The sequence below is a fragment of the Priestia sp. YIM B13491 genome (assembly GCF_042787605.1).
In the GTDB taxonomy this organism is placed as follows: domain Bacteria; phylum Bacillota; class Bacilli; order Bacillales; family Bacillaceae_H; genus Priestia; species Priestia megaterium_E.
This window is the reverse complement of sequence record NZ_JBHZOR010000003.1, coordinates 448451-502353: the sequence shown is the minus strand read 5'-3', so window position 1 is coordinate 502353 and position 53903 is coordinate 448451. Positions and strand designations below refer to the sequence as shown.

The 53903-nt window shown below is 39.7% G+C and carries 69 protein-coding genes and 1 pseudogene (2 of these 70 running past the window's edge); 53 read left to right on the top strand and 17 right to left on the bottom strand.

Annotated features, from left to right (window positions below):
* The 3 genes from ACFX4E_RS13680 to ACFX4E_RS13670 form a co-directional block, all read left to right on the top strand.
* Window positions 1-67, top strand: the end of a protein-coding gene (locus ACFX4E_RS13680; RefSeq protein ID WP_028409380.1) for an excalibur calcium-binding domain-containing protein. The gene continues 197 nt to the left of window position 1, outside the view; only the last 67 of its 264 coding nucleotides appear in the window; its start codon lies beyond the left edge, outside the window; the stop codon is at window positions 65-67.
* Between the two features lie 242 nt (window positions 68-309).
* Window positions 310-1707, top strand: a complete 1398-nt coding sequence (locus ACFX4E_RS13675) for an NCS1 family transporter (protein ID WP_028409379.1) — start codon at window positions 310-312, stop codon at window positions 1705-1707.
* A 199-nt stretch (window positions 1708-1906) separates the two neighbouring features.
* Complete coding sequence (locus ACFX4E_RS13670) at window positions 1907-2056, top strand: hypothetical protein (protein WP_013058052.1); 150 nt, start codon at window positions 1907-1909, stop codon at window positions 2054-2056.
* 81 nt (window positions 2057-2137) lie between these two features.
* Here ACFX4E_RS13670 and bglA read toward each other — a convergent pair whose 3' ends face one another.
* The gene (bglA, locus tag ACFX4E_RS13665; protein ID WP_377238416.1) at window positions 2138-3577 is read right to left on the bottom strand and encodes a 6-phospho-beta-glucosidase BglA; all 1440 of its coding nucleotides are present in this window, start codon (window positions 3575-3577) and stop codon (window positions 2138-2140) included.
* Between the two features lie 282 nt (window positions 3578-3859).
* Here bglA and ACFX4E_RS13660 point away from each other — a divergent pair, with 282 nt between their 5' ends.
* The 3 genes from ACFX4E_RS13660 to ACFX4E_RS13650 all read left to right on the top strand — a co-directional run bounded on the left by ACFX4E_RS13660 (window position 3860) and on the right by ACFX4E_RS13650 (window position 5438).
* Complete coding sequence (locus ACFX4E_RS13660; protein ID WP_028409376.1) at window positions 3860-4570, top strand: GntR family transcriptional regulator; 711 nt, start codon at window positions 3860-3862, stop codon at window positions 4568-4570.
* A gap of 170 nt (window positions 4571-4740) precedes the next feature.
* On the top strand, window positions 4741-4923 hold the full coding sequence (locus ACFX4E_RS13655; RefSeq protein ID WP_153255133.1) for a hypothetical protein: 183 nt from the start codon (window positions 4741-4743) through the stop codon (window positions 4921-4923).
* A gap of 23 nt (window positions 4924-4946) precedes the next feature.
* Complete coding sequence (locus ACFX4E_RS13650; protein WP_060745262.1) at window positions 4947-5438, top strand: GNAT family N-acetyltransferase; 492 nt, start codon at window positions 4947-4949, stop codon at window positions 5436-5438.
* A 31-nt stretch (window positions 5439-5469) separates the two neighbouring features.
* Here the strand turns inward: ACFX4E_RS13650 and ACFX4E_RS13645 are convergent, their stop codons facing one another.
* Window positions 5470-6363, bottom strand: coding sequence for a DMT family transporter (locus ACFX4E_RS13645; RefSeq protein WP_377238415.1), 894 nt, complete (start codon window positions 6361-6363; stop codon window positions 5470-5472).
* A gap of 114 nt (window positions 6364-6477) precedes the next feature.
* On the opposite strand from ACFX4E_RS13645, the gene ACFX4E_RS13640 reads away from it, so the two are divergent.
* From ACFX4E_RS13640 to ACFX4E_RS13630, 3 genes are all read left to right on the top strand, one after another.
* Entirely contained in the window at window positions 6478-7353 is an 876-nt protein-coding gene (locus ACFX4E_RS13640; protein WP_028409372.1) for a LysR family transcriptional regulator, read from the top strand.
* Between the two features lie 116 nt (window positions 7354-7469).
* Window positions 7470-8249, top strand: a complete 780-nt coding sequence (gene fabI / locus ACFX4E_RS13635) for an enoyl-ACP reductase FabI (protein ID WP_014459159.1) — start codon at window positions 7470-7472, stop codon at window positions 8247-8249.
* Between the two features lie 149 nt (window positions 8250-8398).
* On the top strand, window positions 8399-8926 hold the full coding sequence (locus ACFX4E_RS13630) for a complement C1q domain-containing protein (RefSeq protein WP_028409371.1): 528 nt from the start codon (window positions 8399-8401) through the stop codon (window positions 8924-8926).
* 107 nt (window positions 8927-9033) lie between these two features.
* On the opposite strand, the gene ACFX4E_RS13625 is transcribed toward ACFX4E_RS13630, so the two are convergent.
* A complete protein-coding gene (locus ACFX4E_RS13625) occupies window positions 9034-9252 on the bottom strand; it encodes a hypothetical protein (protein ID WP_098332121.1) in 219 nt (72 codons plus the stop codon).
* Window positions 9253-9408: 156 nt separating this feature from the next.
* Here ACFX4E_RS13625 and ACFX4E_RS13620 point away from each other — a divergent pair, with 156 nt between their 5' ends.
* The 11 genes from ACFX4E_RS13620 to ACFX4E_RS13570 all read left to right on the top strand — a co-directional run bounded on the left by ACFX4E_RS13620 (window position 9409) and on the right by ACFX4E_RS13570 (window position 15121).
* On the top strand, window positions 9409-9726 hold the full coding sequence (locus tag ACFX4E_RS13620) for a hypothetical protein (RefSeq protein ID WP_028409369.1): 318 nt from the start codon (window positions 9409-9411) through the stop codon (window positions 9724-9726).
* Window positions 9727-10058: 332 nt separating this feature from the next.
* Window positions 10059-10424 (top strand): sulfurtransferase, encoded by a 366-nt coding sequence (locus ACFX4E_RS13615; RefSeq protein WP_098332120.1) that lies wholly within the window; start codon window positions 10059-10061, stop codon window positions 10422-10424.
* Window positions 10414-10674 (top strand): metal-sensitive transcriptional regulator, encoded by a 261-nt coding sequence (locus tag ACFX4E_RS13610; RefSeq protein ID WP_028409367.1) that lies wholly within the window; start codon window positions 10414-10416, stop codon window positions 10672-10674. Before ACFX4E_RS13615 ends, ACFX4E_RS13610 begins: the two co-directional genes overlap by 11 nt.
* Before the next feature lie 92 nt (window positions 10675-10766).
* Complete coding sequence (locus tag ACFX4E_RS13605; RefSeq protein WP_028409366.1) at window positions 10767-10994, top strand: sulfurtransferase TusA family protein; 228 nt, start codon at window positions 10767-10769, stop codon at window positions 10992-10994.
* A 47-nt stretch (window positions 10995-11041) separates the two neighbouring features.
* Window positions 11042-11524 (top strand): DsrE/DsrF/DrsH-like family protein, encoded by a 483-nt coding sequence (locus ACFX4E_RS13600; protein WP_013058040.1) that lies wholly within the window; start codon window positions 11042-11044, stop codon window positions 11522-11524.
* 27 nt (window positions 11525-11551) lie between these two features.
* Window positions 11552-11908, top strand: a complete 357-nt coding sequence (locus ACFX4E_RS13595) for a rhodanese-like domain-containing protein (protein WP_028409365.1) — start codon at window positions 11552-11554, stop codon at window positions 11906-11908.
* 22 nt (window positions 11909-11930) lie between these two features.
* Window positions 11931-12227, top strand: coding sequence for a rhodanese-like domain-containing protein (locus ACFX4E_RS13590; protein WP_028409364.1), 297 nt, complete (start codon window positions 11931-11933; stop codon window positions 12225-12227).
* A 56-nt stretch (window positions 12228-12283) separates the two neighbouring features.
* Window positions 12284-12835: a sulfurtransferase TusA family protein gene (locus ACFX4E_RS13585; RefSeq protein ID WP_028409363.1), complete on the top strand. Its 552-nt coding sequence runs from the start codon at window positions 12284-12286 to the stop codon at window positions 12833-12835.
* A gap of 62 nt (window positions 12836-12897) precedes the next feature.
* Window positions 12898-14025: an MBL fold metallo-hydrolase gene (locus tag ACFX4E_RS13580; protein ID WP_098332118.1), complete on the top strand. Its 1128-nt coding sequence runs from the start codon at window positions 12898-12900 to the stop codon at window positions 14023-14025.
* Between the two features lie 24 nt (window positions 14026-14049).
* Window positions 14050-14274, top strand: a complete 225-nt coding sequence (locus ACFX4E_RS13575) for a sulfurtransferase TusA family protein (RefSeq protein ID WP_025750977.1) — start codon at window positions 14050-14052, stop codon at window positions 14272-14274.
* A gap of 70 nt (window positions 14275-14344) precedes the next feature.
* On the top strand, window positions 14345-15121 hold the full coding sequence (locus tag ACFX4E_RS13570) for a sulfite exporter TauE/SafE family protein (protein ID WP_098332116.1): 777 nt from the start codon (window positions 14345-14347) through the stop codon (window positions 15119-15121).
* A gap of 39 nt (window positions 15122-15160) precedes the next feature.
* Here ACFX4E_RS13570 and ACFX4E_RS13565 read toward each other — a convergent pair whose 3' ends face one another.
* From ACFX4E_RS13565 to ACFX4E_RS13555, 3 genes are all read right to left on the bottom strand, one after another.
* Window positions 15161-15337 carry a hypothetical protein gene (locus tag ACFX4E_RS13565; RefSeq protein ID WP_165574902.1) on the bottom strand — a complete coding sequence of 59 codons (177 nt, stop codon included), beginning with the start codon at window positions 15335-15337 and terminating at the stop codon, window positions 15161-15163.
* Window positions 15338-15432: 95 nt separating this feature from the next.
* Window positions 15433-15972, bottom strand: a complete 540-nt coding sequence (locus ACFX4E_RS13560; protein WP_028409359.1) for a DUF2812 domain-containing protein — start codon at window positions 15970-15972, stop codon at window positions 15433-15435.
* Window positions 15973-16299, bottom strand: coding sequence for a PadR family transcriptional regulator (locus ACFX4E_RS13555; protein ID WP_028409358.1), 327 nt, complete (start codon window positions 16297-16299; stop codon window positions 15973-15975).
* A gap of 480 nt (window positions 16300-16779) precedes the next feature.
* Here ACFX4E_RS13555 and ACFX4E_RS13550 point away from each other — a divergent pair, with 480 nt between their 5' ends.
* The 3 genes from ACFX4E_RS13550 to ACFX4E_RS13540 all read left to right on the top strand — a co-directional run bounded on the left by ACFX4E_RS13550 (window position 16780) and on the right by ACFX4E_RS13540 (window position 19312).
* Window positions 16780-17982 (top strand): aminotransferase-like domain-containing protein, encoded by a 1203-nt coding sequence (locus ACFX4E_RS13550; RefSeq protein ID WP_377259043.1) that lies wholly within the window; start codon window positions 16780-16782, stop codon window positions 17980-17982.
* A gap of 5 nt (window positions 17983-17987) precedes the next feature.
* Window positions 17988-18590 (top strand): dienelactone hydrolase family protein, encoded by a 603-nt coding sequence (locus ACFX4E_RS13545; RefSeq protein ID WP_098580079.1) that lies wholly within the window; start codon window positions 17988-17990, stop codon window positions 18588-18590.
* A 107-nt stretch (window positions 18591-18697) separates the two neighbouring features.
* Complete coding sequence (locus ACFX4E_RS13540; RefSeq protein ID WP_377238412.1) at window positions 18698-19312, top strand: GNAT family N-acetyltransferase; 615 nt, start codon at window positions 18698-18700, stop codon at window positions 19310-19312.
* Window positions 19313-19360: 48 nt separating this feature from the next.
* Here the strand turns inward: ACFX4E_RS13540 and ACFX4E_RS13535 are convergent, their stop codons facing one another.
* The 4 genes from ACFX4E_RS13535 to ACFX4E_RS13520 all read right to left on the bottom strand — a co-directional run bounded on the left by ACFX4E_RS13535 (window position 19361) and on the right by ACFX4E_RS13520 (window position 23845).
* A complete protein-coding gene (locus ACFX4E_RS13535) occupies window positions 19361-21304 on the bottom strand; it encodes an FtsX-like permease family protein (RefSeq protein WP_377238410.1) in 1944 nt (647 codons plus the stop codon).
* Window positions 21294-22055, bottom strand: a complete 762-nt coding sequence (locus ACFX4E_RS13530; protein ID WP_028409353.1) for an ABC transporter ATP-binding protein — start codon at window positions 22053-22055, stop codon at window positions 21294-21296. The genes ACFX4E_RS13535 and ACFX4E_RS13530 overlap by 11 nt, the downstream gene beginning before the upstream one ends.
* Before the next feature lie 100 nt (window positions 22056-22155).
* Window positions 22156-23160 carry a sensor histidine kinase gene (locus ACFX4E_RS13525; RefSeq protein WP_377259040.1) on the bottom strand — a complete coding sequence of 335 codons (1005 nt, stop codon included), beginning with the start codon at window positions 23158-23160 and terminating at the stop codon, window positions 22156-22158.
* Entirely contained in the window at window positions 23153-23845 is a 693-nt protein-coding gene (locus tag ACFX4E_RS13520; RefSeq protein ID WP_028409351.1) for a response regulator transcription factor, read from the bottom strand. The genes ACFX4E_RS13525 and ACFX4E_RS13520 overlap by 8 nt, the downstream gene beginning before the upstream one ends.
* A gap of 170 nt (window positions 23846-24015) precedes the next feature.
* Between ACFX4E_RS13520 and ACFX4E_RS13515 the strand changes: the two genes are divergently transcribed.
* A complete protein-coding gene (locus ACFX4E_RS13515; protein WP_028409350.1) occupies window positions 24016-24930 on the top strand; it encodes an NAD(P)-dependent alcohol dehydrogenase in 915 nt (304 codons plus the stop codon).
* A gap of 46 nt (window positions 24931-24976) precedes the next feature.
* Here the strand turns inward: ACFX4E_RS13515 and ACFX4E_RS13510 are convergent, their stop codons facing one another.
* Complete coding sequence (locus ACFX4E_RS13510) at window positions 24977-26197, bottom strand: acyl-CoA dehydrogenase family protein (RefSeq protein ID WP_098334335.1); 1221 nt, start codon at window positions 26195-26197, stop codon at window positions 24977-24979.
* A gap of 42 nt (window positions 26198-26239) precedes the next feature.
* A complete protein-coding gene (gene sfnG / locus ACFX4E_RS13505) occupies window positions 26240-27313 on the bottom strand; it encodes a dimethylsulfone monooxygenase SfnG (protein WP_377238409.1) in 1074 nt (357 codons plus the stop codon).
* 445 nt (window positions 27314-27758) lie between these two features.
* Here sfnG and ACFX4E_RS13500 point away from each other — a divergent pair, with 445 nt between their 5' ends.
* Window positions 27759-29099: an LLM class flavin-dependent oxidoreductase gene (locus tag ACFX4E_RS13500; RefSeq protein WP_377238407.1), complete on the top strand. Its 1341-nt coding sequence runs from the start codon at window positions 27759-27761 to the stop codon at window positions 29097-29099.
* Window positions 29077-30261, top strand: a complete 1185-nt coding sequence (locus tag ACFX4E_RS13495; RefSeq protein WP_057244308.1) for a M20 family metallopeptidase — start codon at window positions 29077-29079, stop codon at window positions 30259-30261. The genes ACFX4E_RS13500 and ACFX4E_RS13495 overlap by 23 nt, the downstream gene beginning before the upstream one ends.
* A 181-nt stretch (window positions 30262-30442) precedes the next feature.
* On the opposite strand, the gene ACFX4E_RS13490 is transcribed toward ACFX4E_RS13495, so the two are convergent.
* Window positions 30443-30907: a hypothetical protein gene (locus ACFX4E_RS13490; RefSeq protein ID WP_057244309.1), complete on the bottom strand. Its 465-nt coding sequence runs from the start codon at window positions 30905-30907 to the stop codon at window positions 30443-30445.
* A gap of 92 nt (window positions 30908-30999) precedes the next feature.
* Between ACFX4E_RS13490 and ACFX4E_RS13485 the strand changes: the two genes are divergently transcribed.
* On the top strand, window positions 31000-31542 hold the full coding sequence (locus tag ACFX4E_RS13485) for a GNAT family N-acetyltransferase (RefSeq protein WP_377259037.1): 543 nt from the start codon (window positions 31000-31002) through the stop codon (window positions 31540-31542).
* 95 nt (window positions 31543-31637) lie between these two features.
* Here the strand turns inward: ACFX4E_RS13485 and ACFX4E_RS13480 are convergent, their stop codons facing one another.
* Window positions 31638-33068: an MFS transporter gene (locus ACFX4E_RS13480; protein ID WP_272767138.1), complete on the bottom strand. Its 1431-nt coding sequence runs from the start codon at window positions 33066-33068 to the stop codon at window positions 31638-31640.
* Window positions 33069-33560: 492 nt separating this feature from the next.
* Between ACFX4E_RS13480 and ACFX4E_RS13475 the strand changes: the two genes are divergently transcribed.
* Both ACFX4E_RS13475 and ACFX4E_RS13470 read left to right on the top strand, forming a co-directional pair.
* Window positions 33561-35159 (top strand): FAD-dependent oxidoreductase, encoded by a 1599-nt coding sequence (locus tag ACFX4E_RS13475; protein ID WP_377238404.1) that lies wholly within the window; start codon window positions 33561-33563, stop codon window positions 35157-35159.
* Window positions 35159-35488, top strand: a complete 330-nt coding sequence (locus ACFX4E_RS13470) for a 4Fe-4S dicluster domain-containing protein (protein WP_013084034.1) — start codon at window positions 35159-35161, stop codon at window positions 35486-35488. The genes ACFX4E_RS13475 and ACFX4E_RS13470 overlap by 1 nt, the downstream gene beginning before the upstream one ends.
* A 34-nt stretch (window positions 35489-35522) precedes the next feature.
* Here the strand turns inward: ACFX4E_RS13470 and ACFX4E_RS13465 are convergent, their stop codons facing one another.
* Entirely contained in the window at window positions 35523-36911 is a 1389-nt protein-coding gene (locus ACFX4E_RS13465) for an alpha/beta fold hydrolase (protein ID WP_221841043.1), read from the bottom strand.
* A gap of 162 nt (window positions 36912-37073) precedes the next feature.
* Here ACFX4E_RS13465 and ACFX4E_RS13460 point away from each other — a divergent pair, with 162 nt between their 5' ends.
* The 3 genes from ACFX4E_RS13460 (at window position 37074) to ACFX4E_RS13450 (ending at window position 40132) form a co-directional block, all read left to right on the top strand.
* Complete coding sequence (locus ACFX4E_RS13460) at window positions 37074-38684, top strand: gamma-glutamyltransferase family protein (protein ID WP_377238403.1); 1611 nt, start codon at window positions 37074-37076, stop codon at window positions 38682-38684.
* 297 nt (window positions 38685-38981) lie between these two features.
* A complete protein-coding gene (locus tag ACFX4E_RS13455; RefSeq protein WP_028409340.1) occupies window positions 38982-39482 on the top strand; it encodes a CBO0543 family protein in 501 nt (166 codons plus the stop codon).
* 38 nt (window positions 39483-39520) lie between these two features.
* A complete protein-coding gene (locus ACFX4E_RS13450) occupies window positions 39521-40132 on the top strand; it encodes a CBO0543 family protein (RefSeq protein WP_028409339.1) in 612 nt (203 codons plus the stop codon).
* Between the two features lie 29 nt (window positions 40133-40161).
* Here the strand turns inward: ACFX4E_RS13450 and ACFX4E_RS13445 are convergent, their stop codons facing one another.
* Window positions 40162-40500 carry a hypothetical protein gene (locus ACFX4E_RS13445; protein WP_263033993.1) on the bottom strand — a complete coding sequence of 113 codons (339 nt, stop codon included), beginning with the start codon at window positions 40498-40500 and terminating at the stop codon, window positions 40162-40164.
* A gap of 225 nt (window positions 40501-40725) precedes the next feature.
* On the opposite strand from ACFX4E_RS13445, the gene ACFX4E_RS13440 reads away from it, so the two are divergent.
* The 5 genes from ACFX4E_RS13440 to ACFX4E_RS13420 all read left to right on the top strand — a co-directional run bounded on the left by ACFX4E_RS13440 (window position 40726) and on the right by ACFX4E_RS13420 (window position 43693).
* The gene (locus ACFX4E_RS13440; RefSeq protein WP_057244319.1) at window positions 40726-40908 is read left to right on the top strand and encodes a hypothetical protein; all 183 of its coding nucleotides are present in this window, start codon (window positions 40726-40728) and stop codon (window positions 40906-40908) included.
* Between the two features lie 31 nt (window positions 40909-40939).
* Entirely contained in the window at window positions 40940-41140 is a 201-nt protein-coding gene (locus ACFX4E_RS13435; RefSeq protein WP_098248022.1) for a hypothetical protein, read from the top strand.
* A 90-nt stretch (window positions 41141-41230) separates the two neighbouring features.
* Window positions 41231-41569, top strand: a complete 339-nt coding sequence (locus tag ACFX4E_RS13430; RefSeq protein ID WP_028409337.1) for a zinc ribbon domain-containing protein YjdM — start codon at window positions 41231-41233, stop codon at window positions 41567-41569.
* A 201-nt stretch (window positions 41570-41770) separates the two neighbouring features.
* A complete protein-coding gene (gene gltP / locus ACFX4E_RS13425) occupies window positions 41771-43015 on the top strand; it encodes a glutamate-aspartate/proton symporter GltP (protein WP_377238402.1) in 1245 nt (414 codons plus the stop codon).
* A 198-nt stretch (window positions 43016-43213) separates the two neighbouring features.
* Window positions 43214-43693, top strand: coding sequence for a DUF2798 domain-containing protein (locus ACFX4E_RS13420; RefSeq protein ID WP_377238401.1), 480 nt, complete (start codon window positions 43214-43216; stop codon window positions 43691-43693).
* Window positions 43694-43720: 27 nt separating this feature from the next.
* Here ACFX4E_RS13420 and ACFX4E_RS13415 read toward each other — a convergent pair.
* Window positions 43721-44592 (bottom strand): annotated as a pseudogene (locus ACFX4E_RS13415) (LysR family transcriptional regulator).
* 109 nt (window positions 44593-44701) lie between these two features.
* Between ACFX4E_RS13415 and ACFX4E_RS13410 the strand changes: the two are divergent.
* The 16 genes from ACFX4E_RS13410 to gvpU form a co-directional block, all read left to right on the top strand.
* Complete coding sequence (locus ACFX4E_RS13410; protein ID WP_377238400.1) at window positions 44702-45922, top strand: MFS transporter; 1221 nt, start codon at window positions 44702-44704, stop codon at window positions 45920-45922.
* A 108-nt stretch (window positions 45923-46030) separates the two neighbouring features.
* Window positions 46031-46516 (top strand): general stress protein, encoded by a 486-nt coding sequence (locus tag ACFX4E_RS13405; RefSeq protein ID WP_074679873.1) that lies wholly within the window; start codon window positions 46031-46033, stop codon window positions 46514-46516.
* A 446-nt stretch (window positions 46517-46962) separates the two neighbouring features.
* Complete coding sequence (gvpA, locus tag ACFX4E_RS13400; protein WP_013058000.1) at window positions 46963-47223, top strand: gas vesicle structural protein GvpA; 261 nt, start codon at window positions 46963-46965, stop codon at window positions 47221-47223.
* Between the two features lie 60 nt (window positions 47224-47283).
* A complete protein-coding gene (gene gvpT / locus ACFX4E_RS13395; RefSeq protein ID WP_377238398.1) occupies window positions 47284-47760 on the top strand; it encodes a GvpT/GvpP family gas vesicle accessory protein in 477 nt (158 codons plus the stop codon).
* A gap of 25 nt (window positions 47761-47785) precedes the next feature.
* Window positions 47786-48259, top strand: coding sequence for a gas vesicle protein GvpQ (gvpQ, locus tag ACFX4E_RS13390; RefSeq protein WP_028409330.1), 474 nt, complete (start codon window positions 47786-47788; stop codon window positions 48257-48259).
* 19 nt (window positions 48260-48278) lie between these two features.
* Window positions 48279-48545, top strand: coding sequence for a gas vesicle structural protein GvpA (gene gvpA / locus ACFX4E_RS13385; protein WP_013057997.1), 267 nt, complete (start codon window positions 48279-48281; stop codon window positions 48543-48545).
* A 75-nt stretch (window positions 48546-48620) separates the two neighbouring features.
* Window positions 48621-48887 carry a gas vesicle protein GvpO gene (gene gvpO / locus ACFX4E_RS13380; RefSeq protein WP_013057996.1) on the top strand — a complete coding sequence of 89 codons (267 nt, stop codon included), beginning with the start codon at window positions 48621-48623 and terminating at the stop codon, window positions 48885-48887.
* 28 nt (window positions 48888-48915) lie between these two features.
* The gene (gene gvpN, locus ACFX4E_RS13375) at window positions 48916-49842 is read left to right on the top strand and encodes a gas vesicle protein GvpN (protein ID WP_025751003.1); all 927 of its coding nucleotides are present in this window, start codon (window positions 48916-48918) and stop codon (window positions 49840-49842) included.
* 14 nt (window positions 49843-49856) lie between these two features.
* Complete coding sequence (locus ACFX4E_RS13370; RefSeq protein WP_013057994.1) at window positions 49857-50624, top strand: GvpL/GvpF family gas vesicle protein; 768 nt, start codon at window positions 49857-49859, stop codon at window positions 50622-50624.
* A gap of 1 nt (window position 50625) precedes the next feature.
* The gene (locus tag ACFX4E_RS13365; RefSeq protein ID WP_028409328.1) at window positions 50626-50892 is read left to right on the top strand and encodes a gas vesicle protein GvpG; all 267 of its coding nucleotides are present in this window, start codon (window positions 50626-50628) and stop codon (window positions 50890-50892) included.
* Window positions 50893-51702: a GvpL/GvpF family gas vesicle protein gene (locus tag ACFX4E_RS13360; protein ID WP_377259034.1), complete on the top strand. Its 810-nt coding sequence runs from the start codon at window positions 50893-50895 to the stop codon at window positions 51700-51702.
* Between the two features lie 17 nt (window positions 51703-51719).
* Entirely contained in the window at window positions 51720-52007 is a 288-nt protein-coding gene (locus tag ACFX4E_RS13355) for a gas vesicle protein (protein ID WP_013057991.1), read from the top strand.
* Window positions 51961-52245, top strand: coding sequence for a gas vesicle protein K (locus tag ACFX4E_RS13350; protein ID WP_013057990.1), 285 nt, complete (start codon window positions 51961-51963; stop codon window positions 52243-52245). Before ACFX4E_RS13355 ends, ACFX4E_RS13350 begins: the two co-directional genes overlap by 47 nt.
* A 21-nt stretch (window positions 52246-52266) precedes the next feature.
* Window positions 52267-52569 carry a gas vesicle protein gene (locus ACFX4E_RS13345; RefSeq protein ID WP_013057989.1) on the top strand — a complete coding sequence of 101 codons (303 nt, stop codon included), beginning with the start codon at window positions 52267-52269 and terminating at the stop codon, window positions 52567-52569.
* Between the two features lie 36 nt (window positions 52570-52605).
* Window positions 52606-53481: a GvpT/GvpP family gas vesicle accessory protein gene (gene gvpT, locus ACFX4E_RS13340; RefSeq protein ID WP_377238396.1), complete on the top strand. Its 876-nt coding sequence runs from the start codon at window positions 52606-52608 to the stop codon at window positions 53479-53481.
* Window positions 53482-53504: 23 nt separating this feature from the next.
* Window positions 53505-53903, top strand: partial view of a gas vesicle accessory protein GvpU gene (gene gvpU, locus ACFX4E_RS13335; protein WP_013057987.1) — the 5' portion only. 18 nt of this gene lie beyond the right edge of the window; only the first 399 of its 417 coding nucleotides appear in the window; the start codon lies at window positions 53505-53507; the stop codon falls past the right edge of the window.

Genomic DNA, 53903 nt, shown 5'->3' with positions numbered 1-53903 from the left:
AAAATCACTGTATGATGCCAATACAAAGCTAGATCGAGATAAAGACTACATTGCCTGTGAAAAATAAATATTAGATGACTCATCCAAGCGCTTATTGTAAGCGCTTGGATTTTTTATTATCATCAACTCCTGTATGTTGCGAGCTGAGTTCAAAAATTAGTCAAATCGCACAAAATAATATCAGAAAATTCACATAAATAATAATGAACTTACTTTGGAATTCGTATACACTATGTACATGTTAAGTTAACTTACATCTAATGTTAGAAGTGAGAGGGGAAACATCATAAAAAAGGAGTTGAGTGTATAGTGTCTACAAATGCAACAAGTTCCGTTATAGAAGAGGTGCATTCTTATCAAGATAGAAGTCTTGATCCGTCACTAAAGCCAAAAGTGGAAAGTGATCGAAAGCTAACTCCGTTGTCCTATATGTTTATGTGGATTGGAGACGGCGTTAATTTAGGGAATATGACGCTTGGGGCTAGCTTGGTAATCGCAGGTACTGCGGTATTAAATCTTTTTCAAACGTTTGTGGCAGCGATTATTGCCATTGGTATTATTTCTACTTTTTTTGTCTTGAACGATCGAATCGGCTATAAGACGGGCATACCGTATGTGATGCAGCTCCGAATGTCTTTTGGAATAAAAGGATCTGTTATATCTTCTCTTTTACGAGGTATTCCAGCTATCATTTGGTATGGTTTCCAAAGCTGGACAGGCGGTACCGCTTTAAACGAAATCGGGAAAATTGTGAGCAAAGGATCTTTTGACAATCTTGTTCTTTGTTTTATTATCATTCAGCTGCTGCAAATTGTGCTTTCCCTGTACAGCTTCCACGCGGTTAAATGGGTAGAGATGCTTGCTTCAATCATCATATTGCTTGGCCTTGTTTACGTATTTGGTGTTCTTTTAACTTCTCATAGTGAGGTAGTAGGGGAGAAGTGGGTACATACAAAAGGTTCATGGGGACTTCCGTTCTTTTCTTTCATTATGATGTTCATGGGGAATTATGCAGCGATTTTTCTAAGCGCAGCCGATTACTCTAGAGAACTGAAGCCAGGAATTAGCGACACAAAGCGTGGGTTCTTATACTTTACACCAATTCTAGTAGCCTATGGATTCGTTCTTACAATCGGGGCAATGCTTGCTTCTGCTACGGGCATATCCAATCCTGTCAAAGCGTTTGCGGTTGTAGTGGATAATTCATATATTACCGTCGCTGTATCAGCTTTTATTGTGATTGGCGTGATTGCGGTAAACATGGTGGCAAATATTATTCCGCCTACGTATGTGATTACGCTGCTGACAAAAGCAAACTATAAAGTGGCGGTTACCATTACTGGACTGCTTGCTTTTTGCTCGTTCCCTTGGGTGCTTGTTCAAGATTCGTCAGCTGCAGGTCTTGGGCTCTTCATTTTAATTTACTCTGCTTTTTTAGGGCCGATTGTTTCTATTTTACTAGTCGATTATTATATTTTACGGAAACAAAGAGTAAACGTAGAAGAATTGTATCAAGAAAAAGGACCGTTTTCCGGCTATAATCCGTGCGCCATGCTTGCGATGCTCATCGGTGCAGGTGCTGCGTTTATCGAAGTTGATTTAGGTTGGATTATAGGAGTAGTAGTCGCAGGAATCGCATATATTCTTTTGACGAAATTTGCTTTTAAACAGTCAAAGTTTAAAAAAGGAACCATTTTTGAACAATAATATTAAATAGATCAAAGCCTTTGCTTGCCGCAAAGGCTTTTGGTTTGTCTTTTGTCGCGTCAGATTAAATCTCGTTGTCTAGTTTCCTAAAAAGTGGGTAAAGTAAAGAAGAGAAAAAAGTTACCTCTATTATGAGTTGCTTTTACAGGAGCGCATCTAATGTATCGCATCAATCATAGCTTAAAGGAGAGGGCAGAGTATGTATGAATTTAGAGTGTATACTCTTCGAGATGGAAGCGAAAAGGTAATCAAAACGCTGAAACATGAATCGTTTGCTGATGAAATTCAACGAGCGGGAATTAAGCAAACGGAAATTGCGCAAACACAGCTAGTAGATAAACCGAGATAATGTATTTGCCTTTATTTTTACACGTTTTAAAAAAGCCGGATTCCTATGTTTTTACGCAGGAGTCCGGCTTTTTCTAATTTCTTATAGTTCTTCACCATTTGTTTCAATTACATGTTTGTACCAGTTAAAGGAATCTTTTTTGTAGCGCTTCATCGATCCGTTTCCTTCATTGTCACGGTCGACATAAATCATGCCGTATCGTTTTTTCATTTCGCCTGTTGTAAAGGAAACAATATCAATAATTCCCCACGGCGTGTAGCCCATTAAATCAACACCATCGTATGTCACAGCTTTTTCTAACGCTTCGATGTGCGATTTTAAATATTCAATTCGTGATGCGTCATGAATGGATCCGTCTTTTTCAACCGTATCAATGGCGCCAAATCCGTTTTCTACGATGAACAGCGGAATTTGATAGCGGTCGTAGAAGCGGTTTAACGTATAGCGCAAGCCCGTTGGATCAATTGACCAGCCCCAATCGCTTGATTTGATATAAGGATTTGCTACGCCGTTTGGCAATCCGCCGTTTACGATATCGCCCGTATTATCAGCTTCAACGTCGCTTTTAACCGTTGTTGACATGTAATAGCTGAATCCTAAATAATCGACTTTTCCGTTTCGTAAAATTTCTTCGTCGCCTTCTTCAAACGGAATATGATAGCCTTCTCGTTCGAATTCTTTTAATGCATAGCTTGGATAATAGCCGCGAACTTGAACGTCAGGGAAGAAGTAGCGCTGTCTCATTGTTTCTTCTGCTAACATCACATCGTCAGGATTTGAAGAATACGGATAAATTGGCACGTGTGACACCATCGCTCCGATTTGGAAATTGGGATTAATTTCTTTTCCTTTTGATACGGCAAGAGCGCTTGCAAGCAGTTCATGATGTCCCGCTTGATACATCACTTCTTTTGCATTTTCACCCGGTTTTACAGAAACACCTGAGTTCGTCCATAAGAATAGAGGATTGTTTACATCCATTTTATTGTTAATTTCATTAAACGTCATCCAGTACGTGACTTTATCTTTATAGCGGTCGAAACAAACTTCAGCGAACTTCACAAAGCAATCTACTGTTTTTCGGCTTCTAAACCCGCCGTATTCTCGAGCTAAATGCAGTGGCATTTCAAAGTGAGACAGCGTAATAACCGGTTCAATTCCATGCTTTAACAGTTCATCAAATACATCGTCATAGAATTTTAGTCCTTCTTCGTTTGGCTCAGTTTCATCGCCTTTAGGGAAAATACGGCTCCAGCCAATCGACGTTCGCAAACATTTTAAGCCCATTTCTGCAAACAGTGCGATATCTTCTTTGTAGCGATGATAAAAATCAATCGCTTCGTGATTTGGATAGAATTTATCGTCTTCTACTGTTTCGGTGATTTGTCGCGGCACACCGTGCGCACCTGCAGTCATAACGTCTACTACGCTCGGTCCTTTTCCGCCTTGGTTCCATCCACCTTCAAATTGATGAGCTGCTAATGCGCCGCCCCATAAAAAATTCTTTGGCATCTTTGTCATTGTTAGTTCCTCCTTATTTCACTACGGTAAATAATGTTTGATTCAGCCCGCTAGTTTCAACATCTTCAACAATCACTTCTCGATAAGCGCTTGAATTGGTGATAATAACCGGCGTGATTGTAACCTCTTTGTTGATTATACGCTTCAGTATAATTGTATCGATACAATTTATCAATACTCTAATAAAATAATAATCAATAAATAATTTAAGTTTATGGCATGGAGTTAGATTATGGTATAATCGTGTTATTCTTGAGACAAATTCAGTAAAGAGGTATAGCTATGATTAAATACCAACAAATTGCAATTGAAATTGAAACCTATATTGAAGAACACAAGCTTCAGCAAGGAGATAAGCTGCCGGTATTAGAAACGCTGATGGCGCAGTTTAAGGCAAGCAAAAGTACGGTAACAAAAGCCTTGGATCTGCTGGAGAAAAAAGGCGTTGTTTTTCAAGTGAGAGGAAGCGGCATTTTTGTCCGTCGTCATAAACGAACAGGATACATTGGCTTGCTTTCCAATCAAGGATTTACGAGCGAACTTGAAGATTTTCAGTTAACGTCGGAAGTGATTGAGTTAGATGTACGAAAGCCGACGCAAGAAGCCGCGTTAAATTTAAACATAGAAGAAAATAGTGACGTCTATTATGTAAAAAGAGTACGGTATATTAACGGCCAGACGCTTTGTCTAGAAGAATCGTTTTATAATAAATCCATCGTTACGTACTTAAATAATGAAATTGTTTCTCATTCTATTTTTCATTACATTAAAGAAGGACTTGGCTTAAAAATCGGGTTTTCTGATCTATATCTTCACGTCGGCAAGCTGAACGAAGAAGAAGCTACATACTTAGGATTAAAAGAAGGCGATCCTAAATTGTTTATTGAAACGCTTTTTCATTTAGCCAACGGCCAGCCGTTTGACTTTTCAAAAGTAACGTACAACTACGAACAGTCTCAGTTCTTTTTACAAGCCACGAGTCATGTTTTATAAATAAGTGTCTGTCTCTTAAATTAGTAAGGAACGAGAGGCAGGCACTTTATTTCATTTTTTCGATAAAAATATGAAATAAGATAATGATTGTAATAAATAGGAAATTACTATACGATAAAATGGTTACAGGGTTTATAAAGATAAGGAAATGAGGTGCGAAATTGAAAAAGATGCTGAGTTATCTTATTCCCATGCTTTTTATGTTCGGTTTGCTTTCCATGAATTTATTTCAGCCGACTAAAGGCGATTTTATCGCTGTAGGTGTGATATCGATTCTTGCAGGTATTGTGATTGGTTTTATAATGAACATAGGCTGTGCAGTATTAAAAACAGTCAAAAGTAAGATGGAGTAAACTGATTAGAGGCGGTGGAGGTTTTGAGTGAAAGTATCATTATTCAGCCATATGCTAGCAAGTATCAACAGCAAGTAGTGGATTTAATTCTTCCTATTCAGCAGCAAGAATACCACATTCCGATAACGGAAAAAGATCAGCCTGATTTGTTTGAAATTGAAAGCTTTTATCAACAGGGAAACGGAAACTTCTGGGTTGCTGTTTGTAACGAAAGAGTAGTAGGAAGCGTGGCTTTAATAGACATCGGCAGCCGTCAAGTAGCGCTGCGAAAAATGTTTGTAGCAAAGTCTTATAGAGGAGCAAATTTCAAAACAGCTCATCGGTTATTGCATACAGCCATCGCGTGGGCAAAAAAGCAGGAAGTGGAAAGAATATATTTAGGAACCACATTACAATATAGAGCTGCTCATCGATTTTATGAGAAAAATGGGTTTCAACATATAGAGAAAGAAAAGCTGCCTGAGAATTTCCCGGTGATGAACGTAGATAAAAAGTTTTATACATATAAGGTATAAAGTGAGCCGCTAGATTTTTATCTAGCGGCTTTTACTTTGGCAGTGTCTCTTGATAATGAACGCTTTTTTTAAGTAGCAAATCGTCTAACTGCGCAATTAAAATCCCTGCGATGACAATAACAGAACCAATCAGTTCTTTAAGCGTAAACAGCTCATGCAAAAAAAGAACGGCAAACAGCGCAGCAAAAATCGGTTCTGTTGCAAAAATAAGGCCTGTGTGAGTAGGAGTTGTATAGCGCTGCGCAATAGCTTGACAAATGAAGCCAATCGCGCTGCAAAGAACGCCAAGACCTAAAATCGCAACCCATGATGATAAAGTAGTGGGGATGCTCGGGTGCTCAAATAAAAAGCTGCAAAGCAGTGCAAACAATCCAGCAAAACCAAGCTGTAAAATGCCAAGAGCAATTGGATTTTCATTTTTGGTGAACGTGCCTGTCAACGTAATATGAACGGCATAACATAGTGCGGTTCCAATGCAAAGTAAATCACCAGCATTCATATGAAAGGAGTGCTTTAAAGTTAAAACACCTATACCGGTTAGGGTAGTGATAATGCCGAGCCCAATCGGCCAAGAAGGAAGCTTCTTCACTAACACGCAGGTGAGCAACGGAACAAAAATGACCGTTAAACTGACAAGAAATCCGGCATTTGAAGCAGACGTCATGCTGACGCCAAACGTGACAAATGCAAAAACGGAAAACAGTAAAAACCCTAAAATAGCGGATGATAAAATCGTTTTGCGCGTGATTTGCCGTAAAGGCTTATGAAAAAACAGCCCGGCAATGAAAAAAGCAATCAAACATCTAAGCGCAATAATGGTAAATGACCCGAGTGAACTAAGCCCCATTTTCATAAACACGTACGACATACCCCAAAATACGTTTACCCCAATCATCATCATATTTGCTCGTGTGCGGTAACTCACGTTCAACCCTCCATTTTTTATCATGTACCCACAGTATACAAAGGAATTTGATATTAATAAAATGAATCTTTATAATGATGAACGTGAATTAAATTCATGTTGGAGTGGGATAAAATGAGCTTAGTGAAATATGAAATCTTAAACAAAGTAGCGGAATTGCAAAGCTTTACAAAAGCGGCAGATGCGATGGCGCTCACGCAGTCAGCGGTCAGTCATGCCATTACAAATCTTGAATCGGAATTTGGATTTCCGCTTGTAAATCGAAACAGGGCGGGTATTACCTTAACAACAGAAGGCGAAACGATGCTGCTTGCTATTCGGAAAGTGCTGCAAGAAAATGAAAAAGTTCATCAAGAAGCAGCCAGCCTCTTAGGTCTTGCAAAAGGAACGATTAAAATCGGTATTTTTAAAAGCGTGTCGACCAAATGGCTTCCTGAAATTATTCGGCTGATGGAGAAAAACTATCCTGAGATTCAAATTCAGCTCAAGGAAGGCGACTACCTTGAAATTGAACAGTGGCTGCTGAGCGGAGAAATAGACTGCGGCTTTATCAACATTACGCATTCAAGTCAATTTCATATTATTTCTTTAAAAAAAGACCGGCTGCTGTGCGTCGTATCGAATCAAAGTGCTCTATACCATCAGAAAACCGTTTCTTTTGAAGATCTAGAGAAAGAACCGTTTATTATGCCGACATACGGCGGTTATCATGATATTAAGCAATTGTTTGAAGAACACGGCATTCAGCCTGACATCCGTTTTGAATTAATGGATGAAAGTGCTATTTTATCGATGGTTACGCATCACTTAGGAATTAGCATTTTACCTGAAATGCTTTTAGATTCGATCCCGCAAGAGCTGCGTGCGATTCCGTTTCAAGTAGACAGCTACCGTTCAATTGGTCTAGCTACTCGTTATCATCTTTCACCTGCAGCCAAAAAATTTGCTGAAACAACGCAAGCATGGCTGCAGGATTCAGATAAGTTATAGAGCAAAATCGGTTAATTCATAAGACTCTTAGGAACTAAGCGCATCTTTGTGCTATAATAAAGCTATACAATTACCTATTAGTCATCATTGATGACTAATTTTTTTTGGAGGATAATATGGAAGATTTATTACAATTAAAGAACAAGAACATTGTGATTATGGGAGTTGCCAACGACAGAAGTATTGCTTGGGGTGTTGCAAAAGCCCTTCATCAAGTAGGAGCAAACTTAATTTTTACATACCGTAAAGAACGTTCACTAGGAAAATTGAACAAGCTGCTAGAAAAAAATGAAATTCAAGCATCACTAATTGCTGAATGTGACGTGAACAGCGATGAAAGCATTGAAGCAGCGTTCAAGAAAATCGGAGAAGAAGCAGGCACAGTTCACGGAGTGATTCACTCTGTTGCGTTTGCTCACTCAGAAGATTTAAACGGTGAGTTTATCAATACATCAAGAAGCGGATATGCATTTGCTCAAGATACAAGCGCTTATTCATTTATCGCGGTAGCAAAAGCAGCAAAACCTCTTATGACAGAAGGCGGTTCTCTTGTAGCAATGAGCTATCTTGGTGCAGAGCGCGCAGTTGAAGGCTATAACGTAATGGGCGTAGCGAAAGCAGCGCTTGAGTCTTCAGTAAAATACTTAGCATTAGACTTAGGAAAAGACAATATCCGCGTAAATGCTATTTCAGCAGGTCCAATTCGTACGCTTGCAGCAAAAGGTATTTCTGACTTTAACCAAATTCTTCACAAAGTTGAAGAAAAGGCACCTCTTAAGCGTAACGTAACGCAAGCAGAAGTTGGCGACATGACGGTTGTATTACTGAGCCATCTTTCACGCGGCGTAACGGGAGAAATCGTACACGTAGACGCTGGTTACAATATTGTAGGTTAATTCCTAAACACCTTCTCGAATGAGAAGGTGTTTTTTTGTGGAAAACTCAGAAATCTATCGTTTCCTCTAGTGAAAATTATGTGTTAAAGGACAAGCATCCAAGCATTTTTCCTGCGGATGAATAAAATAGATAGACACATAAAGAAAGGATGATTACGATTAAAAAAGATGATAGATATTATGTAGAAAAGTCTCATTTTTCTAAGAAACATCATCATTGTTCTTCCCCACAAGGAAATACAAGGGACTCAGCGTTTCGTGCTCTTAACCTTACAAATCAGCCCGTATCAGCAAACACTTCTGTGAAAGTTTCTTATCAGTTTAAACAATTTGATTTAGCAAATGAATATAATCCTGTTACGTCTGTTTTTCGCCCCAAAAAAGATGGCGTCTATTCTCTTGTTGCTACAATTGGATTTCTTCCTAACGATACGACTGTCGATTATCGAGCGCGCGTAGAAATTCGTGTCAATGGCACGGCAGTTATCGCAATTGATAATGATTTCTTTGGAGGAAACACTATATTTGTTAACGTAGTATCGGTCTCTACTATTTACAATTTAGAAAAAGGAGATCGAGTTGAAGTCTTCGCGGAAGGTAATGTTGACGGCACAATTGTCACAACAGAAAATGTGTCGCATTTCGAAGCAGCAAGATTTCCATCTCCTTCCGAATAAAGAGCTACATGCATCTTTTGGTGTATAGAAGCCGAGAAAAACCAGTTCAATAAAAGCAGGAAAAAGAAGCAGGTTTCTTATAAGAAACCTGCTTCTTTTGCTTATGTTCATTGAAACGTTTCTTTTAGATTTTTCTCAGCCTTTTTCACAGGAAGGTAGACAAATACGTGTAAAGAATGGCCAATCACGGCAGTAATATTAGCAATAAGGCTAATGATAAGAAATATCCATTCTATACTTCCAGATAAGTTTACGCTTCCGCTTATAAGAGAAAAGCTTACTCCTATAAGTAAGATGGCCATTAGTAAAGGCAAGTTTTTAACCATTTGAAATCATGCTGGGTGTTTTATTTGAGTGTTACTATATAAGAACAGATATGTAATTTAATTCATAATTAATCAAACGCCTATATTTTAAAATAGATAAGCTCTAAATTCTAAAAAGAACATATGATGTGGCAAAGGAAAAGGAGTTGACGAAATATGCATCAAGGACAGCAACATTATATTCCATGGGAACAATGGCATCATCAGCATCCTCAAGGCACGTGGAATCAATGGCATCAGCAACATCCTCATGTACCTTGGGAGCAGTGGCATAAACAGTATCCGCACGGCACATGGAATCAATGGCATCAACAACATCCATACACACCTTGGAATCAGTGGCATCAGCAGTATCCGCACGGTACGTGGAATCAGTGGCATCAGCAAAATCCATATGTGCCATGGAATCAGTGGCACCAGCAGCATCCACACAGTTCGTGGAATCAATGGCATAATATTTATCATCAAAGCTAATCAGCTTTTTACCATAAAAGGTCCGGTTCTCCTTGGGAACTGGACCTTTTGTGTGTAGACGTGAATGATGCAGTAAGCTTGATTTTCAGCGCTGTATACGAGCGACGATGATGAAGAATATGTTTGGTCGATAGGGTAGGGGGTACATATATAAAGCGAGTTAAAGACCAACATTTATAATGCCTAAGCTGTATAAAATGGACTAGTTCGAGGTAAAGCAACTATGTAAATGAGCAAAATTAAATATAATTTTCTCGCTTGACAATATACCTATAGGGGTATAATATAAAGCATGTAAACAACATTAATTCAATAGCAAGGCGGTGATGGTTATGCTCTATATAGCAGTGTTGTTGCTTGCTATTTTATTTATTGCATACAAACGTTATTATCCCGTTAAAAGAATACAGTGCATACGTGAATCTGAAGCAAAAGAACTTGGGCGAACGGTTGTAGATATTCGTCATTACCATGAAGTTCGCGATTCGATTGGTATAGTTATTCCGTATGCGTATCTAAAACGCTTTTATTCAGAAATTCCACAGGGCAGCGTTCATCTGATTGCCAGAGATAGAGTGGAGTTAAATTTGGGCGTAAGGTTCTTACGAAAAAAAGGTTTTGAAGTACGCAGCTATGAGTTAGCAGCGTGTAAGTGTAAAAGTAAAGGAAAGAAAGGGGTATTTGATTATGGAGTATAACCAACAGGTGAAAAATCGCCTGCGCCGAATTGAAGGGCAGCTAAAAGGCGTGCTTAGCATGATGGAGCAAGGAAAAGACTGCCGAGACGTCGTGACTCAATTATCTGCTGCAAGAAGTGCCATTGATCGCACAATGGGAGTCATTGTGAGCAGCAATCTTGAACAGTGCGTTAGAGAAAGTCTGGAGCAAGGAGAGCCAACGGAAGGTTTAGTGAAAGAAGCTGTACAGCTGTTAGTGAAAAGTCGTTAATCATTGTCACCTTGTTTAAGGTTGACGAATATCATTATTTAGTATAATATACCCTTACAGGTATATGTATATAAAAAGGAGAGAGAAATACGATGAAAATTGATCATGTCTTAGATGCAAAAGGACTAGCTTGTCCAATGCCAATCGTAAAAACAAAAAAAGCAATGGATACTTTAACAACAGGTCAAGTATTAGAAGTGCAAACAACAGATAAAGGTGCTAAAAGTGATTTAACAGCGTGGGCAAAATCAACAGGACACGAGCTTATTGATTTTAAAGAAGAAGGCAGCACATTTATCTTTTACATTCAAAAAGGCTAATTTTTTTTAGAATTAAATATACCCCGTAGGGTAAGAGGAGGAACAACATGACTGAACAAAAGAAACGAACAACAATTGTATTATTTAGCGGTGATTATGACAAAGCGATGGCAGCTTATATTATTGCCAACGGAGCAGCTGCTTATGATCATGAAGTGACGATATTCCATACGTTTTGGGGATTGAATGCACTTCGTAAAGAAGAAATGGTGCCGGTGAAAAAAGGATTTTTAGAAAAGATGTTTGGCAAAATGATGCCGCGCGGTGCGGATAAAATGGGCTTATCTAAAATGAATTTTGCAGGTATGGGACCTAAAATGATTAAAAACGTAATGAAAAAGCATAATGCCCTAACGCTGCCGCAGCTTATCGAAATGGCGCAAGAACAAGATGTGAAGCTAGTGGCTTGTACGATGACGATGGATCTTCTAGGGTTACAGGAAAAAGAGCTGCTAGATAATATTGAATATGCAGGCGTAGCGGCGTATTTAGCCGACGCAGAAGATGGAAACGTAAACTTATTCATCTAAAAGATAACTCATGAAGCGAGGGTTAATATGATTATCAATGCGCTTATTATCATCTTTCTGCTGTGGTTTTTGTATCAGCGTTTTGCACCAGTAAAAGGAATACAGCAAATATCGACGATGGAATTAAAAGCAGAGTTAAAAAATAAACATAAACAGTTTATCGATGTGCGAACACCGCATGAATTTCGTACCAAACATATTAAAGGGTTTCGAAACATTCCTTTATCAGAACTGCCAGCGCAAACAGGCCAGCTTTCAAAAGACAGAGAAGTAATCGTTATTTGTCAAAGCGGAATGAGAAGTATGAAAGCAAGTAAACTGTTGAAAAAACAAGGTTTTACATCCATCACCAACGTTAAAGGCGGCATGAATACGTGGAGATAAATCAAAAAGGAGGAGAAGTAGCGTGAAGACAATAGCGGCACAAGAAGTAGAACAATTAGTAAAAAAACAAGAACAAATTCACATTTTAGATGTGCGTGAAGTAGAGGAAGTAAAAATAGGTAAAATTCCAAACGCGTTAAATATCCCGCTTCCTTTATTGGAATTCCGTATGCATGAGTTAGACAAAGCAAAGAACTACATTGTGGTGTGTCGTTCTGGAGGCAGAAGCGGAATGGCAGCTCGTTTTCTTGAGCAGCAAGGCTACAGTGTAACGAATATGACAGGCGGAATGATGGAGTGGAAAGGGGAAACGATCTAATTTTTTTGGAGAAAAATATACCCCTACTAGTATTTAAACCAAGGAGGAAAAAAGAAATGATGCAAGGAAACTTCGTATTAGATGCAAAAGGGTTAGCATGTCCAATGCCAATCGTAAGAACAAAGAAGAAAATGAATGAATTAGAAGCAGGTCAAGTACTAGAAATTCAAGCAACGGATAAAGGCTCTACGGCTGACTTACAAGCGTGGGCAAAAAGCACAGGTCATGAGTATTTAGGTACCGAGGCAGCAGGTGACGTTCTTCACCACTTTCTTCGTAAAGGCGGCGCTGAAGAAAACGTAACGCCAATTCCTGAAATTTCATTAGAAGAATTTGCGAAAAAAGTAGAGAATGATGAACATCTTCATATTTTAGACGTTCGTGAAGTAGAAGAATACGATGAAGCTCATATTCCAGGCGTAGTTCATATTCCCCTTGGTGAAGTAGAAAAACGTTCGAATGAGCTAAATAAAGAGAATGAAATTTATATTATTTGCCACTCTGGAAGACGAAGTGAAATGGCAGGGCAAACGATGAAAAAGCAAGGGTTTAAACATCTAATTAACGTGGTTCCTGGTATGCGTGACTGGACAGGTAAAGTAGAATAACTAATGAATTATAGTGAATTAAAAAATTTTGATATTTTATATACCCAAGGAGGTATTTTAATATGACAGTACATGTTCTTACTGCAAAAGAAGTTACATCTAAAATTATCAATAAAGAAGCGCTATTTATCTTGGACGTTCGTAACGAAAGTGATTTTAGCGATTGGAAAATTGAAGGTCATCAATTTCAGCATTTAAATGTGCCGTATTTCGATCTTTTAGACGGAGTAGAAGAAATCTTAGAAAAAATCCCTTCTGATAAAGAAGTGTTAGTTGTCTGCGCCAAAGAAGGTTCATCAGTGATGGTAGCTGACATGCTTTCAGAAGCGGGTCTTACCGTATCGTACCTTAAAGGCGGTATGAAAGCGTGGAGTGAATATTTAGAGCCTGTTAAAGTCGGAGATTTAAAAGACGGCGGAGAGATCTATCAGTTTGTTCGTATCGGTAAAGGGTGCTTATCATATATGATCGTATCAAACGGTGAAGCGGCTATTATTGATGCGACGCGTATGGCGGATGTGTATATTAACTTTGCCAAAGAACATGGTGTCACTGTTAAGCATGTGTTTGATACGCACCTTCATGCAGATCACATTTCAGGAGGAAGAGTTATTGCGGAAGCAACAAATGCAGCGTACTGGCTGCCTCCAAAAGATGCAGAAGAAGTGATTTTTGACTACAACGCGTTAGAAGAAGGCAGTGATGTCGTCATTGGTAACACAATGATTACGATTCAGCCTCTTTATTCACCGGGTCATACGATTGGATCAACTTCTTTTATCGTAGACGATCAATACTTGCTTTCAGGTGATATTTTGTTCATTGATTCAATTGGACGTCCTGATTTAGCTGGTATGGCTGAAGACTGGGTAGGCGATCTGCGCGAAACGCTTTATACACGCTATAAAGCATTATCAGATGAGTTAATCGTATTGCCAGCTCATTTTATGATTATTGATGAGCTAAATGACAACGGCAGCGTAGCTGAAAAGTTAGGTACTTTGTTTGCAGAAAATCATGGATTAAACATTAAAGACGAAGCAGAGTTCAGACACTTAGTAACAGATAACTTACCGCCGCAGCCAAATGCATATCAAGAAATCCGTGAAACTAATATGGGGAAAGTAAGTCCAGATGAAGAAAAACAGCGTGAAATGGAAATTGGACCAAACCGCTGTGCGATTCGCTAAAACCTAAACAAAGGAGAGAGAGAAATGGAATCAACTAAAGTACTAGATGCAAAAGGGCTGGCCTGTCCAATGCCGATTGTTAAAACAAAAAAAGCAATGAATGAACTAGAAGCAGGTCAAGTGTTAGAAATTCACGCAACGGATAAAGGGGCGAAAAATGACCTTGCAGCTTGGGCGAAATCTGGCGGTCATGAGCTTCTTCAGACAGAAGAAGGCGACGTTCTTAAATTTTGGATTAAAAAAGGATAAGAAATAATGGACGAAAAGGGTATCTGTTGTAAAAGGTACCCTTTCCTTATATGAAACGGAGCGACTATAGATGGATCTTACATTTATCATCACGCTTTTTCTTATTGGATTTATTGGGTCGTTTATTTCCGGTATGGTCGGTATTGGCGGGTCTGTTATTAATTATCCGATGCTGTTATATATTCCTCCATTGGTAGGAGTAGGAGCATTAACGGCTCATCAAGTCTCAGGTGCAGGAGCTGTTCAAGTGTTCTTTGCGACAATAGGCGGCGTATGGGCGTATCGAAAAAGCGGATTTTTAAACAAATCATTAATTTTATATATGGGCAGCAATATTCTAATCGGCAGCATGATTGGAAGCTACAGCTCACATTATATGAATGAACAAGGATTAAATGTTGTATATGGAGTTTTAGCTCTTATTGCGGTTATTATGATGTTTATCCCAAAGAAAAATTTAGATGAGATAAAAGAAGGCGAACTTCAATTCAACAAAGGATTAGCTTCTATTTTATCACTGCTTATCGGAGCCGTAGCAGGGGTGTTAGGAGCAGGAGGAGCCTTTATTTTAGTTCCCGTGATGCTCGTGGTACTTAAAATTCCAACTCGAATTACCATCGCAACTTCACTAGCCGTTACCTTTATTTCTTCCATTGGTTCGACGGTTGGAAAGCTGATAACGCATCAAGTCCCATTTATACCTGCACTTATATTAGTGGTAGCAAGCCTAATTGCTTCTCCAATTGGGGCAAAAGTTGGTCAGAAAATGAATACAAAAGTGCTTCAGTGGATCCTTGCCGGTTTAATTTTAGCAACGGCAATTAAGATTTGGTGGGGGCTGCTATAAAAAAAGCTAAAGCTATGGATTTCCATAGCTTTAGCTTTTTTATAGTACTTCATCACTTTCCACAAACGTTTCAAGCGCAGGATGAAATTCTTTTTGATAGTGGTTCGACGGACATATTTTCACAACAGTAGAGCGAAGCGCATTGGATTTTGATGTATTTAACACTTGCTTGCATTTAGGACATCGTTCATTAAACAGCAAATGAAGCCATTTCACTTTTCATCACTCCTGTACTAAAACCTTTAAATCTTATCGAGTTAATAAGGATTATAAAGGGTTTTATAGGAAAGGTCAATAAAAAGAGTATCTCTTTAGATGTTGCGAAGCTTTTTTAACTTACGCTGATACGCCAGGTAAGGAAGTCCTGGAAATACTAGAAGCACTGTTGAAATTATCAATAAAATGTCGCTAATCATTCCCACTGCTTCTGGCAACCAACCGTATGAGCTCATAGCGTTAAAAAGCAGAAGAAACACCATAATGGCAAGAATAGATAGCGCTGCTTTCCCTACGAAATGCTTTTCTCGTTTGTATCTGTCAATAATAGTCTCTATATCGGAATAGATAGGTTTTGTTCCCGGAGGTGCGCTGAAAATATGCATTGCATGCCCCTCTGAACAAACGTGCTGCCATCCAGCATCTTTAAAAAGCAGAAAATATTCATCATCTGCATTTTCCTGAAAATCCAGTGAATATTGAAGGTCTTGAGGCTCTCCTTTTTTTAAGGTATATCCTAAAAATGCAAAACGATCTAATAGCCAGCCTTTTTTAGCATAGTCGCTGAGCTTTTGTAAATCTTCTTGCTCTGCAAAAGCCGTTCCGCCGCTCATTATGTATTTTGTCTTTTTCATTTATAAACCTCCTAAAGCATCTTCAGCGTGTTTAATCATTTCTTTACGGCGCTGAATTTCTTTTTTTAAAAACTGAATTCCTTTTTCCGTTGCAACATACGTTTTCTTTTTGTCTTTGCTTTCGCTAAAAAGCATAATTAACTCAGCTGCAAGAAGCTTTTTAATCGTGGTGTACATGGATGCAGGTCCAATCGAAAACTGTTGATTGGTCATGTCTTCAATGGTTTTCATAATAAGATACCCGTGTTTTGCTTCTATGAGGGACACTAAGATGTAGTAGGACGTATCGGTAAGTTCCCCTGTCTCTAATGAATCGTTTCGCGGCATATTCAACCTCCTTATATCATTAAACGATATATCGTTAATTAATATATATCATTTAATGATATATATAGTCAATAGAAAATGTTAAATTTTAGGTTTATGATTATCTCATGAAACGATTTAATGAGTATAAAAGGGAAGAGATCTTACAAAATAGTTTACTAAGATAAATATATTCGCATAAAAAATTAAGAATTTATAGAATTTATTGTTTATTTATTTGATTTTTATGTTATCCTTTTTAACATACATTAAATACAAAGCCATAATTATCGTACGACCTTTGATTTGTATTACAAATAGTGAATGAGAAAAATATGTACCGAAAGGAGAACGTGGCATCAAGAAGAAATGAAGAGTCAGAGAGCAAGCAGATGCTGGTTGTCTATTAAAAAGGCATCTTCCACGGCTTCTGCTTAAATTTTTCTGACTATTCGAATAATTATTGTAAAAGTTTAAAATCTAGAAAAGGAATGATCATTAATGAAAGATAAATTTGCCCAACGAGCTAGTCTTGTAAAATCCTCTGAAACGCGTGAAATCTTAAAAGTAACGGAACGACCAGAAGTCATTTCGTTTGCAGGAGGACTTCCAGCGCCGGAGCTATTTCCCGTTGAAGCAATGAACGATGCGTGCCGCGCGGTATTAAATGAAGACGGAGCCGCTTCGCTTCAATATAGTACAACTGAAGGGTATATTCCTTTACGAGAAGCAATTTCTAAACGAATGAAGGACATCGGCATTGAGTCCACGGTTTCGAACATTTTAATTACGTCCGGATCTCAGCAGGCAATCGATCTTACCGGAAGACTGTTTCTTAATGACGGAGACGTGGTAATCTGTGAAAGCCCAACGTACCTAGCGGCTATTAACGTATTTAAATCCTATAATGCGACGTTTGTAGAAGTGGACATGGACGAAGACGGAATGATTATGGAAGAACTAGAGAAAAAGCTTCAGGAAAATCCCCATGCGAAATTTATTTATACGATTCCTGATTTTCAAAACCCTACAGGACGCACCTTAACGCGCGAAAGACGTCAGCGAATGATTGAGCTTGCGAACGCATACGATGTGCTGATTGTAGAAGATAATCCGTACGGAGGAGTCCGATTTGCAGGAGAAACGCTGCCGCCGGTTAAGCATTTTGATACAGAAGGCAGAGTTATTTATATCAGCACATTCTCTAAAATTTTTGCGCCAGGTCTTCGAATCGGCTGGGTGTGTGCAGATGAAGACTTCATTGATAAGTACGTAGCGTTTAAGCAAGTGGCAGACTTGCATACGGACAGCTTTGCTCAGCGCGTAACGGCTAAGTACATGGAGCTTTATGATATCGAAGAGCACCTTCAAAAAATTAAAGCCGTATACAAAGAGCGATGTACCCAAATGCTATCGTGCATTGAAGAATTTTTCCCGGAGAATTTGTCTTACAGTAAGCCAGAAGGCGGATTGTTTATTTGGGTGGAACTGCCTCAAGGGATCGATTCAGGACATATCTTTTCAGAATGTCTAAAAAATAACGTAGCCTGCGTGCCTGGAACGCCATTCTTTCCAAACGGCACAAGAAACAATGCGCTGCGCTTGAATTATTCTAATATGTCTGCTGAACAAATCGTTGAAGGCATGAAGCGCATGGGAGACGTATTGCATCGTGAATTGACAAGGGAAACGACTGTTTTATAAAAGTAATGGAAAAATCAAATAAAGCTATTTTATTGATTCATGAAATATACGGTGTGAACGATCATATGAAGTGGATGAAAGAGAAACTGTCTAAGTTAGAGGCAGATATTATCTGTCCTAACTTATTATCTAAAGACGTTTCCTATAGTTATGAAGAAGAAGGAATGGCTTATCAAAACTTTGTTCAAAACATTGGGATTGATGAGGGTTCAAAACAAATTACTAACATGCTAATTCAACTAAAACAAGAATATGAAGAAGTAGGAGTTATAGGATTCAGTGTAGGAGCAACAATATCGTGGCTATGCAGTGAAAACAATTTGTGTGACTTTGTGATTGGCTGTTACGGATCCCGTATTAGAGATTATGTAAATAGAAGTCCTGTTTGCCCAACTCTTCTTATTTTTCCTGCTGAAGAGCAAACATTTGATGTAGACTGTTTAATAAATTCATTAAAGCAAAAAAGAGAGCCGCTTTTGGAAATCAAAAAATTTTATGGCGTTCATGGTTTTATGAATCCTTTTTCACAAACCTTTAATAAAGAATCAGCAGACCAAGCCTTCCAAACAATCAGTCAGTTTCTCGAAAAGCAATTAGCTGATCACTAGCTATGTATTCTGAAAGTGATACCTTACAATAAGCAGAAACTGACTCTTTTTCAGTACGTATACATGTATTAACATTTTCTTTAGACGTATCGAAAAGGAGCGAAGTTATGCTAAAGTCAGGTGAGCTTGTAGGAACAGCGGTAAAGCTAGTGCCGCTTGGGAAAATGCATGAACAAGGACTCTATGAAGCTGCAAAACCGAAAGAAATTTGGGAGCATCTCCCGGTAAACGTTCATAGTCTAAGTGATATGAAACGGCTCGTTGAAAATGCTTTAAAAGCAAAGCAAGAGGGAAGAGAGCTGCCTTTTGCTGTGTTTGATATAAAGTCACATTCAATTGTAGGAAGCACGAGATTTTTAGATATATCACTTCCCAACAAAAGCGTAGAAATAGGTTGGACGTGGTACCATCCGTCCGTGTGGCGCACTCGGGTTAATACGGAGTGTAAGTATTTATTGTTAAAATACTGTTTTGAAGAGCTGAAGCTTCACCGCGTTCAATTCAAAACGGATGTGCGAAACAATAGGTCCAGAGCTGCTATTAAACGGTTAGGGGCTACCCAGGAAGGCATCAGCAGAAAACATATGGTTTTACCTGATGGATACGTACGAGATTCGGTCATCTTCAGTATAATCGATGACGAATGGCCGTTTGTCAAAAAGCGATTAGAAAATTTTTTGCATGCAGCCAGTGCGGAAAATAAAGAAAACGCCAGCAATTAATGGCATTTAAAGATAAAAAGCACAAGCTGTAGCTTGTGCTTTTTATCTTTAAAGAGCTTCTTTAATAATTTTTTTATAGTAAAGAACAGATAAAATACCAAAAATAGAGTACAGAGCCGTATAGACAATCATGACGATAATCATGGGTGTCCAAACCTCTGTTCCAAACCAGAACCAGCCGGATTGTACGGCAAAATAGCTGTGAAGCAAGCCTACGATTAACGGGATGCCGAAGTTAAAGAGCTGCTTAATTTTTATTCCGTTTAGTAAGTCTTTTTCGGTAAAACCTAGCTTTCTAAGAATGGTATAGTTCGGCTTTTCATCTTCACTTTCGTCCATTTGTTTGAAGTAAAGAATGCACCCTGAGGTGATTAAAAAGGCTAGTCCAAGGAAAGCGACAATGAACATAATTAGACCCATAGTCTGCTTTTGGCTTTTTACCGTTTCGATACGCGAATCATTGAAAGTATGATTGCCCAATTTCATTTCTTTGAAAATCTCGTTTGCTTTTGGTAAGTCATTTTCTTGTGTTATATCTACCCCTGTGTACACAGAAGATTCTCTTTGAATAGAAGGATCGACGTCTTTTTCCAGTTTGTTAAACACGAAATCGTCTACAATCACAGTAGGCATGCCGCTCGTAAAATAGGTAGATAAGAGAAATTTTCGATTTAAACCTATATACTTTTGCGGAATGACTTTTTTCTTTCCTTTTAGCTCAATTTCCCCGGAATCTTTAAATGAATTTACTCGTTGAAGCATATCATTATAGCCGGTAAACAAAGTTTCATTTTGAGCTACATTTACACCACTAACAGATTTTTCGCTAACAATCGAAAAAACCATAGCGGACGAGTCTACCATCGGACCTTCTAAATTATTTTCTGAGATGTTTTTTACGTTTACGTTTACTTGGATGACGTCGATCTTTTTTTCCGTATACGCTATTTTCTTTTGATCCAGCGCTGCTTTAAACGAAGCAGCGTCTTTTGTATTATTGATAGAAAAATCATTAGGGACATAGTCTTCAGCCGACTTTTCAGCAGAGTAATAAGAGATATAGCTCAAGCACAACAGGCCAATGGCAAGAGCCGATACGGTTGTAATAACCGTCAGCAATAATGCGTTTGATTTCATCCGAAACATAATGGATGAAAGAGATAGTACATCGTTAATTGACAAATAACCTCTTTTGCTTTTTCGCATAAGATTTAATAAAAATCGAACCGAGCCTTTATAAAACAAATAGGTTCCGATGATAACCGAAGCTAAAATAGATACCATTGCGATGGACAAAGCATTCATGCTTGTAAAAGATCCGTCAAACAATTTAGCAGAAATATAGTAGCCGGAAGCGATAAAGATCATGCCAAGAATTCCACTAATAATTTCAAGAATACTGATTTTTTTTGTTTTGCTTTCTGTTGATGACGTAACGCGGAATAGTGCTAAAATGGTCTGTCTTTTAATAAAAAGATAGTTCATCGTCATGATTAACAAATAGATGACGCCGAACACAATAAGCGTTTGAATCAAGGCTTCTTCTGAAAAGTGAAGCTTGGCAATGCCTTTTGTATCGGTGATTTTAAACAAAATCATAATGACCGCTTTTGAAAACGAAAAACCAATTAAAATGCCGACAATCAATGAGGAAAAATATAGCATGAAATTTTCAACGGTCAAAATATGGAAAATTTTTGTTTTGGTCATGCCAATTAGCTGAAATAAGCCAATTTCTTTACTGCGCCGCTTAATAAAAATCGTATTTGCATATAATAGAAAGATAGAAACAATGGCTACAAGTAAAACAGAAGCGGCCCGAACCGCCGCGCCTCCTTTAATTGAGCCTTTGGTTGCATCAAGAGCAGGATCATACTGCAGCGTTACAAAAGCAAAATATAATGCTGCGCTGAAAATTAGTGCAAAAACGTATAAATAATAGTTTTTTACGTTCTTTTTGAAGTTGCGGAAAATCAGCTGATTAATGTTCATGTTGAACCCCGCCTAGCACGCCTTGCGTTTTCATAATATCGTCAAAAAAGGCTTTTTGCGTTTGATCGCCTTTGTACAGCTGCGTATAGATTTGTCCGTCTTTTATAAAAATAACTTTGCTGCAGTAGCTGGCTGCCACTGGGTCATGCGTTACCATCACAATACTTGCGCTTCTTTTGTCATTAAGCTCGGTCAATTTGTTTAGCAAATCGCTGGCCGCTTTTGAGTCAAGTGCACCGGTTGGTTCGTCAGCAAAAATCATGCTTGGCTCATGAATAAAGGCTCTTGCAGCGGAGGTACGCTGTTTTTGTCCGCCCGAAATTTCATTTGGGTATTTGTCTTTTAGCTCGTAGATACCGAGCTGTTTAGCAAGCGCGTCAAATTTTTTGTGAGCTACTGCTGAAGGAGTTTTCGCAACGGAAAGAGGCAAGAGGATATTTTCTTTTACTGTCAGCGTATCGAGCAAGTTATAGTCTTGAAAAATAAAGCCTAAATGTGTTTTTCGGAAGTTTGCTAACTGCTTTTCTTTCATTCTGCTAATTTCATTTCCTTCGATTTTGATGGTTCCTCCGTTGATTTTATCAATGGAGGAAAGCACGTTCAGAAGCGTCGTCTTGCCTGATCCTGAAGCGCCCATAATTCCTACAAATTCTCCTTTCATAATCGTAATGTCTACGCCTTTTAATACTTCTTGTCTATTAAATTTATTTCCGTAGCTTTTATGAATATTAGTTGCTTCTAATATGTTCATATATACTCACTCCTTTGATCTGATACGTTTATTATAGAAAAAGGGCTTTAGCTTTTCCTTTGATTCACCGAACAAATAACGAAAGCATGTGACATTTTTGTCACATGCTTTTCATATCCACAAAATCATTTGATTTAGGAAAGGCAAGTGTAAACGTTGTGCCTTCGTTAAGAGCTGACTGCACGCCAATGTGAATAGAAAGGGCCTGCGCAGCTTTTTGAGCCAGATATAAGCCCATGCCTGTAGCGCGGCTGTCTTCATGCTGCGTAGTTGAAGTGAAACCTTTCTCAAAAATGCGCGGCATATCTTGAGGAGAAATGCCCCGTCCGTTATCTTTTACCTCGATGTATACTTGACCGCGGTGCTCGTAGCTTCTAATCATCACATCAGATTCTTCACTGTACTTGACTGCGTTTGTTAACAGCTGTCTCATAATAAACGAAAGCCACTTTGCGTCACACAGTACACGTTCTGCCTGTAGGTCCACATCAAACCCAATATTTTTTTGCATGCACCAAGCTTGCAGCGTTTTGATTTCAGTGAAAATAAGGGACTCTAAATCAAGATGTTCAATATACATATCATTTTCGATAAAGAAAATGCGCTTTTGATGCAGCTGTTGATCAAGCAAAAAGTGAATGCGTAGCCACTCGAACTTCAAGTTTGCTTTAACTTCTCGATTTTCTAAACGTTCAATTATTAAATGCATCGCAGTTAACGGCGTTTTAATTTCGTGAATCCAAGCTAACAGTTCATCTTTTTCCTGCGCCACGTGCAGCTGAGTTTCCACGCCATCTTTTTTCGCTTGTTCTAATTGTTGCATCAGATTTCGCTGAACAATCTTTTCAAACGGACGCAGCGGATGAGAAAGAGTAGAAGAATCAAAAAAGTCTTCTTCATCTTTTAGCTTTTGATAAAATTTCGTTTCTTTGTGATAGCGGAAGACGCAGAAAATAAGAAAGATAATCGATGATAAAAACACGATATAGAGAATCGAAGACAGAGGAATGGATTCATCAATATACGCGATAAACAGCATAAAAAAATGTATGATAAAAAAGAAAAGGATCCAGCTTAAACGCTCGCGAATAAAGAGTTTAATCATAGCGTTCCTCTTCAATGGCTACGTAGCCTTGGCCGACTTTTGTTTCAATAAAAGCTCCAAGTCCAATTTCATCTAATTTTTTTCGCAGGCGATTGACGTTTACCGTCAGCGTATTGTCACTGATAAACCGTTTATCTTCCCACAAACTATTAATCAGTTCATCTCGGCTTACAATCGTATTCTTTTTTTGTATTAAGCATTTTAAAATAAAGATTTCATTTTTGGTTAAATCAATAGCTGTAGATCCCGCTGATACTTTGTTTTTTTCATAATCAATCGTTGCGCCTTGCCATGAAAGAAGGTTTACTTGTTCAACGCTGTAATTATACACGCGGCGGAGAAGGGCCTGTATTTTTGCTACAAGCACATCAAAATGAAACGGCTTTTGCACAAAGTCGTCTGCGCCAAACTGCATAGACATTACCATATCAGAAGGATGATCACGTGAAGATAGAAAGATGATAGGGATTTTTGAATGAGAACGAATCATTCTGCACCAGTGAAATCCGTCATACTTCGGCAGCTGAATATCCATAATAACTAAATCAGGTTTTACCTCGCTAAACTCCTGCATAACGTTACTGAAATCACGGATGCCGTAAACATCATAAGACCATTGCTCCAACCGTTCTTTCAGTTCGTTAAACAGCGTTACATCATCTTCAATTAAAAGAAGTTTAAACAATAACACGTACCACGCTTTCTGTTTTTATACTTATTTTATAGCAATATCCTTTTATTTACCATATGTGATAGTAGATTCACCGGCGTTCTTTATAAAATGTGAAAGAATAGCTTTCGACGAGCATAGTTTATAAACATATATTGAACTCTAGTGAAAAAAGGAGAGCTGTTATGAAAGCAATGGTATGTACAAAGTATGGTAAACCAGATGTTCTTCAGCTTGAAGAAGTGGAAAATCCTACTCCAAAAGAGAATGAAATACTGATAAAAATTCATGCCACCACGGTCACATCGGGCGACTGCAGAGTGAGGAGCTTTAACAGTCCACTGCTGTTGTGGCTTCCAATGCGAATAGTTTTAGGATTACGGAAGCCTAGAAAATCAATACTAGGCGTAGAGCTGGCCGGAGAAGTAGAGGACGTCGGAAAGAACGTAACGCGGTTCAAAAAAGGCGACCAGCTGTTTGCAATGACTGGTATGAAGTTCGGAGGATATGCGGAATATATCTGCTTACCAGAAAAGGGGACAATAGCCGTAAAGCCAGAGAATGTAACCTGTGAAGAAGCCGCCTCTATTTCTTTTGGCGGCACGACGGCTCTGCATTTTTTTAGAAAAGGAAACATTCAAGCTGGTCAAAAAGTGCTTATCTACGGTGCTTCAGGTGCAGTAGGAACTGCCGCTGTACAGCTTGCTAGCTATTACGGAGCTGAAGTGACAGGCGTGTGCAGTGCTAAAAATAGTGAACTAGTAAAGTCTTTAGGAGCAGACCGCGTCATCAACTACCAACACGAAAATTTTACTGAAAAAGAAGAAAGATACGATCTTATCTTTGATGCCGTTGGGAAAATCACAAAAAATCAGTGCCAGGAAGCGTTAGCCTTAAATGGACGCTTTGTTTCGGTCGAAGGGCAAGGAATTGCCAAAGTGCAGACGAAAGATTTATTGCTTCTTAAAAAGCTGATGGAAGAAGGGCAGATAAAATCAGTGATTGATAGATGCTACTCTTTAGAACAAATTCCAGAAGCTCATGAGTATGTAGAAACCGGACATAAAATAGGGAGCGTAGTCGTTACGTTAAAAAAGTAAAAAAGAGAATCTCTTTAAAAGATCCTCTTTTTTACGATATTAAACGTTACTCTCCGCCTTTAATCCAAAGTTCCAGAGGAAGCCCTACAAGGTTCTTTCCGATCCATTCTCTGGCAATATTATTAGAAGGGCCCATAGCAATGCCAGCTCTGGCATCTCGGAACAAACGTTCAATAGGTCCTTTTTTATAGCCGTATCCGCCGCTTACATCCAATGCAATTCGCGTTGCTTTGTTGGCTACTTCTGAAGCGTGCACTTTAAATTCAGTTAGAGGGAGGGTAAGGACACCTTGTGCTTTTTGTTCAGCTTGTAAAATATCAAGCTGTTCTGCCAAGTCAATTTGCCATGGTTTTGTGCTTTCAATGAGGACTTTTGCTTCGGCAATCTGCTGGCGAATGACTTGATAGTCGCTAAGCTGGTTATTAAAATCGCGGTGAATCGTTCGCGTTGCATGGTTAACCGCAAGCTCTAGCGCATGTTCCGCTACTCCAAGCCAAGCAGAACCAAGGCCAATTAAATAAATAGGGGAAACGCCGTTTAAGACGATTTCTTTCCCTGTTTCTTCACTGCCTAGAAGATCTTCTTTTGGCACATGTACATTTTTATAAGAAATCGGACCGCTGTGATTGCCACGAACGCCCAGCGCTTCCCATGGACTTGCGGTGATGCCGTCTGATTTTCCATCTACAATAAAAAAGCTAATATCCGTTGCTTCTTGTGCTTCAGGACTGCGTGTTTGGACGATATAAAAATCAGCTTGCCCGGCGCTCGTAGTAAATGATTTGTCAGCATTAACTACATAATCTTCGTCATTTCTCTGTGCTTGGCTGAAGTTGTACCACCAGTGTCCTCCTGAGGCTTTTTCACTTGTAGAGTACGTACCAATCAGCCCTTGGTCAATTGGCTGTAACCAGCGTTTCTTTTGATCGTCGTTTCCATACAGCGTAATAGTTTGAATCGCTCCGACATGCATCACGTAAACTAAAGCAGTAGAAGCACAAGCTTTTGCAATTTCTTCAGCTACAATTGCAAAAGCCACGTGATCAAGCTCTAAGCCGTTGTAAGCCTTTGGTACAAGAATATTTCCCCAGCCGGCTTTAATAAGCGCTTCTAAATTTTCTCTTGGAAAAACGCCTTCTTCATCTGTAAGGGCTGCATTAGGCCGGATCACTTCATCTACAAGAGAAGAGATTTTCTCCCGGATGGACGCGTAATAAGCGCGCGTTGATTGATTATATACAGGACGTGCAGAAATTTCGACTGACATAACATACCTCCAAAAATTTTAATGTTTGTTACGATAAACTATTTACAATGCGCCCGCTTTTTCTTTTAGTTCCTTTTCTTTTTGTCTTACGAGCGGAATGATGGTTTCGCCAAACGTTTTGATTTCTTCTTCATAATGTAAAAAGCCTGTCAAAATAATATCCACTCCGATTTTTTTCAGTTCGATAATTTGATTGGCGACTTGTTCGGCTGTTCCGATAAGGCCAGTTCGGAAGCCATCATTGTACTGGATTAAGTTTTCAAAAGAAGAGTTTGCCCACATGCCTTCACCTTGAGGAGAAGCTTTGCCCGCAAATTTCACTTGACTTTCAAACCCTTCAACGGCTTCTTTATCCGCTTGTAGAACAATTTCTTTTAGCACTTGTTTTGCTTTTTCTTCCGTTTCACGGACAATGACAAACCCGTTCACCCCGAATTGAATATCACGGCCGTTTGCGTTTGCTTTTACATCTTCAATTTGGTTTTTTAAGTTTTCAATCGAGTTGCCGTTCATGAAATAAACGTCTGATACTCGGCCTGCCATTTCACGGGCGGCTTTAGAGTTTCCTCCTTGAAATACTTTTGGCGGCTGAAGAGGCTTTGGTTTTAACGGTGCGTCATTTAATCGGTAAAAGTCTCCTTTGAACGTAGTCGTTTCGTTTTTCCATAGCTCTCGAAGCACGTTAATAAATTCTTCAGAACGGCGGTATCGCTCATCATGATCTAGCCATGGTTCGCCGTAGCCGTTAAATTCGCCTTTAAACCAGCCGCTTACGATGTTCACAGAGACGCGTCCGCTGCTGATATGATCAATAGTCGAAATGATTTTAGCAAATACGCCGGGATGCCATAGCCCCGGAAGAACGGCTGTAATAATGTTGATTTTTTTAGTAGTGGCGGCCAAAGCAGAAGCGAGAGTCGCAGCTTCTAGTTGATTTTCAGCTCCGTAGCTTGCAAAAAACCTAGTTTGCAAGAGAACATAATCAAAGCCCCCCTGCTCGGCAATTTGCGCATACCGGCTGTTCGCTTCAAATGACCACTCTGTTTTTTGAGGAATGTTGGAGATGACAAGACCTCCGCTTACGTTCGGAGCCCAATAAGCAAATTGCAAACTCATATGTAACGCCTCCTTAGTTAAATAGTGAAAATAAATGAGCTGGGTTAAACATTCAACTCCTTAAATGCCAAAGGCTCTTATCTCGCTTCAAGTTGAAGAGAAGAGAAGAGCCTTCAGTAGCCTGACAGGCAGTATGGATGCTGAATGTACATATAGTTATATCACCGGTTATTCCGATAGTCAAAATGAGTTTTAAGAAATTTAAAAAGAATGAAATCGTAATTAAGTTTAGTTAAAGAAAAAAGAGATCATTTATTTTAACTAAAAACAAACTTGACTTATAGGAATAGTGAGTATACTATTCAAGTAAGCTAAATAAATGAGAGGTCAACAGCTATTTTCTCTAAATAAATAGCCGTTTAAAAATAATCGACCAGACGACTGGAGATGCTTTGAACAATCAAAGCATCTCTTTTTATTTGTCGTAAAAAGGAGGAAGTATACGTTGAGTGAAAAAAGAAAGCTAAAGCTAGGAGCAAATATTAAAGGCCTTGGAAATACGACGGATGGATGGAGACATCCTAACGCAGAGCCTGATGCGAGCATTAATATTGAGTTTTATAAGAAACAAGCGCGTATATTGGAAAAAGGACTGTTCAGCTTTGTCTTTATTGCAGATGGATTAGCTATATCTGAAAAGTCTATTCCTCACTTTTTAAATCGTTTTGAGCCTATTACGCTGCTGTCAGCTCTCGCTGCTTCTACGAGTCATATCGGACTAGTCGGGACGATTTCAACAAGTTTCAGTGAGCCTTTTACAATCGCTCGCCAGCTGATGTCTCTTGATCATATCAGCGGAGGGAGAGCGGGATGGAACGTAGTTACTTCTCCGCAAGAAAGGGCAGCGCGCAATCACAGCAGAGGATATCTTCCTCTTCACAGCGCACGATACGAAATTGCAAAAGAGCATCTCGACGTAGTAAAAGGACTGTGGGATTCATGGGAAGACGATGCTTTTATCTATCAAAAAGAAACCGGGCAGTTTTTTGATCCAAAGAAAATGCATACGCTTGGATTTAAAGGCAAACATTTTCAAGTTCAAGGGCCGTTAAATATTGCTCGTTCAAAGCAGGGACATCCGGTTGTGTTTCAAGCAGGTTCATCAGAAAGAGGAAGAGAATTCGGAGCAGAGAATGCCGATGCGATTTATACAAATGCACATACACTAGAAGAAGCGCGGGCATTCTATCAAGATATGAAAAATAGAGCAAGAAATCCCGAAGAGCTTCTCATTTTTCCAAGTATTGATTTAATTATAGGAGATAGCGAGGAAGATGTAGAAAGAAGATATGGAGAGCTTGCTGCGCTAATTCCAATTGATCACGCCATTACATATTTAGCTCGTTTTTTTGATGACTACGACTTTCAGCAATTTGACCTAGACGCACCGTTTCCAGAGTTAGGGGATATCGGAGCAAATGCCTTTCAAAGCACGACAAATAAAATTAAACAAGCGGCGGCTGCTCGAAAGTTAACGTTAAGACAAGTGGCGCTTGAAACAATATTGCCGCGTTCGCCGTTTTCAGGGACACCTGAACACGTAGCGGATGAAATGCAAAAATGGCATGAGCAAGAAGCAGCGGATGGATTTGTGCTTCGTCCTTTTATGAGCGAGACGTTTCATCAATTTGTGGAAAAAGTAGTGCCTATTTTACAAGAGCGTGGCCTTTACGACACTTCATATGAAAGCAGTACGCTGCGCGGGAATTTGAACCTTTCCGTTCCAGCCAATCGATATAGTCAAACAAAGGAGGAGTATGTGTATGACAGTCAAATTAATCAGTGAATACAGCGTCACAGAAAGCTTAAAGAAGCAGGTAATTGAGTGGAGAAGACATTTTCATCGCTATCCTGAATTATCGTTTCAAGAGCATCGAACGGCTCAGTACGTTGAAGATACGCTTCGTTCGTTTGGAAGCTTTATCATTACGCGTCCTACACCAACAAGCGTGGTGGCTAGATTAATAGGAAAAGAGCAGGGGAAAGTAGTTGCGATTCGAGCGGATATGGACGCGCTGCCGATTGAAGAAGAAAACACGTTTGCATTTGCTTCTGTTCATAAAGGCGTGATGCATGCATGCGGACATGACGGTCACACGGCTATTTTATTAGGAGTAGCTTCTGTTCTTTCTCAGTTAGGAAATGAATTTAAAGGAGAAATTCGCTTGATTTTTCAACACGCAGAAGAGCTGCTGCCGGGAGGAGCGCAGGAGCTTGTGAAAGAAGGCGTGGTGGAAGGGGTGGATTACGTAATTGGCACGCATTTGAATTCTGGCCTTCCCGTCGGAGAAATCGGCGTGCTTGCAGGTCCTATGATGGCTTCGCCTGACACGTTTAACATATCGATTAAAGGAAAAGGAGGACACGCCGCAGCGCCTCATGAAGCAGTTGATGCCATTGTGGTAGGAGCGCAAATTGTGACGAACCTTCAAACCATTGTTTCAAGAACGACCAATCCTATTGATAAATTAGTTGTATCAGTTACACAATTTCACGGAGGAACTACGCACAATGTACTTCCTGATAAAGTGGAGCTGAACGGAACCGTTCGCAGCTTTGACGCGGCTCTGCGAGAAAAAGTTCCGGCACAAATTGACCGTATCGTAAAAGGACTAACAGAAGCCTACGGCGCAGAGTACACGTTTACGTATGAAAAAGGCTATCATCCTGTCATTAACTCTGAAGAAATTACGCGTTTAATTGAAGAAACAGCTATCGAAGAATATGGAAAAGAACGGGTTAAAACGCTGTCTCCTAAAATGGGAGGAGAAGATTTTTCAGCTTACCTGCAGGAAACGGAAGGGGCGTTTTTTAACATTGGAGCACGAAATGAAGAAGAAGGCATCGTATACCCTCATCATCATCCGAAGTTTACGGTAGATGAAGACTCGCTTGAAATTGGCGTAAAGATGTTTTTGCGCATAACAGAAAAGCTGTTGGCTCGTTAAAAAAAGAACAAGAACCTATTTGGTTCTTGTTCTTTTTTATGTATCCTTACTTCGTATCTTTATAATTCGTCGCAAAACCTGCTGCAATTAAACCAATTAAACCCAGCACTCCTACAATGACGGTTATGACCATTACGTTCACCTCAGTCGCTCTTAATAATACGCTTTCAATTGTTTAATTTTACCATGAATCTTCATATGAAAGAAGCTTTTCTTTTAAAGGCTCTAGCTTTTTAAATTTTTGATCATAGCTTTGCCGTTTTAACATGTCGTTGGTTATTATCAGCGCATCTTCTTTACGCCCTGCATACAAGTAAGCTTCAATGACTTCGTCAAATCCTTCTGAGTAAGGGAATTTTTCATATTTTGCTAGCTTAAATGAGGCATCGTAGTGTTTTGTTGCTTCTTCGTATTGCTTTAGTTTTAAAAGCATACGCCCATTTGCTAAATGTAAATCAGCTCGTTCTAAATCGGTAAGGGTATGGAGTTCGATCCCTTGATTGCGTATATCAAGAGCATCTTCATATCGCTTTTTTTCTTCTAGCTCAAACGCTTTCTCATAAAAATGGTCAAACTTCGTTAGAGGTCTTCTTGATTTATAGAACTTGTAAATGCCGTATAGAATTAAAAGCAGTAACCAAAGCAACTCGTTCAGCTCTCTTTCTTTATGTATAATATTTATATTAAAGGAAATTAAATTCAATTGATAGATTTATGAAAGACGCTTGGAGGAATACGATGGTCATCAACCAGCAAATCTATAATGTAAAAGGACTTCAGTACATCATTCGTTCAGCTGACACCAGCGATGCACACGAACTGTCTCACCTTAGAGTTCAGCTAGACGGAGAAACGGAAAACTTAGATCGTGAACCAGGGGAAGGATATATGGACGAATCCGATTTTGAAAAACTTATTCAACGTGACACAGAAAGTAAACGAAACTTATTTTTAGTAGCAAGCGTACATAATGAAATCGTCGGATTTTCAAGGTGCCAAGGCAACGAATTGAAACGATTTTCTCATAAAGTAAAGTTTGGTGTGTGCATCGCAAAAGAACATTGGGGATACGGAATTGGCAAAGAGCTTTTACAGCAGTCCATACTGTGGGCAGATAGCGCGGACATGAAGAAAATGACGCTAAATGTGTTAGAGACCAATAAAAAAGCGATTGATTTATATACAAAGTTCGGGTTTGAAATAGAAGGAGTATTAAAAAATGATAAGGTGCTGTCTGACGGCAAGTACTATAACACGGTAGTGATGGGGCGCTTTGCATAGCCTTTTACGAGTATGTATTTTATCGACCTTTAACAAAAAAACACCTTCAAGCACACTGCACTTGAAGGTGTTTTCCGTTTTTACTAGGATTATAGCTAGTGATAGACCTCACTTTTTTTACTAAAGCTTTTATCGCTTTCAAATTCTTGCTCTTCTTCTTTTTCGACATCTGTGCCAATAGGCTCCCACTTAATAAGAATCGTCGCGATCAGCCCAATAACGGGAACGATTGTAAGAACCAGAAACGTCGTATAGATCCCGCCAATTGAAAGGACAACCGGAAATAAGTAAAAACCTAAAATGCTGCCGATACGCGTTGTTCCTTGCCCCCATCCAGAGCCTAGCCCTCGCAGTTCAGTAGGGTAAGAAAGAGTGGCCATTGTCATCCCTTGCGCTCCTGGGCCAAAAGATTGACCAAAAATAAATAAAGCAATAAATAAAATGGGCAGCGCAATAAAATGAGTATCACCTGTTAGTCCCATCAGGACCAAGCTTAAAGAACAAATGATATAGCCTGTAATCGCAAGTTTTCTTATGCCAACTTGCTCAGTTAGCCGTGATTGTGTAAAGCCGCCAATAATCCCAAATAAATTAAAGAAAAGAGTACCGATAATTGCATAAATCATTCCTTTACCAAAAATAAGCGTGGAGATGGTTGGGATATAGAAGCCAACTGCAAAATACTGCATACTTTGAGTAGCCGTAATGATGGAAGCTAGAAATGTCCGAGCCCGATACTTTCCTTGGAAAATAGCTTTGTAAGACAGTTTTTTTGAACGAGATACTGGTTCTTCTTTTGCATTTTTAGCCACCGTGACTTGTATGTCATAGGTTTTCTCTAACACCTTGACAGCTTCTTTAAGCGGAAGATGATGAGCCGCCCACATTGGACTTTCATCCATGTAGCGGTAGCGCAAAATTAACACGATTAGTGCAGCAACAGCTCCAAATCCTACCGACCAGCGCCAAATGTCTTCGTGCTGCCCGAGCAGGTAAAAAGGAAGAACAACAAGTCCAGTAACAGTTGCGGCCACGTACCACAGGGGACACCACAAGTTCACGTATTGGCCTTTTTTCTTTAAATTACTAAACTCAGCAATAAAGCTGAGCGCTACCGGAACATCTAGTCCTACGCCTACGCCCATTAAAAACCGAAAGATAAATAACCAAACTAAATCAGTTGCTAAAGCAGCGCCAAGAGCAGAGAATACCATGAAAAATAAATCGATTAAAAACATTTTGTTGCGGCCGAATTTGTCCGTGTAATATCCTCCTACAGTAGCTCCTAGCAAGGCGCCAAAGGCCATAATAGCTGTAAGGCTTCCAAGGCCGGCAGGAGAAAGGTTAAATTGTTCCTTTAATTGATCAGCTCCAATTCCGAGACTGGTAAAGTCGTAGGCATCGACAAAAATGCCCCCTAAAGCTACTAAAATGATTTTCCAGCTTTTAGAGGTAACTGGATTTGAATTAACAAAGTTGATAATGTCTTGACGGGATTGAATTACGTGTGGTTGAGCACTTGCCATACTTGACCTCCTTATCGTATTACATATAATTCAGGAAACAAAAAGGCTCTCATTCTTTTTAAAAGAATAAGAGCCTCCAGTTGTCTGGTCGGTTTTTTTAATTCCTATACGTTTAGTGAGATTAATTTACCAAAAAATTCATAGAGTTGTCAATACGAGATACGAACAATCGAAATAAATTCTAAGAATAACATAATCATTGACAATCCTAGCATAAACTTTTAATATATAATTAAACAAAGTGAATTACTAGGTATTGCTGACGCTGTACGAAAAAACGCGCCTACTAGGCAACTGGAGGCCAGACCATTGTGGTGAAACAAATGGACTGGTCTCCTTTTTTATTGAACGGCTGCTATGGAAGAATTGGATTCTGGAACGGAATAGTTGGTATAAATTTAGCGATGAGCAAAATAGTCGAATGGACAGTAAGTAAGTTTTTTCTTAATAAGGTTTTTGAGAGCGTAAACATTTTAAGAGGAGGATCCGTATATGACTGCCGACTTTCATTTTCATACAGATGTATTAATTATTGGAGGAGGCCCTGCTGGTGCATGGGCAGCTCTGCAAGCAGTTAAAGAAGGTGCAAAAGCTGTACTTGTTGATAAAGGATATTGCGGAACGAGCGGAGCAACTGCGCCTTCTGGTACAGGAGTTTGGTATGTAAAGCCCACTTCTGATGAACAGATGACCGCGATGAAAAGCAGGGAAGAGCTGGGAGGATATTTAGCCGAAAGAAGCTGGATGAAGCGAGTGCTTGATTGTACGTTTGAACAAGTAAATGAGTTAGCGCATTTTGGCTATCCGTTTCCAGTAGATGAAAAAGGGATTTCTCAGCGAACGACTCTTCAAGGTCCTGAATATATGAGATTAATGCGGCGTCAGCTTCAAAAAGCAGACGTTCAGATTTTGGACCACAGCCCCGCACTGGAGCTTCTTGCAGATGAACACGGTGTGGCAGGTGCGTGCGGAATCAATAATCAAACGCAAGAAACATGGAGAGTAGAGGCTGCTGCAGTTGTGATTGCAACGGGAGGGTGTGCATTTCTGAGCGGAGCACTCGGTACAAATGTTTTAACAGGAGACGGTTACTTATTAGCTACAGAAGCAGGTGCGGCCCTTTCAGGTATGGAGTTTTCAAATGCTTATTCAATTTCGCCAGCTTTTTCTCCAATCACAAAATCTGCATTTTATAAATGGGCTACATTTTATTATGAAGACGGTACAGTGATTGAAGGAGCTGGTTCTCATAAAGGACGTTCCATCATTGCCAGAACGTTAATGACCCAGCCCGTTTATGCAAGGCTGGACAAAGCGGATGAAAGCATTCAAAAAGCCATGCGCTTATCACAGCCAAATTTCTTTTTATCATTTGATCGTCTTCATATAAATCCCTTTACTCAAATGTTTCCAATCACCCTGCGTTTTGAAGGAACTGTTAGAGGAACAGGAGGTATTCACATTACAGATGAAACGTGTAGAACCGACATTCCAGGTTTATATGCAGCCGGAGATGCGGCAACGCGCGAATTAATTTGCGGAGGATTTACGGGAGGAGGAAGCCATAATGCAGCGTGGGCTATCTCTTCAGGCTGCTGGTCAGGAAAAGCAGCGGCAGCATTTGCTGTTAAGCAAGGAAAAAATGCCGCAAGTCGACATGCAAAAGGCTTATCAGAAGCGTCAGGAATCACAAAGTCAGTAGCTTCTTCTGACGCAGCTGATACGAAGGAAATGATAGCATCGGTTCAGCGCGAAGTCTTTCCATATGATCGAAACTGGTTCCGTTCAGAAGTAAGACTGCAAGATTCCCTTATGAAGTTAAATGCCGTGTGGAATGAGTTGAAGAATGGAGTATATGATAAAGAAAGAAACATCGTGAGAAGTCGAGAGCTTGCGGCCATGACGGCAACGACGCGATGGATGTATACAAGTGCATTAGAAAGGAAAGAAACGCGAGGAATGCACCGGCGTGACGATTTTCCGTTTATGGATTCCAAGCAACACTACCGCATTCTAAGCGGAGGGGTGCAGGAAGTCTGGGCGAGACCCTTAGGTACAAAATCTTCTGATCGCGTAAAGGGGGTTATTTAATGATCGAGCTTCTTAGTGAAGACCGATGTATTAACTGCAATCTTTGTGTATCCGTTTGTCCAACAAATGTCTTTGACCGCTCTCGAATGGGAGGTGCTCCTTCCATAGCTCGTCAATCCGATTGTCAAACTTGCTTTATGTGTGAACTGTACTGTCCGGTAGATGCTTTATATGTGACGCCTTTAGCTGAACAAACTGTAGAAGTAAATGAACAGCATGTAATAAATCAGCACTTGCTCGGAAGTTACCGGGAAGCTGTAGGCTGGGGAAAAGGAAGAAAATCCACCGCTTCTTCCGATCAGTCGCATATCATCTTAAATAGAAAGTAAAGAAAAAAGAGCGGAAACAGCCGCTCTTTTTTCTTTACTTTTTCGTTTCACGAACCCATTTCACAATATCATCAATGACATAAGAAGGAATGTTGGCTGAAACAGCATATTCATCGGGTGTGCTTTTTTCACCAGTTCCTTCTGTGAAAAAGTGGTTGAGCTTTGGATAAAGCTTAAAAGAAGTGTTGGAACGCTGAGATAAGCTTTGTTTCCAGCCTTCAAAATCTTCGGTCGTTACTTGATAATCACGTGCTCCTTGTAAAAGAAGCAGAGGCGTGTCCTGAGATTTTGCGACTTCTGCAGGGTGCCAGTGAGCTACGTCATACCAAAAATAAGGCGTGCCAAGCAGGAACTCTTTTGGCGGCTGAGCTGGTGAAAAGCTTGGGTCTTGTAAAATGGCAAACTGCTGCTGGAAAAACGCAAGCTGCTCTTTCGGAAGCTGATTCAGCGATACAAGATAGGCAAATTGTTCAAGCATTAACTCTGGAAGTGTGCGGCTCGGTGCAGCGAGTAAAATAGAGCCGCGCACGCTTTTATCCGGCGTTTGATTTAAAATTCTGGGCATCATCATGCCGCCTTGACTGTGTCCTAGTATAAAAATATTGCGGCTGTCGATGCCTTTTTGTTTTGCCATTGCTTCCACTGCGAGTGCGGCATCATCCGTTGTTTCATCGTCGACGTTTATTTTATTTTCACCGGACATTTTAGCTGTATGTTCGTATGTACGCTTGTTGTAGCGTAAAACGGCGATTCCTTGAGAAGCCAGTCCAGAAGCCAGATCTCGAAACGGCTTTAAGCTCATAAACGTTTCATCTTGATCAGAAGGTCCTGATCCGTGAACTAATATGACAACGGGTACATTTTGATGTTTTGAACGTGTTGGAAGAGTAAGCGTTGCTGGAAGTTCGTAAGGTGCTTTGCCGATTGAAAGCTGTTTTTCACTGTAGTTCTTAGAGGTATCATAAGGCGGTGTGGAAAACGAAAACTGGCGCTCCTCCGGTACGATTCGCCAATCATCAATTTGCCGATTTTGACTAAATCGAATGGTTAAAGTAGCTGATACGTGTTCAAATTCAATGGGAATTTCTATATTTCGATGAACGGTATTGACTTCACCTTGTACAGCTGTCCCAATCTTTTTTACAGCACCAAACTGAGCCGTTAGAGCTGACCACCATGTTTTTAGGTTGTCTTCACTCATTTTGGACTGCAGGCTGCGTGAAAAATAGCGCTTAGCTTCTTTTGTTTTGCCGTTGGCGACATTCGTTAAAAATGCGTTTGCTCGTTTGACTTCAACTTTTGCTGAATGATGAGCAGCATTCGCCGCTGCTTCAGCTTGAACAGGTGAAGTGGACATAGGAAGTGCTTGAAGCCCGAGTGCTAAAGAAACAGCGAGTGGAAGGGCAGCTTTTACTTTTTTCATACATCATCCTCCTTGGCGATTCTTGTACTCTATCAGTATACCAATTTTAGGTAAAAGGAGTCATGTCATTCTAAGATAAAAAAGCCGATGCGTTATGAATATGGTAAAATAAAGAAGTTAAATTATTTAGAAAATTTAAACATCTAAAAAAGGAGCGCTTTTATGACCTATGATCCGCATTATCATCCACATCCATCTTACCGAGTTCCTGTTTATGCAAAAAAAGGAATGGTATCTACATCTCAGCCGCTCGCAGCGCAGGCAGGCCTTGATATTTTAAAAAAAGGCGGCAATGCCATTGATGCAGCAATCACGACAGCTGCGAGCCTTACCGTATTAGAGCCCGCATCTAATGGAGTCGGAGGAGACGCGTTTGCGCTTGTTTGGACAAATAATCAGCTGTATGGACTAAACGCTAGCGGACCTTCTCCCCAGTCTATTTCCATTGATGCGCTAAAGGAAAAAGGATACAGAGATATTCCTAAATACGGAATGATTCCCGTTACGGTTCCCGGGGCTCCGGCTGCTTGGGCTGCTTTATCGAAGCGATTTGGCAAACTGCCTCTTTCTCAAGTACTGCAGCCTGCCATTCAGTACGCCAAAGAAGGATTTCCGCTAGCGCCTACTCTCGCGAAACAATGGAAACAAGCGTACGATACGTTTAAACGAGTACATACAAGCAAAGAATTTGAATCGTGGTTTCAAACGTTTGCGGCTAATGGACAAGCACCAAAAGCAGGAGAAATGTGGTCATCCATCCATCATGCCCGTACGCTTCAGCTCATTGGCGAAACAAATGCAGAAGCGTTTTATAAAGGCGAGCTTGCGGATCGTATTGATGCATTCAGTAAAAAACACGGCGGCTTTTTATCAAAAGAAGATTTGTCTGCTTTTGAGCCTGAGTGGGTGAATCCTATTAGCGCTCACTACCGTGGATATGATGTATGGGAAATTCCTCCGAACGGTCAGGGGCTTATTGCGTTACTGGCATTAAATATCGTAAAGGGCTTTGAGCTTCTAGAAAAAGATGCCGTGGATACGTATCATAAACAAATAGAAGCGATAAAGCTTGCGTTTGCAGATGGAGAAAAATACATTACGGAAGAAGCAAAAATGAGCGTGTCTGTTAGTGAGCTTCTGTCTGATACATATGCAAGCTATCGCCGCGGCCTTATAAAAGAACATGCCCTGCAGCCTGAAGCGGGAGAGCCTGTTGGAAGCGGAACGGTGTATTTAGCAACGGCTGATGAAGAAGGAAACATGGTTTCGCTTATTCAAAGTAATTATATGGGCTTTGGTTCTGGAATCGTTGTGCCAGAAACGGGAATTGCCTTGCAAAACCGCGGCCACAATTTTTCAATGGATCCTAATCACGATAACTGCCTTGCTCCTAATAAAAAAACGTTTCATACCATTATTCCGGGCTTTCTCACTAAAAATAATGAGCCCGTAGGATCGTTTGGAGTGATGGGAGGTTTTATGCAGCCGCAGGGACATATGCAAGTCGTCATGAATACGATTGACTTTCAGCTTCATCCTCAAGCTGCTTTAGACGCGCCAAGATGGCAGTGGAAAAAAGATAAAACGGTGCTTGTGAAGCCAGCTTTTCCATCCCACGTAGCACAAGCGCTTGAACGAAAAGGACATAAAATTGAAGTAGCCGTGGATTCTATGGCATTTGGGCGCGGACAGATTATTTGGAGAGATCCTGAAAGCGGCGTGCTATGCGGAGGAAGTGAATCACGAACGGATGGATTCGTAGCCGGATGGTAACGTTTAAAAAAACACAATAGGTGAAGGAAGAAGCCCGTACTGATTAGAGTTGGGCTTTTTTCATGTCTCAACCACATGTATAAATCTCTTCAAAGAACTGAAAACTAAAACAAATATTTACGTATGTATGGATAGCGTGAACTTAAGGGTTATGTACGGAAAATTTACATTAGACGCTGCTGCGTATCTTTATAAATTAACATAAGCAATAATTGAGCGTGGTGAGAACAGCCGTCTCAAGCTGCCAATTGACATGAAGGTAGGCTAACAACACTTGGTGAAAGGAGCGAAAAGGTGATGAGAAATAAAAAGTTTGAAGTGAAATTTTTACGTGTAATGCTACTTATCGCCCTGGGGATTCTCCCTTTTTTATTTAGAAAACCACCGATTAAAGACTGGCTGCTGGCCTATGTATTTAACGCCTTAACAAATGGTATTATTGATAAATTTATTGTAACTCACGGCCTTCTTCGATATCCAACTCGCTTATTGAAAAAACAGTTTAGAATTAACGTGTTGTTCGACTTTTTGCTTTATCCTATGATATCCGTCATGATTAATCAAGCTACATATTACGATAAAGGGTTAAAAGTTTTATATAAAATTATGTTTTTTACGATTCCAATGTTTTTTATTGAATTATGGGCTGAAAAACGAACGAAGCTCATCGAGTGGAAAACAGGCTGGATGTGGTATCACACTTTTACTAGCGTAACGTTAAAATCGTATCTTAACCGTATGCTTATTGGATGGATTCGAAAAATTGAAAAGAAGCAGGAAGAAACGAAAATACAATAGCAGAGATTCTAAAAACGACGTTAGAGAGGTGAACAAAGGTGCATATTTCTGTCCTTCTATGGCTGATTTTTCAAAATATCCATAAGAAAACGTGGAACAAAATACGCGAGCTGTATGCTGGGGTTTTATACGTGAGCTTTTTTAATATGCTCTACTACTTTTTATGTAATGATAAATTGCTTTGGGATTTTAAATCTTCTCATCTTTCATTAAAAGTACTGCGTATTTTACACCTTATGTTCATTACGCCTCTCATGATTTTGTCGTTCTTAGCTACTTATCCGTCTACACTCGCTAAGCAGGTGAAATATATTACAAAATGGGTATGTACAGCTTCGTTTGTAGAATGGGTTGGGCTCAGGTGTAAGGGGATTACATTTAGGCACGGCTGGCATTTGGGGTGGTCTGCACTTATTTACGTAATGATGCTTATCTTCTCGAGATGGTTTCAAAAAAAGCCTTTTGCGGTCTTACTGCTCTCGGTTTTAGCAACAGTGGTTCTCAGCGTTATCTTTAAAGTTCCCGTGAGCAAACGGATGCTAAAACATCCGCTGAAACGAATATTGACGCGGCCTTTAAAAGATCATGTGACTCAAGCTGTTGCGAATAAAGTAAAGCGAAAATGCCTGCTTCTCAAGCTGTTCTCGTAAGTACCTGCTCTCTGTGAAGAGCAGGTTTTTTAGCTTACTGGAGGAATAACGTCCGTCAGCAGCAGAACGAAAAAAATCAGGCCCACTCCCGTAAAGCTTAAAGAAGCAAGAAAATAAGCCGTCCAGCGCAAACGAAACGGATTGTGTTCAATAGTGGCCCCAGACATTAATCTCATGGAATGAGTTTTATAGTGAGAATGAGCGCTGTTGCTTCCGCTGCTTGAAAACCAAAAAGTCAAAACTGAAAACAAAAGTCCGCTAAAAAACATAAGCTCAATAAAGCGGATAGACAAAAATGATGAGCACGCATAGGTTAATCCAGCTTCAATAAGCAGTGTAATAACAAAAATAAGCTGAGTTCTCTTCAAAAAATTCTCCCCTTTTTTCTCTGTGTCTACTTTTCATTATACAATAATTTACATGTATAAAAAGTCTCAAAAATGCTTTTATTATGATATAATGGTAATAAATGTATTGTTAGAAAGTGTTCAAAATCCTCATGCATCACGAGTGTAAGGTCTTTTATAATGATGAGACTTACTATATACGCTGCGCTTAGCTTCAAGTGCGTAGAATGAAAGTGAGGAGTGTGTATGGACTTAGGAGAGACTGTGATTGCGATATTAGCAGCGGGAGCACTGCTGTTATACGGTACGTTAGAGCTTTGGTTTGCGCCTCGTAATGCTTCCTTTTTTAAAGGGTGGAAGCAAAAACTAGCCGTCATTTTACCGTTATACGGAGTTACATTTGGCATATGGTTCGTGTTTTTTTCGTAATACAAAGTCTTACAAAAAGGAGGAATGAAAGATGGAAATCAATTCATACCTCATTCGATTTTCATGTATGCTGATGCTGATGTTTGGAGGATTATTTATTATACGGTATGTAAAAACAGGTGACTTTTATGTAGATCAGCTTCTTGTCTTTGGAGCGGGTTTTGTTCTGTTTATCGGCTCACTTATTTGGAAAAGAAAACATCAGCAGCAAGGAAATAGAAAAGCTTGTTAATCTCGTGAAATTGTGACAGTATAAAACAGATAAAAAATGTAATCTCGTAATCGTACTATTGGCTACGAGCTGCTGCTGGAGGAAAAGAAAATGAATGTACCTAATTGCCCAAGCTGTCAATCACAGTATACATATGAAGATGGAAACCTGTTCGTCTGCCCGGAGTGTGCGCATGAATGGAGGCAAGATGAAAAAACAGAAAGCACAGAAGAACAGCTGACTGTAAAAGATGCAAACGGGAACCTTTTAAAAGACGGAGATTCAGTTACCGTCATCAAAGACTTAAAAGTAAAAGGAAGCTCATCGGTTGTCAAAATCGGAACAAAAGTAAAAAGCATTCGTTTAGTAGAAGGCGATCATAACATCGACTGCAAAATTGACGGATTTGGAGCGATGAGCTTAAAATCTCAGTTTGTTAAAAAAGCATAAGAATTAAAAAAGCCAGGATGAAGAACAACTTCACTCTGGCTTTTTTCTATGCATTTTAACTGATAAAGCGAAATATATAGACCAATTTGTCTATTTTAGAAGGAATCTAGCTAAATGTCCCGAACTTACTTAAAGTGTCTCAGGATTTGGATATTAATGGAATGGATGTCCGTTTCATGAAGGCAAAAGGGAGGTAGAAATGTGAAAAAGTTTTTAGCGTTTCAAATTTTAATTGCATTAGTAATCGGAGCTTTTATCGGGCACTTTTTCCCGGACTTCGGGATGGCTTTAAGACCGATAGGGGACGGGTTTATTCGCCTCATTAAAATGATTGTGGTGCCGATTGTCTTTTCAACCATCGTCATAGGTGCTGCGGGAAGCGGCAGTATGAAACAAATGGGGAGTCTAGGATTAAAGACGATTATTTGGTTTGAAATCATTACTACCATCGTATTAGGAATCGGTCTGCTGTTAGTGAATTTGCTAAAGCCTGGAGTAGGCCTCGATCTTTCTCATCTTGTAAAAAAAGATATCGGTGAATTGTCTCAGTACACTGAGAAAGTCGTGGACTTTAAACAAATGATTTTAAACATCATTCCAACAAATATCGTAGATGTGATGGCAAAAAATGATTTGCTGGCCGTGATTTTCTTTGCTATTTTATTTGGTGTTGCCGCTTCAGGAGTTGGGAAAGCATCCGAACCTGCAATGAAGTTTTTTGAATCCACGGCTAAAATTATGTTTAAATTAACGCAAATTGTCATGGTCACAGCGCCTCTTGGTGTACTAGCGCTAATGGCTGCATCTGTAGGGCAATACGGCATTGTGCTTCTGCTTCCAATGCTAAAGCTTATTGGAACCGTCTTTTTAGGTCTTTTTATTATTTTATTTGTTTTATTTCCGCTTGTTGGGTTTATATTCAAATTCAACTACTTTGAAGTATTCAAAATGATTTGGGATTTGTTTCTTATTGCGTTTTCAACAACAAGTACGGAAACGGTGCTGCCACAGCTGATGGAACGGATGGAAAAGTACGGATGCCCTAAACGAGTTGTGTCGTTCGTTATTCCGTCCGGCCTGTCGTTAAACTGTGATGGCTCCACTCTTTATTTATCCGTTTCATGCGTCTTTTTAGCACAGGCTTTTAACATTGATATGCCATTAACTCAGCAATTATTTATGATGCTTATACTCGTGATGACAAGTAAAGGAATTGCGGCTGTCCCGTCAGGTTCACTCGTTGTTCTTTTAGCAACAGCCAACGCAGTAGGTCTGCCGGCTGAAGGAGTGGCAATTATTGCAGGAGTGGATCGCATTATGGATATGGCCAGAACAGGAGTCAACGTTCCAGGCCACGCGATTGCCTGTATTGTCGTCTCGAAATGGGAAAAAGTCTTCCGCACCCAAACGCCGATCCCGCCCGGGTCGCACACAGAATCTCTATAAAATGAACCCCCGCTTTAGTCCATAAAGCGGGGGTTTTTGTTTACGTTTCAAAGGTGCAGACTAGAGTGGTTTGTCATACTTATCCCTCCACAAAAAGAGGAGCAGCCGCTTACAAATGTTCACAAAATGTTCACTTACGAAGAAGGAAGATAAAAAGCTATACTAAGCCAAGTAAAAAAGATGAAAAGGATGAGGAATGTGCCAACAACTAAAAAAGAAAGTATATATTTTGGAATGATGATGTGCGGAGGGATGGTGCTTGTGATGACGGTGTATAACATGTTAATAAATGATGTCATCGGGCATATCACGCTCGCAGAAGGTATTTTGAACTTGGTTATCACCTTTGCAGTTGCCATGGCTGTCGAAACTTTTTTTGTCGGTCCTGTAGCAAAAAAAGTAGCATTTTCACTGCCGTTTGATAAGTCAAAACAGTTAAAAGTCGTGTTGATTTTGTCATCATGTATGGTGATCGGAATGGTGCTTTGCATGTCTGTATACGGGTTAATTACGATGTCGCTTACAAAAGGTTTAGACGGAGAGCCGCTTCTTTCAAGCTATGCATTGATCGTGATAAAAAACTTTATCGTGGCATACCCGCTTCAGCTTCTTATTATGGGACCTTTAGTTCGCTTATTGTTCATGAAATTTGTGAAAAAGAATACCGCAGCTGCTTAAGTCAAAACCCTAAGAGCGCCTATTTTCTTAGGGTTTTGTTATACAAAGCTGTTCGGTGAGAAGAGAAGAAAATTCACGTAAAGCCACCGATACAAAGGCATCTTTTCGCGTAATAAAAAAAGTGGGAACCTTTCTATACGGTTCTGGCAGCGGAGTTAACGTTAAGGAATGGTCATGGTGAGATACGATGGATTTCATCATCACAGCTACGCCCATACCTGCTTTTATACACCCAATAATCGCTTCAATTGTGCCAAATTCTAATATGCGTTTTGGAAACACGCCTTCTTTTGTCAACAGCATTTCTAACGTATGTCGATATGCGCATCCGCTGCTGAAGGCTAATAAATTCATATCGTTTAGGCTGTAAAGAGAAGGAAGAGGGTGGCGGCTCACAAGTACAAGCTCTTCATCTTGAGTCAATAAAGAGTTTAGATCAGGATGTTCGCAGCTGCCTGCAACAAATGCGCCTTCAAGTTTTCGGGTTAAAACCAGGTGAGTAAGAACATCGGTTGTATGTGTTTCTAAAATGAAGTCTACATCCGGGTAGGCAGTGCAATAAGTAGAAAGCAAAGGCGGTAGCCGAAGAGCTGCGGTGGATTCAGTTGCGCCTATTTTCAAAGGGCCTATCGGCGTGTGCGCACTGCTTTGAACAGTTATAGTGGCGCTTCGTTGGTTAAACGCAGAATTTGTTCAGCATAACGATGCAACAGCTCTCCGCTAGAAGTTAACGTTACGCCTTTACCGCTGCGTTCAAATAGCTGTGTACCGAGTTCAGCTTCTAGCTGCTGAATTCGCATCGTCACATTCGACTGCACGTAGCTTAAACTTTTGGCAGCTTTTGAAATGTTTTTTTCTTCTGCTACTGTCGTAAAAACAAGCAAATCTTTTATATCCATCAAATTTCCTCCTTCAGCTATCACTTTTATTGATGATTTTTATCTTTATTCCTTATTTTACATGATACCATTCTTTCTCTACACTGAAAGTAGAGGTGGAGGAGAGTAAATGATCAGACAAAAAGCTTCTTATAAGTGGATGATTTTATTTATTGCCACGCTTTCTCAGGCGTGTGCAACATTTGTCACGTACGGGATAGGACCATTGGCAGCGTTTTGGCAAAGACTATATGATTTATCGCAGTTTCAAACAGGACTGCTCGTATCAGCTGTTCAAATTGGTCCGATTTTTTCTATGCTGCTTTTTGGAAACTGGATGGATCAATATGGCGAAAGGTGGCTTGTAGGAGGAGGATCTATTTTGCTGGGGATAAGCATGCTTTTCGCCTATAGCGCTGATCATTATTTGTATCTAACAGGCGTACTTCTCGCAGCAGGCGTATGGTATGGAACAGCACAGCCAGGAGGAAGCAAAGCAGTGGTGAAGTGGTTTCCTTCTCATCATAGAGGTCTTGCCATGGGAATTCGGCAAACGGGGATACCGATTGGAGGCGCTGTCGCTTCAGCAGCATTACCTCTGCTGTTTCATCAATACGGGTGGCATGGGGCTGTTCTCGTACAGGCAGCAGCAGCTATCGGAGGAGGTCTTCTTTTTTTTGTATTCTACCGAGAGCAATCATCATCGTCAGAAAAAAAGGAAACATTTACGCTTCGTCAAAAAATCAAGCGCATTTCTCAAGATAAAACGCTCTATCCGCTTTTTTTTGTAGGTATTTCAATGATTTCCCTTCAAATGATCATTGTGGCGCACTTTATAAGCTATTTAACGAAAGCCATAAAGATGGATTTTGCTTCAGCGGGCATCCTGCTGAGCATCACGCTGTTAGGGGGAATGATTGGGAGAATTGCTTTAGCTTGGGTAAGTGATTATGTGTATAACGGAAATCGAAGAACACCTTTGCAAGCGACGGTTTGGATGACTGCAGGACTAATCATAGCTATTTCTTATATTGGATTTACTTTGCCTTTTTGGCTACTAGCTGCAGTTTGTTTTAGCCTTGGCTTTTTTGCAATTGGCTGGTTTAGTTTGTTTATCGTGTTAATAGCAGAAAAAGCCGATGATCGTTTTATTGGTTTAACGGTAAGCATTGCGTTAACGCTCAATCAATTTGCCATCGTGCTCGCACCGATTTGGTTTGGGCTCCTTGTGGATTGGTTCCGGAGCTACGCGTTGGCTTTCAGTACGGTTGCATGCTTCATTGCTTGTGGAGGAATATGGTTAAATAAAGAGCGAGTTCATTCATTTTTAAATAAAAACGTCACTAAATGAAAAGTGATGTAGGTCTATTTATTTAAGAATAGAGAAGACCTCTTATCCTCTAAAACGTTTCAAAGCCATACTCCCGGGTACACACAACATTAATGAGGAGGAGATAGTATGGAAGCAAAAGCAAAGAATGTTGTGGGAGTATATGAAACGGAACAAGAAGCAATTCATGCTGTAGACAGTTTAAAAAAAGAAGGATACGCATCAGAAGAAATATCTATCATCGGTAAACATAAAAAGACTAAAAAAGTTCAGAAAGAAACGAATACAAAAGCAGAAGGGGCAGCAACCGGAGCGCTTACTGGAGGTACGCTAGGGAGCTTGACCGGAATATTAGCAGGTGCCGGTGCTCTTGCAATCCCGGGAATAGGCCCAATTGTAGCGGCTGGTCCGATTGTAGCTACATTAACAGGTGCAGCAGCTGGTGCGAGTGTAGGAGGTTTGTCAGGTATTTTAGTCGGTATGGGAATTCCAAAACAGCAGGCCGAACAATATAATGATTCAGTCAAAGAAGGCAGCTTGCTTGTTTTAGTAGACAAAGAAGATTCAGATCATGATGGAAACCCAAAAGCGCCTTTAACAGGAATGATTTTATAGAACGTATGATATGTAAGAGAAAGCTGTCGCAGTGCGACAGCTTTTTTATGCGCTGGCTTCGTTTAAGTGAACTTAACGCACAATAATATTCCATAATAGTTAAAAACATCAAATTTTTTCAGGGTACCCTGAAAATAATATGCCTTAAATTATAATGTAATATTATTGTAACAATAATGTATTTATTGTTTTATTTTGGAATTTTAATTTCAGTAAAAGCTTTAACGACGGGATTTTTGTGTAAAATACATCCATAAATTAACTGTAAACTATTATACGAAGTAGAATAATTTTCTAATTATTTTTTAGGAATTAATTTTTAGCAAATTATTCATGTTTGAAAGATGGTTAAAAAGTATATTTCAAAAGTATGTTTACTAAAAAAGTTAAGCAGGTTGTTTAGTAGCATCATTCATTTAGTTAAATTTCGAAAGGAGCTGCTAAAAATGAGTATTCAAAAAAGTACAGATAGTTCAAGTTTAGCAGAAGTGATTGATCGAATTCTAGACAAAGGAATTGTCATCGATGCTTTTGCTCGAGTATCACTCGTAGGAATTGAAATTTTAACGATTGAAGCACGAGTGGTTATTGCAAGTGTCGATACGTGGCTTCGCTACGCAGAAGCCGTCGGGTTATTAACCGACAAAGTGGAGGAAGAAGGGCTGCCTGGCCGAACAGAGGAGCGAGGAGCAGGGCTTAGCTTTTAAGTCTTTTAATCATTAGAAGATTCATTAAATAAATAATAATAAGAGAAAAGAGGATGGAAAATGACAACAACTGATCAAAATGAAAAACAACAAAATCAGCAGCAAGAAGAAAAAACACAAAACTCTTTAAATCTTGCCATTTTAGGAGGCGTAGTAGGAGCGGGAATTGGACTTCTTTCAAGTCCGCAAACGAGTAAAAAAGTATTCAGCCGCTTAGGACAATCAGAAATTGTACGTGCGACAGGGCAAGAGTTAAGAAGAAACGCACAGGATATTTTAACGCAGCAAGCGATGGGGGCGTTAAGACAGACGGCTACAGGCTATCTTGAAAAAGACAATTTAAGCAAGCTGCTGGCACCTAAAAAGAAAAAAGAAGATGCATCAAATGAACAGGGAAATGCACAGGAAGAAGTCAGCCAAAGCGCAGAAATGGAAACGTCTCAGTACGAAGAGTTAAAAGAAGAAAATAAAAATATGAACGACCAGCTGCAGCGCATTGAAGAGATGCTAAACAAACTCATGGACGCGAAGAAGTAAGATATCCGTCCTGAAGGGGAATTTCATGGATAAAAAAGATGTGGAGAAAGCAGCACTAAAAGCAGGAAAAAAAATAGTGGAGCACACGCCTGAACCTGTTAAGGAAAAGGTAGAAGAAAAGGTTAAAGAAAAAGCGAAAGAAAAATTTGTCGAAAAAACTGAAGGGAAACTGCAGGAAAAAGCAAATGAAGCGTCAGAAAAACTGCAGGAAACAAAAGAAAAAAATGCCCAAAAGGTACACGGCAAAGGGGAAGACGCAAAAGAAAAGCTCCAAGACGTCTTACTATCAGTAAAAGATAAGCTTAGCGATGTGAAAGAAGCTGGAGAAAACTTTCAAGAAAAAGTTTCTTCTTCAGACGATAAAGAGAAGTCAAAAAATAAGCGGAAAATAAAAGGCGCAAATCAGATTAAAAAAGCAACGGATATTAAAAGCTCTACTAAGATTAAAAGTTCCAATGATATTAAATCATCTACTGATTTAAAAACAATGGGATCATGAGCGAAAGGAGAAATGAGATATGTCTATTCAAAAAAGTACTAATAGTTCAAGTTTAGCAGAAGTCATTGACCGTATTTTAGATAAAGGAATTGTTATTGATGCTTTTGCAAGGGTTTCTGTTGTAGGAATTGAAATTTTAACGATTGAAGCACGAGTGGTTATTGCCAGTGTTGATACATGGTTACGCTATGCAGAAGCAGTAGGGCTTCTTCGTGACGACGTAGAAGAAAACGGTCTTCCTGAACGTTCAAATTCAAGTGAAGGACAGCCGCGTTTTAGTATTTAATATGAAGTGATATGGAACCTTCCTTTTTTGGGGGTGGTTCCAGCTTTTAGATTTAACTATTGGAGGCTACTAAAAATGGAAATTAAAAAAATTATGCAAGCCGTGAACGACTTTTTCGGTGAACACGTAGCTCCTCCTCATAAAATTACCTCGGTGGAAGCTACTGAAGATGAAGGCTGGAGAGTTATTGTTGAAGTCATTGAAGAACGAGAATACATGAAAAAATACGCCAAAGATGAAATGCTCGGAACGTACGAGTGCTTTTTAAATAAAGAAAAAGAAGTCATTTCATTCAAACGACTCGACGTCAGATATAGAAGCGCCATTGGCATTGAAGCATAGACGATAAGATGGCAGGAGGAACGTAAAAATGACCGTCTTAACAGACAAAAGGAAAAAAGGCAGTGGAGCTTTTATACAAGATGACGAGACAAAAGAGGTTCTTTCAAGAGCGCTGAGCTATTTAAAATCCGGCTATTCCATTCATTTTACAGGTCCTGCCGGCGGAGGCAAAACCTCTTTAGCGCGAGCGCTTGCTAAAAAGAGAAAGCGTCCTGTAATGCTGATGCACGGGAATCACGAGCTCAACAATAAAGATTTAATTGGCGATTTTACGGGATACACGAGCAAAAAAGTAATCGACCAATATGTTCGTTCTGTCTATAAAAAAGATGAACAAGTGAGTGAAAACTGGCAGGATGGCCGATTGCTTGAAGCTGTAAAAAATGGCTATACGCTGATTTACGACGAATTTACTCGGTCTAAGCCTGCAACGAATAATATCTTTCTATCAATATTAGAAGAAGGCGTGCTTCCGCTGTATGGAGTGAAAATGACCGATCCTTTTGTGCGCGTGCATCCCGATTTTCGCGTCATCTTCACAAGCAATCCAGCTGAGTATGCCGGCGTATATGATACGCAAGATGCGCTTCTTGACAGGTTAATTACCATGTTTATTGATTATAAAGACATCGACAGAGAGACAGCGATTTTAACGGAGAAAACGGACGTAGAAGAAGACGAAGCGCGCACAATTGTAACGCTTGTAGCAAACGTGCGAAACCGCTCTGGAGACGAAAACAGCAGCGGACTTAGCCTTCGGGCTTCGCTTATGATCGCTACTCTCGCCACGCAGCAAGACATTGCTATCGATGGAAATGACGAAGATTTTCAAACGTTATGTATCGATATTTTGCATCATCCGCTTACCAAATGTTTGGATGAAGAAAATGCAAAAAGCAAAGCCGAAAAAATCATTTTAGAAGAATGTAAGAATATAGACACGGAAGAAAAGTAAAGGAGCTTGAAAACATGAGTGAAACAAACGAAACAGGTATTTATATTTTTAGCGCCATTCAAACGGATAAAGACGAAGAATTTGGCGCCGTGGAAGTAGAAGGAACAAAAGCTGAAACATTTTTGATTCGCTACAAAGACGCAGCTATGGTAGCAGCTGAAGTACCGATGAAAATTTATCATCCTAATCGCCAAAATTTATTAATGCATCAAAACGCAGTAGCAGCGATTATGGACAAGAACGATACGGTTATTCCAATCAGCTTTGGGAATGTATTCAAATCCAAAGAAGATGTAAAAGTTCTTTTGGAAAACCTTTATCCGCAGTTTGAAAAGCTGTTTCCAGCGATCAAAGGAAAAATTGAAGTCGGTTTAAAAGTAATTGGGAAAAAAGAATGGCTTGAGAAAAAAGTAAATGAAAATCCTGAACTTGAAAAAGTATCAGCCTCCGTAAAAGGAAAATCAGAAGCAGCCGGTTATTATGAGCGTATTCAACTTGGGGGAATGGCTCAAAAGATGTTTACTTCCCTTCAAAAAGAAGTCAAGACAGATGTGTTTTCACCGCTTGAAGAAGCAGCGGAAGCAGCAAAAGCAAATGAGCCAACGGGCGAAACGATGCTTTTAAACGCATCTTTCTTAATTAACCGAGAAGATGAAGCGAAGTTTGATGAAAAAGTGAATGAAGCGCATGAAAACTGGAAAGACAAAGCCGATTTTCATTACAGCGGTCCATGGCCTGCTTATAATTTTGTGAACATTCGCCTAAAAGTAGAAGAGAAATAACGTGCTTCACAAATTAGTAACCGCCCCTATTAACCTTGTAGTGAAAATCGGCGAAAAAGTACAGGAAGAAGCTGATAAACAGCTATATGACCTTCCGACGATTCAGCAAAAACTCATTCAGCTTCAAATGATGTTTGAGCTTGGTGAAATTCCCGAAGAAGCGTTTCAAGAAAAAGAAGATGAATTGTTAATGAGGTACGAAATCGCGAAGCGCAGAGAAATTGAACAATGGGAAGAGCTAACAAAAAAAAGAAATGAGGAAGACTAGATGGGAGAATTACTGTATTTATACGGTTTAATTCCAACAAAAGAAGCAGCAGCCATAGAGCCGTTTCCATCTTATAAAGGGTTTGACGGAGAACATTCACTGTACCCACTAACGTTTGATCAGGTGACGGCTGTAGTTTCTAAACTGGATGCTGACACCTATTCAGAAGAAGTGATTCAAGAAAAAATGGAGCAGGATATGAGCTGGCTGCAGGAAAAAGCTTTTCATCATCACGAGACGGTAGCCGCTTTGTACGAAGAATTTACGATCATTCCATTAAAATTTTGTACCATTTATAAAGGTGAAGAAAGTCTGCAGGCAGCTATTGAGATTAACAAAGAAAAGATAGAGAATTCACTGACGCTGCTTCAAGGAAATGAAGAGTGGAACGTGAAGATTTACTGTGATGATACGGAGCTTAAAAAAGGAATCAGCGAAACGAATGAAAGCGTGAAAGCGAAAAAAGAAGAAATTAGTCACTTATCACCAGGAAGACAGTTTTTTGAAAAGAAAAAAATAGATCAGCTGATTGAAAGAGAATTAGAACTTCACAAAAATAAAGTGTGTGAAGAGATACATGACAAGCTTAAAGAGTTATCGCTTTATGACTCTGTTAAAAAGAATTGGAGCAAGGACGTAACGGGCGCAGCTGAACAGATGGCGTGGAACAGCGTGTTTCTTCTCCCGGCTCTGCAGATCACTAAGTTTGTAACCGAAATAGAAGAGCTTCAGCAAAAACTTGAAAATAAAGGCTGGAAATTTGAAGTGACGGGACCATGGCCGCCCTATCATTTCTCGAGCTTTGCGTAAAGTGAGGAATTAACATTATGTCTCTTAAACAATCCATGGAGAATAAAGATATTGCTCTTATTGATATTTTAGATGTCATTTTAGATAAAGGAGTCGCCATTAAAGGAGACTTAATCATTTCCATAGCCGGCGTCGATTTAGTGTATTTGGATTTGCGGGTGCTTATTTCTTCGGTTGAAACGCTGGTTCAAGCAAAAGAAGGAAATCGCAAACCCATCACTTCTGAACAATTTGATAAACAAAAGGAGGAATTAATGGATGCAACCGGTCAGCCAAGCAAATGGACGAATCCACTTGGATCCTGATCAAGCTGAACAAGGCTTAGCGCAGCTTGTGATGACAGTTATTGAGCTATTGAGGCAAATCGTTGAACGTCATGCCATGAGGCGGGTGGAGGGTGGAACGTTGACGGATGAACAAATTGAAAACTTAGGAATTGCACTAATGAACTTAGAAGAAAAAATGGACGAGTTGAAAGAGGTGTTCGGTCTGGACGCAGAAGATTTAAATATTGATCTTGGACCGCTAGGCAGCCTGCTTTAAGCGGTCAGTGGGAGGAACAGTATGGCAGTCGAACATAATATGCAGTCAAGTACGATTGTAGATGTGCTCGAAAAGATTTTGGATAAAGGAGTCGTCATAGCAGGGGACATCACCGTAGGAATTGCAGATGTGGAGCTATTAACGATAAAGATCCGCTTGATTGTGGCTTCGGTTGATAAAGCAAAAGAAATCGGCATGGACTGGTGGGAAAATGATCCCTATCTCAGTTCAAAAGGAGCCAATAACAAAGCGCTCGAAGAAGAAAATAAAATGCTGCATGAGCGGTTAAAAACGCTTGAAGAAAAAATAGAAACGAAACGTTAAAAACTGTACGTTACTTAAAAAATGGAGGGATTTACAATGGCAACTGAAACAAAATTAGATAACACACAGGCAGAAAACAAGGAAAATAAAAAGGCGGAAAACGGTTCAAAAGAAAAGAACGGTTCAAAAGCAAGCAAAACAACAAGCAGCGGGCCAATCAAACGAGCGGTAGCAGGAGGTATCATCGGTGCAACGATTGGATATGTATCGACTCCTGAAAATCGAAAAAGCCTTCTTGACCGCATTGATACAGACGAATTAAAAAGCAAAGCATCTGATTTAGGAACAAAGGTAAAAGAAAAATCAAAAAGCAGTGTGGCCAGCCTGAAAACATCTGCGGGAAGCTTGTTTAAAAAAGATAAAGATAAAGATAAATCAAAAGATGATGAAGAAAACGTAAATTCTTCTAGTAGCGAAACAGAAGACGATAACGTTCAAGAGTACGATGAGTTAAAAGAAGAAAATCAAACGCTTCAAGATCGCTTATCACAGCTTGAAGAAAAAATGAACATGCTTGTTGAGCTTAGCCTCAATAAAAATCAAGACGAAGAAACGGAAGATACAGATTCCGACGAAGAAGAGAACGATGAGAACGAGCAGGACGATGAAAACGAAGAAGAAACATCTAAACCTCGTAAAAAGAACAAAAAAGAAGAGGAGCAAGAAGAGGAAGAAGAAAGTGAAAGTGACGAAGACAGCGAGGAAGAAGAGGAAGATTCTCGCTCAAACAAAAAAAATAAAAAAGTAAAAACAGAAGAAGAAGACGAAGATGAAAACGAAGAAGAAAAAAAGGAAGCAAAACCAAAAAAGTCAACAGCTAAAAAATCAAAAAATACAAAAGCAAAGAAAAACACGGACGAAGAAGATGATGACGCAACATCTCTTTCTAGTGAAGACGACACAACAGCCTAAGGCGTAAAGGAGGAAAGAAAGACATGAGTACAGGCCCTTCTTTTTCAACTAAAGACAATACGCTTGAATACTTTGTGAAAGCTTCTAATAAACACGGCTTTTCACTTGATATTTCATTAAATGTAAACGGCGCTGTGATTTCCGGTACCATGATTTCAGCAAAAGAATACTTTGATTACTTAAGCGAAACGTTTGAAGAAGGCAGTGAAGTGGCTCAGGCGCTAAGCGAACAATTCTCTTTAGCAAGCGAAGCGAGCGAATCAAACGGAGAAGCAGAAGCCCATTTTATTCATTTGAAAAATACAAAAATTTACTGTGGAGACAGTAAATCTACTCCTTCAAAAGGAAAGATCTTTTGGAGAGGGAAAATAGCAGAAGTAGACGGGTTTTTCTTAGGAAAGATTTCTGATGCAAAATCAACG

Bases quoted from the DNA above. Each gene is read 5' to 3' on its own strand.
- ACFX4E_RS13605 (WP_028409366.1), top strand. From the start codon at position 10,767: ATGAAAATTGATCATGTCTTAGATGCAAAAGGACTAGCTTGTCCAATG.
- ACFX4E_RS13625 (WP_098332121.1), bottom strand. From the start codon at position 9,252: ATGGTTAAAAACTTGCCTTTACTAATGGCCATCTTACTTATAGGAGTA.
- ACFX4E_RS13550 (WP_377259043.1), top strand. From the start codon at position 16,780: ATGAAAGATAAATTTGCCCAACGAGCTAGTCTTGTAAAATCCTCTGAA.
- ACFX4E_RS13560 (WP_028409359.1), bottom strand. From the start codon at position 15,972: ATGAAAAAGACAAAATACATAATGAGCGGCGGAACGGCTTTTGCAGAG.
- ACFX4E_RS13545 (WP_098580079.1), top strand. From the start codon at position 17,988: ATGGAAAAATCAAATAAAGCTATTTTATTGATTCATGAAATATACGGT.
- gvpA (WP_013057997.1), top strand. From the start codon at position 48,279: ATGTCTATTCAAAAAAGTACTAATAGTTCAAGTTTAGCAGAAGTCATT.
- ACFX4E_RS13530 (WP_028409353.1), bottom strand. From the start codon at position 22,055: ATGAACATATTAGAAGCAACTAATATTCATAAAAGCTACGGAAATAAA.
- ACFX4E_RS13630 (WP_028409371.1), top strand. From the start codon at position 8,399: ATGATTACGATTAAAAAAGATGATAGATATTATGTAGAAAAGTCTCAT.
- ACFX4E_RS13640 (WP_028409372.1), top strand. From the start codon at position 6,478: ATGAGCTTAGTGAAATATGAAATCTTAAACAAAGTAGCGGAATTGCAA.
- gvpN (WP_025751003.1), top strand. From the start codon at position 48,916: ATGACCGTCTTAACAGACAAAAGGAAAAAAGGCAGTGGAGCTTTTATA.
- ACFX4E_RS13570 (WP_098332116.1), top strand. From the start codon at position 14,345: ATGGATCTTACATTTATCATCACGCTTTTTCTTATTGGATTTATTGGG.
- ACFX4E_RS13460 (WP_377238403.1), top strand. From the start codon at position 37,074: ATGACCTATGATCCGCATTATCATCCACATCCATCTTACCGAGTTCCT.
- ACFX4E_RS13480 (WP_272767138.1), bottom strand. From the start codon at position 33,068: ATGGCAAGTGCTCAACCACACGTAATTCAATCCCGTCAAGACATTATC.
- ACFX4E_RS13575 (WP_025750977.1), top strand. From the start codon at position 14,050: ATGGAATCAACTAAAGTACTAGATGCAAAAGGGCTGGCCTGTCCAATG.
- ACFX4E_RS13455 (WP_028409340.1), top strand. From the start codon at position 38,982: ATGAGAAATAAAAAGTTTGAAGTGAAATTTTTACGTGTAATGCTACTT.
- ACFX4E_RS13540 (WP_377238412.1), top strand. From the start codon at position 18,698: ATGCTAAAGTCAGGTGAGCTTGTAGGAACAGCGGTAAAGCTAGTGCCG.
- ACFX4E_RS13600 (WP_013058040.1), top strand. From the start codon at position 11,042: ATGACTGAACAAAAGAAACGAACAACAATTGTATTATTTAGCGGTGAT.
- ACFX4E_RS13465 (WP_221841043.1), bottom strand. From the start codon at position 36,911: ATGAAAAAAGTAAAAGCTGCCCTTCCACTCGCTGTTTCTTTAGCACTC.
- gvpQ (WP_028409330.1), top strand. From the start codon at position 47,786: ATGGATAAAAAAGATGTGGAGAAAGCAGCACTAAAAGCAGGAAAAAAA.
- ACFX4E_RS13435 (WP_098248022.1), top strand. From the start codon at position 40,940: ATGGAAATCAATTCATACCTCATTCGATTTTCATGTATGCTGATGCTG.
- ACFX4E_RS13495 (WP_057244308.1), top strand. From the start codon at position 29,077: ATGACAGTCAAATTAATCAGTGAATACAGCGTCACAGAAAGCTTAAAG.
- ACFX4E_RS13355 (WP_013057991.1), top strand. From the start codon at position 51,720: ATGTCTCTTAAACAATCCATGGAGAATAAAGATATTGCTCTTATTGAT.
- sfnG (WP_377238409.1), bottom strand. From the start codon at position 27,313: ATGAGTTTGCAATTTGCTTATTGGGCTCCGAACGTAAGCGGAGGTCTT.
- ACFX4E_RS13580 (WP_098332118.1), top strand. From the start codon at position 12,898: ATGACAGTACATGTTCTTACTGCAAAAGAAGTTACATCTAAAATTATC.
- gvpO (WP_013057996.1), top strand. From the start codon at position 48,621: ATGGAAATTAAAAAAATTATGCAAGCCGTGAACGACTTTTTCGGTGAA.
- ACFX4E_RS13610 (WP_028409367.1), top strand. From the start codon at position 10,414: ATGGAGTATAACCAACAGGTGAAAAATCGCCTGCGCCGAATTGAAGGG.
- ACFX4E_RS13615 (WP_098332120.1), top strand. From the start codon at position 10,059: ATGCTCTATATAGCAGTGTTGTTGCTTGCTATTTTATTTATTGCATAC.
- ACFX4E_RS13475 (WP_377238404.1), top strand. From the start codon at position 33,561: ATGACTGCCGACTTTCATTTTCATACAGATGTATTAATTATTGGAGGA.
- ACFX4E_RS13410 (WP_377238400.1), top strand. From the start codon at position 44,702: ATGATCAGACAAAAAGCTTCTTATAAGTGGATGATTTTATTTATTGCC.
- gvpT (WP_377238398.1), top strand. From the start codon at position 47,284: ATGACAACAACTGATCAAAATGAAAAACAACAAAATCAGCAGCAAGAA.
- ACFX4E_RS13350 (WP_013057990.1), top strand. From the start codon at position 51,961: ATGCAACCGGTCAGCCAAGCAAATGGACGAATCCACTTGGATCCTGAT.
- gvpT (WP_377238396.1), top strand. From the start codon at position 52,606: ATGGCAACTGAAACAAAATTAGATAACACACAGGCAGAAAACAAGGAA.
- ACFX4E_RS13430 (WP_028409337.1), top strand. From the start codon at position 41,231: ATGAATGTACCTAATTGCCCAAGCTGTCAATCACAGTATACATATGAA.
- fabI (WP_014459159.1), top strand. From the start codon at position 7,470: ATGGAAGATTTATTACAATTAAAGAACAAGAACATTGTGATTATGGGA.
- ACFX4E_RS13670 (WP_013058052.1), top strand. From the start codon at position 1,907: ATGTATGAATTTAGAGTGTATACTCTTCGAGATGGAAGCGAAAAGGTA.
- ACFX4E_RS13485 (WP_377259037.1), top strand. From the start codon at position 31,000: ATGGTCATCAACCAGCAAATCTATAATGTAAAAGGACTTCAGTACATC.
- ACFX4E_RS13470 (WP_013084034.1), top strand. From the start codon at position 35,159: ATGATCGAGCTTCTTAGTGAAGACCGATGTATTAACTGCAATCTTTGT.
- ACFX4E_RS13345 (WP_013057989.1), top strand. From the start codon at position 52,267: ATGGCAGTCGAACATAATATGCAGTCAAGTACGATTGTAGATGTGCTC.
- gvpA (WP_013058000.1), top strand. From the start codon at position 46,963: ATGAGTATTCAAAAAAGTACAGATAGTTCAAGTTTAGCAGAAGTGATT.
- ACFX4E_RS13655 (WP_153255133.1), top strand. From the start codon at position 4,741: ATGCTGAGTTATCTTATTCCCATGCTTTTTATGTTCGGTTTGCTTTCC.
- ACFX4E_RS13525 (WP_377259040.1), bottom strand. From the start codon at position 23,160: ATGATTAAACTCTTTATTCGCGAGCGTTTAAGCTGGATCCTTTTCTTT.
- ACFX4E_RS13360 (WP_377259034.1), top strand. From the start codon at position 50,893: ATGGGAGAATTACTGTATTTATACGGTTTAATTCCAACAAAAGAAGCA.
- ACFX4E_RS13585 (WP_028409363.1), top strand. From the start codon at position 12,284: ATGATGCAAGGAAACTTCGTATTAGATGCAAAAGGGTTAGCATGTCCA.
- ACFX4E_RS13405 (WP_074679873.1), top strand. From the start codon at position 46,031: ATGGAAGCAAAAGCAAAGAATGTTGTGGGAGTATATGAAACGGAACAA.
- bglA (WP_377238416.1), bottom strand. From the start codon at position 3,577: ATGACAAAGATGCCAAAGAATTTTTTATGGGGCGGCGCATTAGCAGCT.
- ACFX4E_RS13440 (WP_057244319.1), top strand. From the start codon at position 40,726: ATGGACTTAGGAGAGACTGTGATTGCGATATTAGCAGCGGGAGCACTG.
- ACFX4E_RS13555 (WP_028409358.1), bottom strand. From the start codon at position 16,299: ATGCCGCGAAACGATTCATTAGAGACAGGGGAACTTACCGATACGTCC.
- ACFX4E_RS13620 (WP_028409369.1), top strand. From the start codon at position 9,409: ATGCATCAAGGACAGCAACATTATATTCCATGGGAACAATGGCATCAT.
- ACFX4E_RS13515 (WP_028409350.1), top strand. From the start codon at position 24,016: ATGAAAGCAATGGTATGTACAAAGTATGGTAAACCAGATGTTCTTCAG.
- ACFX4E_RS13370 (WP_013057994.1), top strand. From the start codon at position 49,857: ATGAGTGAAACAAACGAAACAGGTATTTATATTTTTAGCGCCATTCAA.
- ACFX4E_RS13660 (WP_028409376.1), top strand. From the start codon at position 3,860: ATGATTAAATACCAACAAATTGCAATTGAAATTGAAACCTATATTGAA.
- ACFX4E_RS13595 (WP_028409365.1), top strand. From the start codon at position 11,552: ATGATTATCAATGCGCTTATTATCATCTTTCTGCTGTGGTTTTTGTAT.
- ACFX4E_RS13535 (WP_377238410.1), bottom strand. From the start codon at position 21,304: ATGAACATTAATCAGCTGATTTTCCGCAACTTCAAAAAGAACGTAAAA.
- ACFX4E_RS13510 (WP_098334335.1), bottom strand. From the start codon at position 26,197: ATGTCAGTCGAAATTTCTGCACGTCCTGTATATAATCAATCAACGCGC.